At 62.6% G+C, this 54261-nt stretch carries 64 protein-coding genes, 1 pseudogene and 1 riboswitch (1 of these 66 only partly in view); of the genes and pseudogenes, 17 read left to right on the top strand and 48 right to left on the bottom strand.

Going from position 1 to position 54261, the window contains the following annotated elements:
• Positions 1 to 94: 94 nt before the first annotated feature.
• The 13 genes and pseudogenes from OE747_RS15515 to rpmC all read right to left on the bottom strand — a co-directional run.
• A pseudogene (locus OE747_RS15515) lies at positions 95 to 477 on the bottom strand (transposase); the annotation flags it as partial.
• A gap of 382 nt (positions 478 to 859) precedes the next feature.
• The gene (locus OE747_RS15520; RefSeq protein ID WP_263829476.1) at positions 860 to 1501 is read right to left on the bottom strand and encodes a 2-hydroxychromene-2-carboxylate isomerase; all 642 of its coding nucleotides are present in this window, start codon (positions 1499 to 1501) and stop codon (positions 860 to 862) included.
• Between the two features lie 134 nt (positions 1502 to 1635).
• Complete coding sequence (rpmD, locus tag OE747_RS15525) at positions 1636 to 1824, bottom strand: 50S ribosomal protein L30 (RefSeq protein ID WP_130402806.1); 189 nt, start codon at positions 1822 to 1824, stop codon at positions 1636 to 1638.
• 12 nt (positions 1825 to 1836) lie between these two features.
• Positions 1837 to 2415, bottom strand: coding sequence for a 30S ribosomal protein S5 (gene rpsE, locus OE747_RS15530; RefSeq protein WP_263829477.1), 579 nt, complete (start codon positions 2413 to 2415; stop codon positions 1837 to 1839).
• A gap of 166 nt (positions 2416 to 2581) precedes the next feature.
• Positions 2582 to 2941, bottom strand: coding sequence for a 50S ribosomal protein L18 (gene rplR, locus OE747_RS15535; protein ID WP_263829478.1), 360 nt, complete (start codon positions 2939 to 2941; stop codon positions 2582 to 2584).
• Positions 2942 to 2952: 11 nt separating this feature from the next.
• On the bottom strand, positions 2953 to 3486 hold the full coding sequence (gene rplF / locus OE747_RS15540; RefSeq protein WP_263829479.1) for a 50S ribosomal protein L6: 534 nt from the start codon (positions 3484 to 3486) through the stop codon (positions 2953 to 2955).
• 12 nt (positions 3487 to 3498) lie between these two features.
• Positions 3499 to 3891, bottom strand: a complete 393-nt coding sequence (rpsH, locus tag OE747_RS15545) for a 30S ribosomal protein S8 (RefSeq protein ID WP_164131518.1) — start codon at positions 3889 to 3891, stop codon at positions 3499 to 3501.
• A 12-nt stretch (positions 3892 to 3903) separates the two neighbouring features.
• Complete coding sequence (rpsN, locus tag OE747_RS15550; protein WP_093028984.1) at positions 3904 to 4209, bottom strand: 30S ribosomal protein S14; 306 nt, start codon at positions 4207 to 4209, stop codon at positions 3904 to 3906.
• 17 nt (positions 4210 to 4226) lie between these two features.
• Positions 4227 to 4787 (bottom strand): 50S ribosomal protein L5, encoded by a 561-nt coding sequence (gene rplE / locus OE747_RS15555; protein ID WP_263829480.1) that lies wholly within the window; start codon positions 4785 to 4787, stop codon positions 4227 to 4229.
• Complete coding sequence (gene rplX / locus OE747_RS15560) at positions 4780 to 5091, bottom strand: 50S ribosomal protein L24 (protein ID WP_011046255.1); 312 nt, start codon at positions 5089 to 5091, stop codon at positions 4780 to 4782. The genes rplE and rplX overlap by 8 nt, the downstream gene beginning before the upstream one ends.
• A gap of 2 nt (positions 5092 to 5093) precedes the next feature.
• Positions 5094 to 5462: a 50S ribosomal protein L14 gene (gene rplN / locus OE747_RS15565; RefSeq protein WP_005621870.1), complete on the bottom strand. Its 369-nt coding sequence runs from the start codon at positions 5460 to 5462 to the stop codon at positions 5094 to 5096.
• Between the two features lie 75 nt (positions 5463 to 5537).
• The gene (gene rpsQ, locus OE747_RS15570; protein ID WP_164131516.1) at positions 5538 to 5768 is read right to left on the bottom strand and encodes a 30S ribosomal protein S17; all 231 of its coding nucleotides are present in this window, start codon (positions 5766 to 5768) and stop codon (positions 5538 to 5540) included.
• A gap of 12 nt (positions 5769 to 5780) precedes the next feature.
• Positions 5781 to 5981 carry a 50S ribosomal protein L29 gene (rpmC, locus tag OE747_RS15575; RefSeq protein ID WP_093028990.1) on the bottom strand — a complete coding sequence of 67 codons (201 nt, stop codon included), beginning with the start codon at positions 5979 to 5981 and terminating at the stop codon, positions 5781 to 5783.
• A gap of 256 nt (positions 5982 to 6237) precedes the next feature.
• Between rpmC and OE747_RS15580 the strand changes: the two genes are divergently transcribed.
• Positions 6238 to 6384, top strand: coding sequence for a hypothetical protein (locus OE747_RS15580; RefSeq protein ID WP_263829481.1), 147 nt, complete (start codon positions 6238 to 6240; stop codon positions 6382 to 6384).
• A gap of 7 nt (positions 6385 to 6391) precedes the next feature.
• Here the strand turns inward: OE747_RS15580 and OE747_RS15585 are convergent, their stop codons facing one another.
• The 4 genes from OE747_RS15585 to OE747_RS15600 form a co-directional block, all read right to left on the bottom strand.
• On the bottom strand, positions 6392 to 7069 hold the full coding sequence (locus OE747_RS15585; protein ID WP_263829482.1) for a Crp/Fnr family transcriptional regulator: 678 nt from the start codon (positions 7067 to 7069) through the stop codon (positions 6392 to 6394).
• 109 nt (positions 7070 to 7178) lie between these two features.
• Positions 7179 to 7682, bottom strand: coding sequence for a hypothetical protein (locus OE747_RS15590; protein WP_263829483.1), 504 nt, complete (start codon positions 7680 to 7682; stop codon positions 7179 to 7181).
• Between the two features lie 185 nt (positions 7683 to 7867).
• A complete protein-coding gene (locus OE747_RS15595) occupies positions 7868 to 8488 on the bottom strand; it encodes a 2OG-Fe(II) oxygenase family protein (protein WP_164131511.1) in 621 nt (206 codons plus the stop codon).
• A gap of 63 nt (positions 8489 to 8551) precedes the next feature.
• A complete protein-coding gene (locus tag OE747_RS15600; protein WP_263829484.1) occupies positions 8552 to 9253 on the bottom strand; it encodes a winged helix-turn-helix transcriptional regulator in 702 nt (233 codons plus the stop codon).
• A gap of 169 nt (positions 9254 to 9422) precedes the next feature.
• On the opposite strand from OE747_RS15600, the gene OE747_RS15605 reads away from it, so the two are divergent.
• Positions 9423 to 9671: a DUF1127 domain-containing protein gene (locus tag OE747_RS15605; protein ID WP_263829485.1), complete on the top strand. Its 249-nt coding sequence runs from the start codon at positions 9423 to 9425 to the stop codon at positions 9669 to 9671.
• A gap of 73 nt (positions 9672 to 9744) precedes the next feature.
• Here the strand turns inward: OE747_RS15605 and OE747_RS15610 are convergent, their stop codons facing one another.
• From OE747_RS15610 to OE747_RS15640, 7 genes are all read right to left on the bottom strand, one after another.
• Positions 9745 to 10308, bottom strand: coding sequence for an amino acid synthesis family protein (locus OE747_RS15610; protein WP_263829486.1), 564 nt, complete (start codon positions 10306 to 10308; stop codon positions 9745 to 9747).
• A 109-nt stretch (positions 10309 to 10417) separates the two neighbouring features.
• The gene (gene rplP / locus OE747_RS15615; RefSeq protein WP_093029000.1) at positions 10418 to 10831 is read right to left on the bottom strand and encodes a 50S ribosomal protein L16; all 414 of its coding nucleotides are present in this window, start codon (positions 10829 to 10831) and stop codon (positions 10418 to 10420) included.
• 12 nt (positions 10832 to 10843) lie between these two features.
• Positions 10844 to 11551: a 30S ribosomal protein S3 gene (gene rpsC / locus OE747_RS15620; RefSeq protein ID WP_093029002.1), complete on the bottom strand. Its 708-nt coding sequence runs from the start codon at positions 11549 to 11551 to the stop codon at positions 10844 to 10846.
• Positions 11551 to 11931 carry a 50S ribosomal protein L22 gene (rplV, locus tag OE747_RS15625; RefSeq protein ID WP_093029004.1) on the bottom strand — a complete coding sequence of 127 codons (381 nt, stop codon included), beginning with the start codon at positions 11929 to 11931 and terminating at the stop codon, positions 11551 to 11553. The genes rpsC and rplV overlap by 1 nt, the downstream gene beginning before the upstream one ends.
• 3 nt (positions 11932 to 11934) lie before the next feature.
• On the bottom strand, positions 11935 to 12213 hold the full coding sequence (rpsS, locus tag OE747_RS15630) for a 30S ribosomal protein S19 (protein WP_093029006.1): 279 nt from the start codon (positions 12211 to 12213) through the stop codon (positions 11935 to 11937).
• A 3-nt stretch (positions 12214 to 12216) separates the two neighbouring features.
• Complete coding sequence (gene rplB / locus OE747_RS15635) at positions 12217 to 13059, bottom strand: 50S ribosomal protein L2 (RefSeq protein WP_263829487.1); 843 nt, start codon at positions 13057 to 13059, stop codon at positions 12217 to 12219.
• Positions 13060 to 13316: 257 nt separating this feature from the next.
• Positions 13317 to 13832: an AAA family ATPase gene (locus OE747_RS15640; protein ID WP_263829488.1), complete on the bottom strand. Its 516-nt coding sequence runs from the start codon at positions 13830 to 13832 to the stop codon at positions 13317 to 13319.
• Positions 13833 to 14042: 210 nt separating this feature from the next.
• Between OE747_RS15640 and rimP the strand changes: the two genes are divergently transcribed.
• From rimP to infB, 4 genes are read left to right on the top strand one after another with little or no spacing between them, the layout of a single operon-like run.
• The gene (rimP, locus tag OE747_RS15645) at positions 14043 to 14669 is read left to right on the top strand and encodes a ribosome maturation factor RimP (RefSeq protein WP_263829601.1); all 627 of its coding nucleotides are present in this window, start codon (positions 14043 to 14045) and stop codon (positions 14667 to 14669) included.
• The gene (gene nusA, locus OE747_RS15650) at positions 14669 to 16288 is read left to right on the top strand and encodes a transcription termination factor NusA (protein ID WP_263829489.1); all 1620 of its coding nucleotides are present in this window, start codon (positions 14669 to 14671) and stop codon (positions 16286 to 16288) included. The genes rimP and nusA overlap by 1 nt, the downstream gene beginning before the upstream one ends.
• A 23-nt stretch (positions 16289 to 16311) precedes the next feature.
• Entirely contained in the window at positions 16312 to 16935 is a 624-nt protein-coding gene (locus OE747_RS15655; protein WP_263829490.1) for an RNA-binding protein, read from the top strand.
• 8 nt (positions 16936 to 16943) lie between these two features.
• Positions 16944 to 19448, top strand: a complete 2505-nt coding sequence (gene infB, locus OE747_RS15660) for a translation initiation factor IF-2 (protein WP_263829491.1) — start codon at positions 16944 to 16946, stop codon at positions 19446 to 19448.
• A gap of 145 nt (positions 19449 to 19593) precedes the next feature.
• Here infB and OE747_RS15665 read toward each other — a convergent pair whose 3' ends face one another.
• The 4 genes from OE747_RS15665 to OE747_RS15680 form a co-directional block, all read right to left on the bottom strand.
• On the bottom strand, positions 19594 to 19731 hold the full coding sequence (locus tag OE747_RS15665; RefSeq protein WP_263829492.1) for a hypothetical protein: 138 nt from the start codon (positions 19729 to 19731) through the stop codon (positions 19594 to 19596).
• A 190-nt stretch (positions 19732 to 19921) separates the two neighbouring features.
• A complete protein-coding gene (gene mutT / locus OE747_RS15670) occupies positions 19922 to 20320 on the bottom strand; it encodes an 8-oxo-dGTP diphosphatase MutT (RefSeq protein ID WP_263829493.1) in 399 nt (132 codons plus the stop codon).
• Entirely contained in the window at positions 20317 to 21543 is a 1227-nt protein-coding gene (gene argJ / locus OE747_RS15675) for a bifunctional glutamate N-acetyltransferase/amino-acid acetyltransferase ArgJ (RefSeq protein WP_263829494.1), read from the bottom strand. The genes mutT and argJ overlap by 4 nt, the downstream gene beginning before the upstream one ends.
• A gap of 9 nt (positions 21544 to 21552) precedes the next feature.
• Entirely contained in the window at positions 21553 to 22404 is an 852-nt protein-coding gene (locus OE747_RS15680) for a peptidylprolyl isomerase (RefSeq protein ID WP_263829495.1), read from the bottom strand.
• A gap of 173 nt (positions 22405 to 22577) precedes the next feature.
• Between OE747_RS15680 and secA the strand changes: the two genes are divergently transcribed.
• The 3 genes from secA to OE747_RS15695 all read left to right on the top strand — a co-directional run bounded on the left by secA (position 22578) and on the right by OE747_RS15695 (position 27960).
• Entirely contained in the window at positions 22578 to 25283 is a 2706-nt protein-coding gene (gene secA / locus OE747_RS15685) for a preprotein translocase subunit SecA (protein WP_263829496.1), read from the top strand.
• A gap of 100 nt (positions 25284 to 25383) precedes the next feature.
• On the top strand, positions 25384 to 26379 hold the full coding sequence (locus OE747_RS15690) for a hypothetical protein (protein WP_263829497.1): 996 nt from the start codon (positions 25384 to 25386) through the stop codon (positions 26377 to 26379).
• Positions 26380 to 26403: 24 nt separating this feature from the next.
• On the top strand, positions 26404 to 27960 hold the full coding sequence (locus OE747_RS15695) for a phosphate ABC transporter substrate-binding/OmpA family protein (RefSeq protein ID WP_263829498.1): 1557 nt from the start codon (positions 26404 to 26406) through the stop codon (positions 27958 to 27960).
• Positions 27961 to 28024: 64 nt separating this feature from the next.
• On the opposite strand, the gene radC is transcribed toward OE747_RS15695, so the two are convergent.
• From radC to dnaK, 13 genes are all read right to left on the bottom strand, one after another.
• On the bottom strand, positions 28025 to 28780 hold the full coding sequence (radC, locus tag OE747_RS15700) for a RadC family protein (protein WP_404818326.1): 756 nt from the start codon (positions 28778 to 28780) through the stop codon (positions 28025 to 28027).
• Positions 28781 to 28816: 36 nt separating this feature from the next.
• Entirely contained in the window at positions 28817 to 29551 is a 735-nt protein-coding gene (locus OE747_RS15705; RefSeq protein ID WP_263829499.1) for an ABC transporter permease, read from the bottom strand.
• Positions 29548 to 30276, bottom strand: a complete 729-nt coding sequence (locus OE747_RS15710) for an ABC transporter ATP-binding protein (protein ID WP_263829500.1) — start codon at positions 30274 to 30276, stop codon at positions 29548 to 29550. The genes OE747_RS15705 and OE747_RS15710 overlap by 4 nt, the downstream gene beginning before the upstream one ends.
• A complete protein-coding gene (gene tenA, locus OE747_RS15715; protein ID WP_263829501.1) occupies positions 30273 to 30953 on the bottom strand; it encodes a thiaminase II in 681 nt (226 codons plus the stop codon). The genes OE747_RS15710 and tenA overlap by 4 nt, the downstream gene beginning before the upstream one ends.
• Positions 30950 to 31885 carry an ABC transporter substrate-binding protein gene (locus OE747_RS15720; protein ID WP_263829502.1) on the bottom strand — a complete coding sequence of 312 codons (936 nt, stop codon included), beginning with the start codon at positions 31883 to 31885 and terminating at the stop codon, positions 30950 to 30952. Before OE747_RS15720 ends, tenA begins: the two co-directional genes overlap by 4 nt.
• Positions 31886 to 31898: 13 nt before the next feature.
• Positions 31899 to 32864 carry a thiazole biosynthesis adenylyltransferase ThiF gene (locus OE747_RS15725; RefSeq protein ID WP_263829503.1) on the bottom strand — a complete coding sequence of 322 codons (966 nt, stop codon included), beginning with the start codon at positions 32862 to 32864 and terminating at the stop codon, positions 31899 to 31901.
• Entirely contained in the window at positions 32861 to 33457 is a 597-nt protein-coding gene (locus OE747_RS15730) for a thiamine phosphate synthase (RefSeq protein WP_263829504.1), read from the bottom strand. The genes OE747_RS15725 and OE747_RS15730 overlap by 4 nt, the downstream gene beginning before the upstream one ends.
• Complete coding sequence (locus OE747_RS15735) at positions 33454 to 34218, bottom strand: thiazole synthase (RefSeq protein ID WP_263829505.1); 765 nt, start codon at positions 34216 to 34218, stop codon at positions 33454 to 33456. Before OE747_RS15735 ends, OE747_RS15730 begins: the two co-directional genes overlap by 4 nt.
• A 3-nt stretch (positions 34219 to 34221) precedes the next feature.
• Entirely contained in the window at positions 34222 to 34416 is a 195-nt protein-coding gene (gene thiS, locus OE747_RS15740) for a sulfur carrier protein ThiS (protein WP_263829506.1), read from the bottom strand.
• Entirely contained in the window at positions 34400 to 35377 is a 978-nt protein-coding gene (locus OE747_RS15745) for an FAD-dependent oxidoreductase (RefSeq protein ID WP_263829507.1), read from the bottom strand. The genes thiS and OE747_RS15745 overlap by 17 nt, the downstream gene beginning before the upstream one ends.
• A complete protein-coding gene (gene thiD / locus OE747_RS15750; RefSeq protein WP_263829508.1) occupies positions 35374 to 36177 on the bottom strand; it encodes a bifunctional hydroxymethylpyrimidine kinase/phosphomethylpyrimidine kinase in 804 nt (267 codons plus the stop codon). Before thiD ends, OE747_RS15745 begins: the two co-directional genes overlap by 4 nt.
• A gap of 44 nt (positions 36178 to 36221) precedes the next feature.
• A riboswitch (TPP riboswitch) is annotated at positions 36222 to 36325 on the bottom strand.
• 143 nt (positions 36326 to 36468) lie between these two features.
• Positions 36469 to 37617 (bottom strand): molecular chaperone DnaJ, encoded by a 1149-nt coding sequence (dnaJ, locus tag OE747_RS15755; protein ID WP_263829509.1) that lies wholly within the window; start codon positions 37615 to 37617, stop codon positions 36469 to 36471.
• A gap of 75 nt (positions 37618 to 37692) precedes the next feature.
• Positions 37693 to 39606: a molecular chaperone DnaK gene (gene dnaK / locus OE747_RS15760; protein ID WP_263829510.1), complete on the bottom strand. Its 1914-nt coding sequence runs from the start codon at positions 39604 to 39606 to the stop codon at positions 37693 to 37695.
• A 210-nt stretch (positions 39607 to 39816) separates the two neighbouring features.
• Between dnaK and OE747_RS15765 the strand changes: the two genes are divergently transcribed.
• Positions 39817 to 40419 carry an alpha-ketoglutarate-dependent dioxygenase AlkB family protein gene (locus OE747_RS15765; protein ID WP_263829511.1) on the top strand — a complete coding sequence of 201 codons (603 nt, stop codon included), beginning with the start codon at positions 39817 to 39819 and terminating at the stop codon, positions 40417 to 40419.
• Here OE747_RS15765 and OE747_RS15770 read toward each other — a convergent pair.
• Both OE747_RS15770 and OE747_RS15775 read right to left on the bottom strand, forming a co-directional pair.
• Positions 40416 to 41006 (bottom strand): COG3650 family protein, encoded by a 591-nt coding sequence (locus OE747_RS15770; protein WP_263829512.1) that lies wholly within the window; start codon positions 41004 to 41006, stop codon positions 40416 to 40418. The genes OE747_RS15765 and OE747_RS15770 overlap by 4 nt on opposite strands.
• Entirely contained in the window at positions 41003 to 41824 is an 822-nt protein-coding gene (locus tag OE747_RS15775; RefSeq protein ID WP_404818327.1) for an ABC transporter permease, read from the bottom strand. The genes OE747_RS15770 and OE747_RS15775 overlap by 4 nt, the downstream gene beginning before the upstream one ends.
• 120 nt (positions 41825 to 41944) lie before the next feature.
• Here OE747_RS15775 and cysQ point away from each other — a divergent pair, with 120 nt between their 5' ends.
• The 6 genes from cysQ (at position 41945) to OE747_RS15805 (ending at position 48937) form a co-directional block, all read left to right on the top strand.
• Positions 41945 to 42742, top strand: coding sequence for a 3'(2'),5'-bisphosphate nucleotidase CysQ (gene cysQ, locus OE747_RS15780; RefSeq protein WP_263829514.1), 798 nt, complete (start codon positions 41945 to 41947; stop codon positions 42740 to 42742).
• Positions 42743 to 43543 (top strand): 3-deoxy-manno-octulosonate cytidylyltransferase family protein, encoded by an 801-nt coding sequence (locus OE747_RS15785; protein WP_263829515.1) that lies wholly within the window; start codon positions 42743 to 42745, stop codon positions 43541 to 43543.
• Positions 43544 to 43556: 13 nt separating this feature from the next.
• Complete coding sequence (locus OE747_RS15790; protein ID WP_263829516.1) at positions 43557 to 44603, top strand: glycosyltransferase family 2 protein; 1047 nt, start codon at positions 43557 to 43559, stop codon at positions 44601 to 44603.
• 198 nt (positions 44604 to 44801) lie between these two features.
• Positions 44802 to 45788 carry a glycosyltransferase family 2 protein gene (locus OE747_RS15795; RefSeq protein WP_263829517.1) on the top strand — a complete coding sequence of 329 codons (987 nt, stop codon included), beginning with the start codon at positions 44802 to 44804 and terminating at the stop codon, positions 45786 to 45788.
• Positions 45785 to 47485: a beta-1,6-N-acetylglucosaminyltransferase gene (locus OE747_RS15800; RefSeq protein WP_263829518.1), complete on the top strand. Its 1701-nt coding sequence runs from the start codon at positions 45785 to 45787 to the stop codon at positions 47483 to 47485. Before OE747_RS15795 ends, OE747_RS15800 begins: the two co-directional genes overlap by 4 nt.
• 6 nt (positions 47486 to 47491) lie before the next feature.
• Positions 47492 to 48937 (top strand): sulfotransferase family 2 domain-containing protein, encoded by a 1446-nt coding sequence (locus tag OE747_RS15805; protein ID WP_263829519.1) that lies wholly within the window; start codon positions 47492 to 47494, stop codon positions 48935 to 48937.
• On the opposite strand, the gene OE747_RS15810 is transcribed toward OE747_RS15805, so the two are convergent.
• Positions 48934 to 49842 (bottom strand): LysR substrate-binding domain-containing protein, encoded by a 909-nt coding sequence (locus tag OE747_RS15810; RefSeq protein ID WP_263829520.1) that lies wholly within the window; start codon positions 49840 to 49842, stop codon positions 48934 to 48936. The genes OE747_RS15805 and OE747_RS15810 overlap by 4 nt on opposite strands.
• Positions 49843 to 49939: 97 nt before the next feature.
• On the opposite strand from OE747_RS15810, the gene OE747_RS15815 reads away from it, so the two are divergent.
• Complete coding sequence (locus OE747_RS15815) at positions 49940 to 50239, top strand: hypothetical protein (RefSeq protein WP_263829521.1); 300 nt, start codon at positions 49940 to 49942, stop codon at positions 50237 to 50239.
• On the opposite strand, the gene OE747_RS15820 is transcribed toward OE747_RS15815, so the two are convergent.
• From OE747_RS15820 to OE747_RS15835, 4 genes are all read right to left on the bottom strand, one after another.
• Positions 50223 to 50741, bottom strand: coding sequence for a L,D-transpeptidase family protein (locus OE747_RS15820; protein ID WP_263829522.1), 519 nt, complete (start codon positions 50739 to 50741; stop codon positions 50223 to 50225). The genes OE747_RS15815 and OE747_RS15820 overlap by 17 nt on opposite strands.
• A gap of 62 nt (positions 50742 to 50803) precedes the next feature.
• Positions 50804 to 51589 carry an ion transporter gene (locus OE747_RS15825; RefSeq protein WP_263829523.1) on the bottom strand — a complete coding sequence of 262 codons (786 nt, stop codon included), beginning with the start codon at positions 51587 to 51589 and terminating at the stop codon, positions 50804 to 50806.
• A gap of 18 nt (positions 51590 to 51607) precedes the next feature.
• Positions 51608 to 52840 (bottom strand): class I SAM-dependent RNA methyltransferase, encoded by a 1233-nt coding sequence (locus tag OE747_RS15830; protein WP_263829524.1) that lies wholly within the window; start codon positions 52838 to 52840, stop codon positions 51608 to 51610.
• 39 nt (positions 52841 to 52879) lie between these two features.
• Positions 52880 to 54261, bottom strand: partial view of an ABC transporter ATP-binding protein gene (locus OE747_RS15835; RefSeq protein WP_263829525.1) — the 3' portion only. It continues 451 nt past the right edge of the window; only the last 1382 of its 1833 coding nucleotides appear in the window; its start codon lies off the right edge, out of view; the stop codon is at positions 52880 to 52882.

Below are 54261 nucleotides of genomic sequence, written 5' to 3' on the forward strand. Positions count from 1 at the left end.
GTCGCCCGTTGACTTCGAAATCAGACAGCTCAAACTGAAACAGGCAGGTGTCTAGGAAACTAGGGGCACCTCAGACATAGGGTGCGCTGTCGATCAGCCCGCCCTTCGTTCGACCAATCAGACGCCCGCGCTGGTCGTCGAGCCCCCCTTTTTCGCCCGCAGGCTCGAAGCCGTGCGGTACGGCTTCAGCTAGGTCGCGTCGATCATGTTGGTCTTCTGATCAGTGCCCTCGGAGGCCCGTCCCTCCATCATCCTGGCAAACACTCCCATGTCACCCCACCGCTTCCATCCGTTGTAGAGTGTCTTGGGCGGCCCATACTCCCGCAGCGCATCGCACTACCGCAAGCCATTACGATTGAAGAATATTATTCCACTCAGAACCCGGCGATCATCCACCCGAGGCTTGCCATGGCTCCTCGGAAAGAAAGGTCGCAGCCGCGCCATCTGCTCGTCAGTCAGCCAGAAAAGGTTGCTCATCATTACCCACATCAGTTCGGGAGCTTGAATCACGCGGGCAAGGCGGCCTCAAGCCGACTAATGCATCCTGACCCTTCTGTATCCCGGATCTGGTAGCGTGGTCCCGTCACGTGTCCCCGCCGATCCGGATCAGCAGAGGAACCGGACCAATTCGCCCTGCGATAGCGGGCGGGAGACCGCTTGCGCATGCGACCCGTCTAAAGCCATGGATTTGCGAAATGAATCCTCAGAGGTCAGTGTTCAGCAGCAATTTCGAATGCTCCGTTCTCTGATCGGTGTTGGCGCACCGTCGCTGTGACGGGTATGCCGGGGTTGGTAGCAGTTCGGCACCCCGCGCGGTGCTGCGCTTGCGCGGCCGGGCCTCGATCTCCGACGTGCCAGGTCAGCCGACCGGCGGGTTTCGCCAGGTGCCAGGCCGAAACGGTCGCATCAGGGCGCGGGCGACCAGGTCCAACCGGTCCTGACCGTAGAACGGGTCGCCATCGACCACATAGCTGGGCGATCCGAACAGCGCCCGATCTATCGCCTCTTGCGTATTGGCGGCCTGTTCAGCCAGGGCCGGTTCCGATCGCGCGGCGGTCAACAGCGGCTCGGGCTCCATGCCCAGGCCCGCGATCAGGTGGTTCAGCAGGCCCGGATCGGCGATATCGGCATCGTCGCGCCAATGGGCCTGGAGAATCGCAAAGGAGAGCGCGTTCACATCCAGCCCGGCCCGTTGCGCCGCGATGATCACCCCATTGGGCAGGTCGAGTGGATTGTCGTGATAAGTCGGGCGATGGTCGATCACCGGCACGCCGCGCCACTCCGCCCAGCGTTCGATCTCGCGACCAAAGAAATAGTCCACATGCGCCTTACTGCGCTCGGCAAAGGTGAGACCGCCCGCCGCCTCGACCACCGGGCTGAGCAGGATAGGGCGATGCACCAGCTCTGTACCGGGATGGGTGGCGCAGATGCGATACAGCTCTTGCGCACCGAGATAGGCATAGGCGGAATGGGCGGAATAGAAATAGTCGATACGGGCCATATCAGGCAGGTTAGGCGGTCGGCGATGGCACCGCATCCCGTGCCTTGTCCAAACACGCGAAATTGATCTGCCCGGTACAAAACGAAAACGCCCCCGGATGACCGGGGGCGTTTCAACTGTCCATCGAGAGGGGATTAGCCGCGCTCTTCGACGATCTCGACCAGATGCGGGATCTTGCGGATCATACCGCGGACCGAGGGGGTATCCTCCAGCTCACGGGTCTTGTGCATCTTGTTCAGGCCCAGACCGATCAGGGTTGCGCGCTGGTCTGCGGGGCGGCGGATCGGCGAGCCGATCTGCTTGACGACGATGGTTTTTGCCATGGTGACGACTCCTTACGCTTCGACGGCTTCAGCAGCCGGTGCTTCGTCCCGCTTGGGCAGGATGTCGGCGACCTTCTTGCCACGGCGCTGTGCGACAGAGCGCGGGCTCTGCTCTTTTTTCAGGCCGTCGATGGTGGCGCGGATCATGTTGTAGGGGTTCGCGCTGCCCAGCGACTTGGACACCACGTCCTTGACGCCCAGCATTTCGAAAACGGCGCGCATCGGACCACCGGCGATGATACCGGTACCTTCGGGCGCGGCGCGCATGACGACCTTACCGGCGCCGTGACGGCCTTCGATGTCGTGATGCAGGGTGCGGCCTTCGCGCAGCTGCACGCGGATCATTTGGCGCTTGGCCTGCTCGGTGGCCTTGCGGATGGCCTCGGGCACTTCTTTCGCCTTGCCCTTGCCAAAGCCGACGCGGCCTTTCTGGTCGCCGACGACGACGAGTGCTGCGAAGCCGAAGCGCTTGCCGCCCTTGACGGTTTTCGACACGCGGTTGATCGCGACAAGGCGATCGGCGAATTCGGGAGCGGCTTCTTCGCGGTCGCGGCGGGGGCCACGCTCGCGGCGGTTTTCACGTTCTGCCATATGGCATTCCTCTTTCTCGGTTGCGCGCGTTCGAAAGCGAAGGCGCTGTTGTCTCCAATCCTGGTGGGCGGCACAAGCCGAAGCCCCCGGATCATCGGAGCGGCCCGGAGGCCGCCCTCGGTTCTTGTTGCGATACGGACCCCCGATGGTCAGGGGCCCAATCGCCTTAGATCTTCAGCCCGCCTTCACGCGCGGCGTCGGCCAAGGCCTTCACCTTGCCGTGGAACAGGAAACCGCCACGGTCGAAGTAAGCTTCGGTCACACCGGCCTTGGCTGCGCGCTCGGCGATTGCCGCGCCCACTTTCTTGGCCGCTTCGACGTTGTTCTTGCCAACCACTCCCAGGTCTTTCTCCATGGTCGATGCGGCGGCAAGGGTCACGCCGCGAACGTCGTCGATCAGCTGGCAGCTGATGTTCTTGTTCGAGCGGTGCACGCTGAGGCGAAGACGCCCGGCGTTGACCTTGCGGAGCTTGTTCCGAACGCGCAGGCGGCGCTTCAGAAACAGGGTACGTTTGCTGTTTGCCATGATGTGCGTCCTTACTTCTTCTTGCCGTCTTTGCGGAAGATGAATTCGCCCTTGTAGCGGATGCCCTTGCCTTTGTACGGCTCGGGCGAACGCCACTCGCGGATCTTCGCGGCCACTTCGCCAACCTGCTGCTGGTCGATACCTTCGACGGTGATTTCGGTCTGTTTCGGGGTCGACACGGTGATGCCGGCCGGAACAGCGAAATCGACGTCGTGGCTGTAGCCCAGGTTCAGCTTGAGCACATTACCCTGCGCGTTGGCACGGTAACCCACACCGGTGATCTCCAGCTCTTTCTTGAAGCCGGTGGTCACACCGGTCACCAGATTGGCGACCATGGTGCGGGACATGCCCCACTGCTGGCGCGCCCGCTTGGACGAACCACGGGGGGTCACGGTGACAAGGTTGCCATCGACGACGATGGTGACATCGTCGGTCGCGGTGAAGCTGCGGGTGCCCTTGGGGCCCTTCACTTCGATGGTCTGGCCGGACACAGAGGCGGAAACGCCGCTGGGCAGCTCGACCGGTTTCTTACCAATACGAGACATTTGCAGACCTCCTTAGAAGACGGTGCAGAGCACTTCGCCGCCAACGTTGTTGGTGCGCGCATTTGCGTCCGACATCACACCTTTCGGAGTGCTGACAATCGACACGCCCAGGCCCTGACGGACCGAGGGGATGTCCTTGACGCTCATGTAGACGCGGCGGCCGGGCTTGGAGACCCGCTTGAGCTCGCGAATGACAGGTTCGCCTTCGTAGTACTTCAGGCTGATTTCAATGAGCGAGTGGCCATTGTCGTCAGTCTTGGTCTCGTAACCGCGGATGTAGCCTTCGTCGGCCAGCACATCCAGAACCCAGGCGCGCAGTTTCGAACCGGGGGTCAGAACCGTGCTCTTGTGGCGCAGTTGTGCGTTACGGATGCGGGTGAGCATATCGCCGATAGGATCGTTCATATCGCTCTCTCCTTACCAGCTCGATTTCACCAGACCGGGGATCTGACCAGCAGAACCCAGGTCGCGCAGCATGATCCGGCTGACCTTGAGCTTACGGTAGTAAGCGTGCGGACGGCCGGTGAGCTGGCAGCGGTTGTGAAGACGGGTCGCCGAGCTGTTGCGCGGCAGTTTCGCCAGCTTCAGGCGCGCTTTGAAGCGCTCTTCCATCGGGCGGCTTTCGTCGTTTGCGATTTCTTTCAGCTCGGCGCGCTTTGCGGCATATTGTGCCACCAGGCGCTCGCGCTTCTTCTCGCGTTCGATCATGCTTTTCTTAGCCATGTCTAATCCTCGCGCGCTTATGCGTTGAACGGCACGTTGAAGTGCTTCAACAGGCTCTTGGCTTCGGCGTCGGTTTTCGCGGTGGTGGCGATGATGATATCCATGCCCCAGACCTCGTCGACCTTGTCGAAATCGATTTCCGGGAACACGATGTGTTCCTTGATGCCCATGGCAAAGTTGCCACGACCGTCGAAGGACGGCTTCACACCACGGAAGTCGCGGATGCGGGGCATCGCGATGGTGGTCAGACGGTCAAGGAATTCATACATGCGGTCACCGCGCAGGGTCACCTTGGCGCCCAACGGCATCTCTTCGCGCACGCGGAAGCCGGCGATCGACTTCTTGGCCTTGGTGGTGACGGCTTTCTGGCCGGCGATCTTGCTCAGGTCTTCCTGAGCCGACTTGGCCTTCTTGCTGTCACGGACGGCTTCGGCGCCGCAGCCGATGTTCAGAACGATCTTGTCCAGCTTGGGGATCATCATGTCGTTCTTGTAGCCGAACTCTTCTTTCAGAGCGGCGCGGATGCGGTCCTTGTAGTCGGCCTTGAGGCGCGGGGTATAGTTTGCAGCGTCAAGCATCGATCACGTCCCCCGTGGTCTTGGCGAAGCGGACTTTCTTGTCGCCTTCCATGCGGAAGCCGACGCGGGTTGCCTTGCCGTTCTTGTCCAGCAGCGCCAGGTTCGACAGGTCGATCGGCAGTGCCTTGGGCAGGCGGCCACCTTGCGAGGTCTGGGTCTGGCGGGTGTGGCGGATGGCGATGTTCACGCCGTCGACAACAGCTTTGCCGGCTTTCGGGTCGACAGAGGTGATGGTCCCCTCTTTGCCCTTGTCCTTGCCGGCCAGCACGACGACCTTGTCGCCTTTGCGGAGTTTTGCGGCCATGGTTACAGCACCTCCGGAGCCAGCGAGATGATCTTCATGAAGTTCTTCGCGCGCAGTTCGCGAACAACCGGTCCAAAGATACGGGTGCCGACAGGCTCGTTGTTGTTGTTCAGGATCACGGCGGCGTTGCGATCGAAACGGATCGCGGTGCCGTCTTCGCGACGGACTTCCTTGGCGGTGCGCACGACGACGGCCTTGCGGACGTCACCTTTCTTCACGCGGCCGCGCGGGATGGCTTCCTTCACCGAGACGACAATGATGTCGCCGACGGAGGCGTATTTACGCTTGGAACCACCCAGGACCTTGATGCACTGCACCCGGCGAGCGCCGGAGTTGTCAGCGACATCCAGATTGGTCTGCATCTGGATCATGTGGTTTCTCCCGACCTGTGGGGGCTGGTCTTTTTAGATCCCCCAGGGTTTCGACAATTGGCAGGTGCCAGAGGCTTACGCCTCCAGAACCTCCCAGCGTTTGGTTTTCGACTTGGGCGCACATTCGATGATGCGGACCGTGTCACCCACCTTGAAGGTGTTGTTTTCGTCGTGAGCCCGGTATTTCTTGGACTTACGGACGGTCTTTTGCAGCAGCGGATGCTTGAAGCGGCGCTCGACCAGAACGGTTACGGTCTGGGCGTTGGCGTCGCTGGTCACGGTGCCTTGCAGAATACGTTTGGGCATCTCTCAGGCTCCTCAGTTCGCAGCTTCGGCGGCTTTTTCGTTCAGCACGGTGATGACGCGCGCGACATCGCGGCGCACAGTGCGGATACGGGCGTTGTTTTCGAGTTGGCCGGTTGCCTGCTGGAAGCGCAGGTTGAACGCTTCTTTCTTGAGGTTGACCAGCTCTTCCCGGAGCTGATCCGGGGTCTTGTTACGCAGTTCCTGGGCGTTCATCGCCTTTTTCCTTTGCTCAAAACACCAGAAGGCCCCGTAGCCGGGTCACCCTTGACCTGGTGGATGAATGACAACAAGCGAATCCCCCGCAAAGACGGGGGAGCCGCAAGATGCCGCTCTATAGGAGAGTTGCATCGGAAGGGCAAGCGGAAGTTGACCTGATTGCCGGGAGGGTTCATATTGCGGCGCACAACCAAAAGATTTATCGCGTTCGCTGGAGTTTTCCGGCGATTTTAGACTGAACGGTTTATCAAATATGACTTTTGCTGCCTTGCTGCCCACTGTGATTTCAGATCTTCCCCTGTCCGGGCCAGCATTATTGCCCGTCGTCGCCGCTGGCTATGTCCTGAGCATCATCGGAGCGTCCATTCTGATGCGCAAGCTGCGCAACTGGCTGACCTGATCACAGGTCACGGGCCGTCGCCCGGACCGGTTGCGTTCTGGAACACCAGTTTCGCCCGCATGTCCCGGGCGATTCCCAACTCGAGCACGCTCATCGTGGCCGGGGAAGTGTCGCGCAGGCGCGCAAGCTTGACCCGTTCGATGCGCCAAACCCGGGCGCGGCTCTGGACCGTGGCGGTGGCCACCGCCCGCCCATCCCCCATCAACGACATCTCGCCGATGAAATGGCCGCCCGTGACCACGCGGAGCAGGCGACCATGCGCCTCGATCCGGATGTTGCCATCGTCTAGATAGGTCAGGAAATCGGGGGGCTGCCCCTCGCGTGTCAGCACGGTACCGGGGGCCAGCGTTTCCCACCGGCCGTGATCGAGGAACCGCCGGGTGCGGCCCGGCGACAAGCCCGGCAGCAGGGTGTCGCGAAACCGCTGCTCCTCGGCCGAGAAGCTGGCCCGACGATCATTGCGCCACAGGATGAAGAGCTCGGCCAGGTTGACCAGGATCAGAAGCGTCTGCCAGAACACACCAACGGGATTGTTGAGCCAATAGTAATCGAAGGCGATGCCCGCCAGCGCCGAAGCGATCACAAAGAGCCGCAGCCAGAGCATGCGGCGCATCAGCATCGACAGGACGAGCAGGAGATAGGACAGATGTCCCGCCCAGCCGTCGGTTATGAAGCTCAGATCCATTTCCGTGGTTCTCGCCGACCTGACCGGCACAGAGCCGACCCGGATCAGCGATATCCTGCGATCCCGGTGCAGGCAAGCTGGCTATCGTCCATGCCAGCGGGCGCAGACGCTAGTCGATCCGGTCAACACTGGTCGCGATACGTTCAAGAACGCCCAGCATCTGTTCCGCCTCGGAAGGTGTCAGCCGCCCGTGGACGGTCAGGAACTGGGCAATGTCGCGCCCGGTGTACCGCCCGGTCAGAGTGCCATCGCGCAGGATCAGCGCACGGCTTACCAACCCGGTTGCGGTGTCATGGCACATCCGGCATTTCGTTCGGAACAGCTGTCCCGAGGTGCGGATGGCCTGGAAATGCGCCAGAAGAATGGTGGCCTCGGCCGGTGTCAGGCGGCCGTGACCGCGCTCGAGCAGTGCGGCAACGGACCCGCCCGAGTTTCGCCCCACGAGCGGCTCTTGGCCTGCGTCCAGTTCCAGCCAGACAAAATCGCCCGCATGCGGGGAATGGCAGCCGGCACATTTGTTCTCGTAAAGCTGATGGGGGTCGGCCTCGGAGGCCAATGCCCCCGGGGCGATCAGGATCGCGAGTGCGGAAAGTGCGGCTGTCAGGCCATGCATGGAAATCACCGCAAGTTGCGTTTTCCGGTCCAGAGAGTCTGGATCGCTGTCCGCGTGAAACGGACTGCTGCCTTATCGCAGTTTTTGCAGTTCCGCGCCTTGACCGGGATCAAGGGATTGCGGGGCTCCGCCCGTTCGCACCTCAATCGCTCCACCGGAGCGATTGCCGCTACGCGGACCGGGGCTCACTCCCAGCGATAGTTGAAGCTGACCGAGATGCGTTCTTCTTCGGCCATGTTCATCGGCACTTCGTGGCGCAGCCAGCTTTCCCAGAGCAGCACGTCGCCCACGTCTGGCTTCATATAGATGAAGGGCTGCAATTCGCGCCGGGCGGTCTTGGTCCGCGTCGGCGCGGCCATCATCCGGCCGGATCGGGGGTCTTCGAGCTTCAGCGCGCTGGCGCCGTCGGGCATCGCGACATAGGTGGTGCCCGAGATCACCGAATGCGGGTGCAGGTGACTGGAATGCATGCCCCCCTGCGGCAGGATATTGATCCAGAGATCCTCCAGCACCAGTGCGCGGCCGTCGAGGTCGAACTCCAGATCGGCGGCAAAGGCCGCCACATGCGCATCAAGCGATTTCACCAGATCAGCAAAGATCGGAAAGCGCCAGGGCAGATCGGTGAGGGAGGCATAAGACGTATAACCGGGATAGCCGTTTTCCTCGCACCATTCCTGTCCGGCTTCGTCATCCTCGGCGATGGAATAGCAGGACGCCTCCATCTCGTCCGGGTCGATGGCAGGGCCATGCTCGGACAGGCGGGCGCGATACAGGCGGGTGACAAAGAGGGATTCGATCTGGGACATGGCCGTGTCATAGCGTAACCGACCAACCGGCGCGAGGGGCTGTTGTGAAGAACAACTCAGGTTTCAAACCGCCCGTGCCAGACCCTCTATCCCGGCATACATGCTGAGTCTGAGCCAGCGCCCGATCGTCTTTTCCAATCGTTTGTCTCCTGACATGAAAAACCTCCCGCTGTCGATCTCGCGACCGTAAGATATCCGGCCAAGATAGATGCCGGTCATCACGGACACACCCGTCTCGATGAACAAATCCACCTCAAAGCCGGGATCCGCAGCACACAGTTCCACCGGAACACCCGGACGAACGACCAGCCAATAGGTCGACGCAGGGGAGGTTGCGTCCGAAAAGTTGAAACGGACCACGGTTCGGCCCGGCGGCAGCGCATCGACCACGATCCGGTTTCGAAGGGTCCACATCAGGACATCCGCATCGCGGTCTTCCAGCGCCACATCGACAGATACATTGCGCTGCGCCCAACGCGCGAGACCTTCGAGGATCGGGTCCAGTTCGGCGGCCTTCGCGGTACGGATATAATCAATGACCCCGCTGGCCGGATCATCTATCCGTTCGACAAGCCCATTCTGCTGCATCTCTTTCAGGCGTTTGGCCAGCAGGGTCGGCGAGATACCCGGCAGACCACGCTTAATATCGTTGAAGCGGGTCGAACCGGTGGAGAGTTCTCCGAGGATCTGAATGGCCCAACGAGGATTAAGGACTTCGCAAGCCTTGGAAGTCGGGCAAAAAAGACCAAACGGTTTGGTCGTCATCTCGTACTTCCCTCTTTTGGTCTATTGGGTATGAGACAGTCTATCCGGGCCCGCGATATCGCTCCAGTACAGAAGCTGTACCGGTTCTGGTTCACTTCCTACACTACCCCGCGCTAAGATTACGGTGGCACCCTGTCGTCAGATGAACCCCGAAGAAGGACCACGACAGATGATCTCGCTCACAGGCGCCGCAACTGAGCAGCCCCGTTTTCAGAACGCCCTTTCCATCAACCGGCTCCATTTACTTGGCCAAGGTCTGTTGAGCCGTTGGCAGGTGGTAGCTGCGCTGTCACCGCTATCGGATCATGGATTGCGCGACATCGGTCTGACACGTGACGATCTCAGGTCAATTGCACGCGACACCGGCAGCATCGACCGGATCGAACAGACGCGGATCCGACAGTCCAGAAACTGGTAGAATGCATGGCACTGAACAAAAAAGGGCCCGTCGGGAAATCGGCGGGTCTCCTTATGGTTTTGCGCACCACTTTTCACCCGTTGCCTGTTCTGGTCTGGACCGGACCCTTGCCGCAGCGGGGGATCGGGCGACCGCCGTCAGCATAGGCCAGGCACATGACAATCTCGTCCGGGCCCGGTGCATCCGCCATAACCAGAGTCATCGTGTCGAAATGATCAAATGACCACGGGTTGTCCTTGTGACCCAGCGGCAGGTCAATCGTTGTGCCCGGACCGCCCAGTTTTACATTGGAAGGGATCACCGCCGCCCCGCCGCCCGCTGCCGCGCGCATCGGCGCGCCCAGTTTGGGATGCACGACCGCCCCGCCCTGTTCCATGTCGCCATTTGCCCCGACAATCGCAGCCTTGCCATAGGAAATCGGGGGATTTCCCAATTCGGCGATTGCCTGCCGTGCCAAAACCTCGCCCAATTCGCGACCGATCTCGAACAGGGGCGAGAGGTCACGAAAGAACCGTCCCGCCAGGGGGTTGCGAAAAGCGGCCATGACAGCCACCCGGGTCACGGGATGGCAAGGTTCACCGAAGGCATCCGCAGTAATGATTTCACGTTGAAAAACGGTCTTGCGGGGCTGCACCATGGGTCACCTCCGGACACGGAATGCGCATAGGCTACGATGGATACTGAAAAAGAAAAACCCCCGCCGGTGTTCCGGCGGGGGTTTCGATGTCTTGTCGATAAGACCGGAATTACCAGTCTTCGCGAACGACCACGCGGGTCTTGATCGGCAGTTTCATCGCGGCGAGGCGCAGCGCCTCGCGGGCGATGTCCTCGCCCACACCGTCGATTTCAAACATCACCCGGCCCGGCTTCACCTTGCAGGCCCAGTAATCGACCGAACCCTTACCTTTACCCATCCGAACCTCGGTGGGTTTCGAGGTCACCGGGGTATCCGGGAAGATCCGGATCCAGACACGGCCCTGACGCTTCATGTGACGCGTCATGGCACGGCGGGCGGCCTCGATCTGGCGCGCGGTGACGCGCTCGGGCTCAAGTGCCTTCAGGCCGAAGGTGCCGAAGTTCAGGTCGGAACCGCCCTTGGCTTCGCCATGGATACGGCCCTTGAACATCTTGCGGAATTTAGTGCGCTTTGGTTGCAGCATCTCTAATCCTCCTTAGCGGCGGCCACCGGCGCCACGCGGGGCCGGACCGTCCTGGAGTTCCTGTGCTTTGCGATCACGCGCCTGCGGGTCGTGCTCCATGATCTCGCCCTTGAAGATCCAGACCTTGATCCCGATGATCCCGTAGGGGGTCGAGGCTTCGGCCAGGGCGTAGTCGATGTCGGCACGCAGGGTGTGCAGCGGAACGCGGCCTTCGCGGTACCATTCGGTACGGGCGATCTCGGCACCGCCCAGACGGCCGGCGACGTTCACCCGGATACCCAGGGCACCCATCCGCATGGCGTTCTGCACGGCGCGCTTCATGGCGCGGCGGAAGGACACCCGGCGCTCGAGCTGCTGCGCGATCGACTCGGCGACCAGCTGCGCATCCATCTCGGGCTTGCGAACTTCGACGATGTTCAGGTGCAGTTCGCTGTCGGTGATGTTCGCCAGCTTCTTGCGCAGGGTTTCGATGTCTGCGCCTTTCTTGCCGATGATCACGCCCGGACGCGCGGTGTGGATCGTCACGCGGCACTTCTTGTGCGGACGTTCGATGATCACACGGGCCACGCCGGCCTGTTTGCACTCTTCCTTGATGAACTCGCGGATCTTGAGATCCTCGAGCAGCAGATTGCCGTAGTCCTTGGTATCTGCGTACCAACGGCTGTCCCAGGTGCGGTTGACCTGAAGGCGCATGCCGATCGGATTGACCTTATGTCCCATTAGGCTTGCTCCTCTACCTGACGCACCTTGATCGTGAGTTCCGAGAACGGCTTCATGATCTTGCCGAACCGGCCACGTGCCCGCGGACGACCGCGCTTCATGATCAGGTTCTTGCCCACGTAGGCCTCGGCGACGATCAGTTCATCGACGTCCAGGTTGTGGTTGTTCTCGGCGTTCGCGATGGCGGATTGAAGGCATTTCTTCACGTCCTGCGCGATCCGCTTGTTCGAGAAGGTGAGATCGGTCAGCGCCTTCTCGACCTTCTTGCCACGGATCATCTGAGCCACCAGGTTCAGTTTCTGCGGCGAAGTACGGAGCATGCGCAGTTTTGCCATTGCTTCGTTGTCTGCCACGCGGCGGGGGTTCTTTTCCTTGCCCATGACTTACTTCCGCTTCGCTTTTTTGTCCGCCGCATGGCCGTAATAGGTCCGGGTCGGCGAGTATTCACCGAACTTCTGACCGATCATGTCCTCGGAGACGTTGACGGGGATGTGTTTCTGGCCGTTGTACACACCAAAGGTCAGACCCACGAACTGGGGCAGAATGGTGGAACGACGCGACCAGATCTTGATGACTTCGTTACGGCCCGACTCGCGCGCTGCTGCTGCCTTTTTAAGGACATAAGCATCGACGAAAGGACCCTTCCAAACAGAGCGAGACATTGCTTAACGCCCTTTCTTCTTGGCGTGACGCGAGCGGATGATCAGCTTTTGCGACGCTTTGTTCTTGTTCCGGGTACGGGTACCCTTGGTGTCCTTGCCCCACGGGGTCACCGGCGTACGGCCACCCGAGGTGCGACCCTCACCACCACCATGGGGGTGGTCGATCGGGTTCATTGCGACACCGCGGACCGACGGACGGATGCCCTTGTGGCGCATACGACCGGCTTTACCGTAGTTCTGGTTGCTGTTGTCGGGGTTCGACACGGCACCGACGGTGGCCATGCATTCCTGACGCACCATGCGCAGTTCGCCCGAGCTCAGACGGATCTGAGCATAGCCGCCATCGCGACCAACGAACTGAGCGTAGGTGCCGGCGGCACGTGCGATCTGACCGCCCTTGCCGGGCTTCATCTCGATGTTGTGCACGATGGTACCGATCGGCATGCCCGAGAAGGGCATCGCGTTGCCCGGCTTGATGTCGGCCTTGGCCGACGCGATGACCTGGTCACCGACTGCCAGACGCTGCGGTGCGAGGATATAGGCCTGTTCGCCATCCTCGTACTTGACCAGCGCGATGAATGCGGTCCGGTTCGGATCGTACTCGATCCGCTCGACGGTGGCCGCCACATCGAATTTGTTCCGTTTGAAGTCAACGATCCGGTAGAGGCGTTTTGCCCCACCACCGCGGCGACGCGAGGTGATCCGTCCGGTGTTGTTCCGGCCGCCCGATTTCGTCAGACCCTCGGTGAGGGACTTGACAGGACGTCCTTTGTACAGCTCCGAACGGTCGATCAGCACCAGCCCGCGCTGGCCCGGCGTCGTCGGCTTATACGACTTGAGTGCCATGCTTTCTGTCTTCCGTTTAGCGTGCAGCGGGTGATCCCGCCGCTATGTTTGAGGCCCCCGTAGGTGCCAGTGGTATAGGGCCCCGAAGGTCCCCGGCTGAAAAAACCAAGCACCCCGGAACGAATCCCGGGGCGCAAGATTGGGTGCATGTAGCAGGGTTGTTTGGGGGTGTCTATAGGGCGGGGCCGGATTTGTTGGCGCCCTGAAACGGCCGGTCGGGGCATGGCACACCGCCCCTTCTACGGCCGTTTCCGACCTTAAGTATGAACGACGATATTGAAGCCTTCTTCGGCCGTGGGCGCAACGAAGTGTCGGGTGATCTGTTCGAACTGCGCGTCGGTGACTTTGAAATTGTGATCTCCGGCCACATTACGGCGACGCAGCCGGGCCTTGCAGACCTCATCCTGCACATCGAGATAATGCAACGTGTGCGGCACGGCCGAACTGTCGGCCAACGCGCGCATCCAGCGCCGCTGCTCGACCGTGTTGGCGGGAAAGTCCAGAATCACTGTCACACCAGCTGACAGCAGCTTAAGCACATGAGGAGCGACCGCCTGTTTCAGGCGGGTTGACAGACGGAGGTAATCGGGAATCGTCCGCAACTCTTCGGAATAAAGAATGTGCAGCCAGTCATCCTCGGACAGGATCACGGCACGATGGCGGGCGGCAAGGGATCTGGACAGCGTCGATTTTCCGGCCGCGATCTTGCCGCAAAGGAAATGTAGCTCCGCCTTTGCCCTGTCCATTTTTTCGCCACACCCTTCGTGCAACACCGATAGTCCCGTCCCGACATAAGGGATAAGGGAAGGAGAGGAAAAGCCCGACCCGTCAGCCGATTGCCGTTCCCCCCTTGCAGAACCGGCCTGTCCCGCGTATATGGCTTGACAACAGCGGCACGTCGGGCACTGGCCCCGGGGTTCCACCGGAAAATTCGACGGGCCGCGCGCCCGTTTTTTTGTGCCCGAAAGTGGCTGATGACCCTGATGACCAACACTCTGATAGCAAAGGCCGCCATCGACCGGCGCCTGGCCGAGATCGTCGGCCCCGTGATCGAGGACCTCGGTTACGAGCTTGTGCGAATCCGTCTGATGAGCGGCAAGTCGACCACATTGCAGATCATGGCCGACAAGCCCGATGGCGGAATCGAGGTGGATGACTGTGCCGAGATTTCCAACGCGGTCAGCGCCACGCTGGATGTCGAGGACCCGATCCTGGATGCCTACACGCTGGAAGTATCAAGCCCCGGCATCGACCGGCCGCTGACCCGGCTCAAGGACTTCGAGATGTTCGAAGGCTATGAGGCCCGGATCGAGACAAGCGAGCTGATCGACGGGCGCCGCCGGTTCAAGGGTGAACTCGCCGGTGTCGAAGGCGACGAAGTTCTGATCAATATCGAACAGGGCAGCGAGACGGTGACCATCGGCCTGCAATTCGACTGGCTGAGCGATGCCAAGCTGGTGCTGACCGATGACCTGATCAAGGAAATGCTGCGCCAGCGCAAAGCCGCCGGCGTGCTGAACGAAGAACAATTCGACGAGATCGTAGAGGAAGCGCCCGAAACGGGTGACGAGACCATGGCCCTGGACGGGTCCGAAGAGGAGACGAAGTAATGGCAATCACCTCTGCAAACCAGCTAGAGCTGTTGCAAACTGCCGAGGCCGTGGCCCGTGAAAAGATGATCGACCCCGGTCTGGTCGTCGCCGCGATGGAAGAGAGCCTCGCCCGTGCCGCCAAGAGCCGCTACGGCAGCGAGATGGACATCCGGGTGAAGATCGACCGCAAGACCGGTCGCGCCACCTTTACCCGCGTGCGCACCGTGGTTGCCGACGAAGAGTTGGAGAACTATCAGGCCGAGATGACCGTCGAGCAGGCGCGTCAGTACATGGAGAACCCGGAAATCGGTGACGTCTATGTCGAAGAGGTGCCGCCGGTCGAGATGGGCCGGATTGCGGCGCAAAGCGCCAAGCAGGTGATCCTGCAAAAAGTGCGCGAGGCGGAACGCGATCGCCAGTACGAGGAATTCAAGGACCGTGCAGGCACCATCATCAACGGTCAGGTCAAGCGTGAAGAATACGGCAATGTCATCGTCGATGTAGGCGCTGGCGAAGCCATCCTGCGCCGTAACGAGAAGATCGGCCGCGAAAGCTATCGCCCGAACGATCGCATTCGCTGCTATGTCAAGGACGTGCGCCGCGAGCCGCGCGGACCGCAGATCTTCCTCAGCCGTACCGCTCCGGAATTCATGGCTGAACTGTTCAAGATGGAAGTGCCGGAAATCTATGATGGCATCATCGAGATCAAGGCCGTTGCCCGCGACCCCGGTTCGCGCGCCAAGATCGCCGTGATCTCTTATGACAATTCGATCGACCCCGTGGGTGCCTGCGTCGGCATGCGCGGCAGCCGCGTCCAGGCGGTGGTGAACGAGCTTCAGGGCGAAAAGATCGACATCATCCCGTGGAACGAGGATCAGCCGACCTTCCTGGTGAACGCGCTTCAACCTGCCGAAGTGTCCAAGGTCGTGCTGGACGAAGAGGCCGGCAAGATCGAGGTCGTGGTCCCCGAAGAGCAACTGAGCCTGGCCATCGGTCGTCGCGGCCAGAACGTGCGCCTGGCCAGCCAGCTGACCGGTCTGGACATCGACATCATGACCGAAGCCGAGGAATCGGCGCGCCGTCAGAAAGAATTCGAGAGCCGCACCGCGCTGTTCATGGAAACCCTCGATCTGGACGAGTTCTTTGCCCAGCTGCTGGTTTCCGAGGGCTTCACCAATCTCGAAGAGGTCGCCTATGTCGAACTGGACGAACTGCTGGTGATCGACGGAGTGGATGAAGGCACCGCCGAGGAACTTCAGGCCCGCGCCCGCGATTACCTGGAGGCACAGGCCAAGGCAGCGCTGGAAAACGCGCGCGCGCTGGGTGCCGAGGACAGCCTGATCAACTTCGAAGGTCTGACCCCGCAGATGGTCGAGGCGCTGGCGAAGGATGGCGTCAAGAACTTGGAAGATTTCGCGACCTGCGCCGACTGGGAACTGGCAGGCGGCTGGACCACGGTCGATGGTCAGCGTGTCAAGGATGACGGCATTCTGGAGCCCTTTGATGTGTCTCTCGAAGAGGCGCAGGACATGGTGATGACCGCCCGCGTCATGCTGGGCTGGGTCGATCCCGAAGACCTGACAGCCGATGAGGCTGACGTCGAAGAAGCGGCAGACGACGAGGAGGCCGGGGCCTGATCCCAGGCCCCATGGAGACCGACATGACCCGTGGTGGCGCAACCAAGGATCGGCCGGAGGGCCCGGAACGCAAGTGTATCGCCACGGGCGAAGCACAGCCGCGTCACGGGCTGATCCGCTTTGTCGCCGGTCCCGATGGCCAGGTGGTGCCCGACATCGCGGGCAAGCTGCCGGGCCGGGGCACTTATGTTGCCGCCGACCGGGCCGCTCTGAAAAAGGCCGTGGACAAGAAGCTCTTTGCCCGCAGCCTGAAAATGCCGGTCACGGTACCGGCGGACCTGGTGGACGAGGTCGAACGGCAGCTGATCCGCCGGGTGGTCGAGACCATCAGCCTGGCCCGCAAGTCGGGCGCTGCGGTTTCGGGCTATGAAAAGGTCAAGACCTGGCTGGACAAGGAAGAGGCCCATGTGCTGATCCAGGCCTCTGACGGGTCAGGCCGCGGCAAGTCGAAACTGAGTACGCCGCATTTCGGCAAGTACATCGGCTGGCTCACCGCAGATGAATTGGGCATGGCCTTTGGCCGCCAAACAGTGATACATGCGGCGCTGGCCTCTGGTGGACTCGCCAAACGTGTTGTAGAGGAAGCGCAACGCCTGAAAGGGATGCGCAAAACGGATGACGGCGGCAAGGGCCGCGCGGAAGGGTAAGAAGCTTTATGAGCGATACTGACGGCAAGAAGACATTGGGTCTGCGTGGGTCCCGTCCCGGGAACGTGAAACAGAGTTTCAGCCACGGACGGACCAAGAATGTCGTGGTGGAAACCAAACGCAAGCGCGTGGTGGTCCCCAAGCCGGGCGCAGGAAAACCCACGTCCGGCGGCACCGCACAGGCGGGCGACCCGTCGCGTCGTCCGGCAGGCATCTCGGACACCGAGATGGAACGTCGGCTGAACGCGCTGAAGGCCGCCAAAGCCCGCGAAGCCGAGGAGGCCGCGCAGCGCGAAGCCGAGGAAAAGGCGCGCGCCGAAGAACGTGAGCGCCGCCGGGCCGAGCAAGAGGCCAAGGAGCGCGAACAGCGCGAGGCCGAACAGCGCGCCCGCGAGAAGGCCGAAGAGGAAGAGCGTCAGCGCCTGGAGGCCGAAGAAGAGGCCAAGCGCGCCGCAGCACGCGCCGCAGCCGCACAGGATGCTCCGAAAGCCGAACGCGCCGAACGCGCGCCTGCCGCGCCGCGCAGCGAACCGGGTGACGCCCCGCGCAAGGCCGAACGCGAACGCGAGCGCGACCAGCGCGCGCCCCGAGGCGGCAAGACCCGCGAGGATGGCCGTCGGTCGGGCAAGCTGACTCTGAGCCAGGTGACCGACGGCGAAGGCGGTCGCCAGAAATCGCTCGCGGCGATGAAGCGCAAGCAGGAACGCGCCCGGCAGAAGGCGATGGGCAGTGCCGCGGACCGCGAGAAGGTGATTCGCGACGTGCAGCTGCCTGAGGCCATCGTGGTGTCGGAACTGGCCAACCGCATGGCCGAGCGCGTCGCCGACGTGGTCAAGGCGCTAATGAAAATGGGCATGATGGTCACGCAGAACCAGACCATCGATGCCGATACCGCCGAGCTGATCATCGAGGAGTTCGGCCACAAGGTGGTGCGGGTTTCCGATGCCGACGTCGAAGATGTCATCACCGATGTCGAGGACAAGCCGGAAGACCTGAAACCGCGTCCGCCGGTCATCACCATCATGGGTCACGTCGATCACGGCAAGACCTCGTTGCTGGACGCAATCCGCAACACCAAGGTTGTGTCCGGCGAGGCCGGTGGCATCACCCAGCATATCGGCGCCTATCAGGTAAAAACCGACAGCGGCGTGACGCTCAGCTTCCTTGATACGCCGGGTCACGCGGCCTTTACCTCGATGCGCTCGCGCGGCGCACAGGTGACCGATATCGTGGTTCTGGTCGTTGCCGCGGATGACGCGGTGATGCCCCAGACGGTCGAGGCGATCAACCACGCCAAGGCGGCCGGTGTGCCGATGATCGTGGCGATCAACAAGATCGACAAGCCCGAGGCAAACCCGACCAAGGTGCGTACCGACCTGCTGCAACACGAAGTGGTGGTCGAGGCGATGTCGGGCGAAGTGCAGGATGTCGAGGTTTCGGCGAAATCCGGCGAAGGTCTGGACGAGCTGCTTGAGGCCATCGCGCTGCAAGCCGAGATCCTGGAACTGAAGGCCAACCCCGATCGTCCCGCCCAGGGCGCGGTGATCGAGGCGCAGCTTGACGTGGGCCGCGGCCCGGTCGCGACGGTCCTGATCCAGAAGGGCACGCTGCGCCAGGGCGACATCTTTGTCGTGGGCGAGCAATACGGCAAGGTCCGCGCCCTGATCAACGACAAGGGCGAGCGCGTGACCGAAGCCGGACCTTCGGTGCCGGTCGAGGTGTTGGGCCTGAACGGCACGCCCGAAGCAGGCGACGTCCTGAACGTGACCTCGACCGAGGCACAGGCACGCGAGATCGCGGAATATCGCGCTCAGGTCGCCAAGGACAAGCGCGCGGCGGCCGGAGCCGCCACCACGCTGGAACAGCTGATGGCCAAGGCCAAGGCAGACGAGAATGTCGCCGAGCTGCCGATCCTGGTGAAGGCCGACGTGCAGGGCTCTGCCGAAGCGATCGTTCAGGCGATGGAAAAGATCGGCAACGACGAGGTGCGCGTGCGCGTGCTGCATTCGGGCGTCGGTGCCATCACCGAAACCGATGTGGGCTTGGCCGAGGCCTCGGGCGCACCGATCATGGGCTTCAACGTCCGCGCGAACGCAAGCGCACGCAACACCGCCAACCAGAAAGGCGTCGAGATTCGCTACTACTCGGTGATTTACGATCTGGTGGACGACGTCAAAGCGGCGGCAAGTGGCCTGCTGAGTGCCGAGATCCGCGAGAACTTCATCGGTTACGCGACGATCAAGGAAGTCTTCAAGGTGTCTGGCGTCGGCAAGGTTGCTGGCTGTCTGGTGACCGAGGGCGTCGCGCGCCGTTCGGCTGGTGTGCGCCTGCTGCGTGACAACGTGGTTGTTCACGAAGGAACGCTCAAGACTCTCAAGCGGTTCAAGGACGAGGTTTCCGAAGTCCAGTCGGGTCAGGAATGCGGTATGGCCTTCGAGAACTACGACGATATCCGCCCCGGCGATGTCATCGAAATCTTCGAACGCGAGGAAGTCACCCGTACATTGGCGTGATCCCGCGAAGAGCGGACAAAAAGAGGCGGCCAGTTTGGTCGCCTTTTTTTGTCCTTCCGGCAGAAAAGAACAGGCGAGTGCAGCCATTGGCTGCCTCTCGCCTGCAAGACCTGAGTGAGTGGTGGTCTTGAAAGTCTGTCCGTCTTCAGGCGGCGTCTGCCAGAACCGGGCGTCCGATATAGATCTGGTCACCGACCTGTACCGATATGGTCCCGTTCGCATTGGCGCGAACGAAAAGGCCCTGGATCAGAACACAGCTGCCAATCGCAATAGTGCGCAACATGTCACATCCTCCCCACAGAATTAGACAACCTGAGTGTACATGGGCGCAGCGGACAAATCATTTCAAAATTGTGTAGCAATTCACCATTTTTGGTTACATGCGCACAAAATATGGATATTTCTGATGCTGCAACCGCAATATGTGCCAATTAAGTGCGCACATAAACACGGATAAGCATCTAAGGGCAGACTTATAGCCAATCCCTGAGAATCGGGATCAGCGGGATATCTGCCGGCGGCATGGGATAATCCCTCAGATCCCGGGCCCGAACCCATTTCAGCGCCTGACCTTCGCGCGATTGCGGAACGCCCTCCCATTTGCGGCAGGCAAATAGCGGCATCAGCAGATGAAAATCGTCATAGCTGTGACTGGCAAAAGTCAGCGGCGCCAGGCAGGAGGCCCAGGTATTGATGCCCAGTTCCTCGTCCAACTCGCGAATCAAGGCATGCTCAGGCGTTTCGCCTGGCTCGACCTTGCCGCCCGGAAACTCCCACAGTCCGGCCATCGACTTGCCCTCCGGGCGCTGCGCCAGCAGCACCCGGCCGTCCACGTCGATCAGTGCGACAGCGGAAACAAGGACAGTCTTCACGACCGGTAATCCGCGTTGATCTCGATGTACCCGTGGGTCAGATCGCAGGTCCAGACGGTTGCCTGCCCCTCGCCCAGCCCCAGATCGACGCCGATCACCAACTCCTGCCCCTTCATATAAGCAGCGGCCTCAGCCTCTTGGTAGTTGGGACTGACCCACCCCTTCTCCGCGACGAGGATATCGCCAAAGGAAATGCTGAGCAGATCGCGGTCGGCGGCGGCGCCGGATTTACCGATGGCCATGACGACACGGCCCCAGTTGGGGTCTTCGCCTGCGATTGCGGTCTTGATCAGCGGTGAATTGGCGATGGCCATGCCATGCACTTTGGCATCCGCATCTGTGGCCGCGCCGGTCACCCGAATCTCGACGAACTTCGTGGCGCCCTCGCCATCGCGCACGACCTGCTTGGCCAGGTCCAGCATCACATCTTCGAGCGCGGCGGCGAACTCGGCATTGCCGGTCGCATCAACCCCCGAGGCACCGGTCGCGGCCAACAGCAACGTGTCCGAGGTCGATGTGTCGCTGTCGACGGTGATGCAGTTGAAGGTCCGATCGGTCATCGCCGACAGCATCGCCTGCAACGCGCCTTGTTCGACGCGCGCATCGGTGAAGATATAGACCAGCATCGTCGCCATATCAGGCGCGATCATGCCCGAGCCCTTGGCGATCCCGGCGATCTTCACGGTCTTGCCGTCGATCCCGACCGTCTTGCTGGCCCCCTTGGGGAAGGTGTCGGTCGTCATGATGGCGCGCGCGGCCTCTTCCAACGCATCCGGGCGCAGTGTCGCGTTCAGCTCGCCCAGCTTGGCCACAATGCGTTCGTGCTTCATCGGCTCGCCGATGACACCGGTGGACGAGGTAAAGACCCGTTCGACCGGCACGCCGGTGACCTCGGCCACCGCGCGGGTGACCTCGGCCACCGAGGTCTGACCGTAATGGCCGGTAAAGGCGTTAGAGTTGCCCGAGTTTACCACGATTGCCGCCGGTCCGTCGCTGGCGCCGCCGATCTTGGCCTGGCAATCCAGCACCGGGGCCGAGCGGGTGGCCGAGCGGGTGAACACACCCGCGACCGATGTTCCGGGATCCATCACCGCCATCATCACGTCAGTACGGCCCTGATAGCGCACACCGGCGGCGATGGTGGCCAGACGAAGGCCGGCAATCTCCGGAAGGGGTGGGAAACTGGCGGGCGCTAGCGGGGAAACCTTTGTTATTTTTGCCATTTCAGAGGATCACTCCTGCACGAGTTCGAATTGACGCAGCACATCCGGGCCAATGCCGCCGAGATCGGGCTTTTCGATATTGCCATCACGGGTCAGATCGGCCAAGCGGGCCTCGATCGCGTCCTGCTGAATCTGACCGGCAAGCTCTTCGCGCACCTCGTCCAGTTCCGGCGCGGTCGATTTGCGCTTGTCGTTCAGCTTGATGACATGCCAGCCGAACTGGGTCTGCACCGGGGCCGAGACCTTGCCAACCTCCAGCTCCATCACGGCAGCCTCGAACTCGGGCACCATGGCGCCCGCTCCGAACCAGCCCAGTTCTCCGCCATTGGGGCCCGATGGGCCGGTCGATTTCTCGCGCGCGGTGGCGGCAAAATCGGCACCGTTGTCGATCAGGTCCTTGACCGATTTGGCCTCTTCCTCGGATGGTACGAGGATATGAGACGCGTTGAACTCGTCTTCGCCAAATCCGTCAGCATACTTGGCGTCATAGGCCGCCTGGAGCGCCTCGTCAGTGGTGACCGAAGCCATGATCTGGTCGATGGTCTCGCCCGCCAGCAACGAGCGTTCCTCGTTCTCCAGCGACAGTACGACCTGGAGGGGCGTGCGGTCGTTCTGTACCTGCTTCAGCAGCGTCTGCTGGATCAGCTGGTCAAGGATACCTTCGAACAGCACCTCGTCCGGCAGTTGCTGGTATTGCTGCGGCAGGGTTGCGCGGGCGATGATCATATGGCCCAGGGTGATCTCTTCGCCATTGACGCGGGCGACCACGGTGTCGGCCTCGGCCTTGGTCTCGGCCGAGACCGGCAGGGCCAGAACCAGCGCAAGCGCCAGCGATGGCAGGAAAGTGAGACCTTTGGGCATTGAATTCATCCTATTCACGGGCCGCGATGGGGCACGGCGTTGACACTCTGGAGCCTGCCGCTTACATCGCTTGAAGCCTTAGACAGGACCGCCTTCACCCCCGTATCTATGGGTTGCGCACATGGCGGGCAAGCCTGTCGTAACCATGACAGAACAGATCCGCTGGAGTGCATATGCTGGGACTTGGAACGCTTGCCAAAAAGGTGTTCGGAACACCGAACGACCGCAAGATCAAGGCAACCCGCCCGGTCGTCGCCCGGATCAACGGGTTGGAAGAGGAATTCGCCAAACTGTCCGATGACGGGCTGAAGGCGAAAACCGAGGAACTGCGCAAACGCGCGCAGGACGGCGAGAGCCTGGACGACCTGCTGCCCGAGGCCTTCGCCAACTGCCGCGAGGCAGCCCGGCGTGCGCTGGGTCTACGGGCCTTTGACGTGCAGCTGATGGGCGGCATCTTCCTGCATCAGGGCAATATCTCAGAGATGAAGACGGGCGAGGGCAAGACGCTGGTCGCCACCTTCCCCGCCTATTTGAACGCGCTGACCGGCAAGGGCGTGCATGTGGTCACGGTGAACGAATACCTGGCCAAGCGCGACTCGGAATGGATGGGCAAGGTGTTCGCCGCGCTGGGTATGACCACCGGCGTGATCTGGTCCGGCCAGCCCGATGACCAGAAGATGGCCGCCTATCAAAGCGACATCACCTATGCCACCAACAACGAGCTTGGCTTCGACTATCTGCGCGACAACATGAAGAGCGAGCTGAGCGAAGTCTATCAGAAGCAACACAATTTCGCGATCGTAGACGAGGTCGACTCGATCCTGATCGACGAGGCCCGCACGCCGCTGATCATTTCCGGGCCCGCGCAGGATCGCTCGGACCTCTATGTCGCCATCGACGCGCTGCTGCCATCGTTGTCGGACGGCCACTACGAGCTGGACGAAAAGACCCGTAACGTCACCTTTACCGACGAGGGTAACGAGTTCCTTGAGGCGCAGTTGGTGGCGCGCGGCCTGCTGCCCGAGGGCCAGTCGCTTTATGACCCGGAAAGCACGACCATCGTGCATCACGTCAACCAGGGCCTGCGCGCGCACAAGCTGTTCCAGCGCGATAAGGACTACATCGTGCGCGACGGCGAGGTCGTGCTGATCGACGAATTCACCGGCCGCATGATGCCGGGCCGCCGCCTGTCGGACGGTCTGCATCAGGCCATCGAGGCCAAGGAAAATGTCCAGATCCAGCCCGAGAACGTGACGCTGGCCAGCGTGACCTTCCAGAACTACTTCCGCCTCTACGACAAGCTCGCGGGCATGACCGGCACCGCGCTGACCGAAGCCGAGGAATTTGCCGAGATCTATGGGCTGGGCGTGGTCGAGGTTCCGACCAACAAACCGATCGCGCGCAAGGACGAGGACGACCAGGTCTATCGTACCGCGGCCGAGAAATACGCCGCCATGATCGCCGAGACCAAGAAGGCCCATGAGAAGGGCCAGCCCGTTCTGCTCGGCACCACCTCGATCGAAAAATCCGAGATGCTGAGCCAGATGCTGACCAAGGAAGGCATCGCACACAACGTCCTGAACGCCCGCCAGCACGAACGCGAGGCGCAGATCGTGGCCGAGGCCGGCCGCTATGGCGCGGTGACCATCGCCACCAACATGGCCGGTCGCGGTACCGACATCCAGTTGGGCGGCAATGTCGAGATGAAGGTTCTGGCCGCCTTGGCCGAGAACCCCGAAGCCGACCCCGCCGAGCTGCGGAGCGCCGAGGAGGCACAGCACGCGGAAGAGAAACAAAAGGTTCTCGATGCCGGCGGTTTGTTCGTCATGGCATCCGAGCGGCACGAAAGCCGCCGCATCGACAACCAGCTGCGCGGCCGCTCCGGCCGCCAGGGCGACCCGGGCCGCACGGTGTTCTACCTCAGCCTCGAAGACGACCTGATGCGCATCTTCGGCTCGGAGCGGCTGGACAAAGTACTGACCACGCTGGGCATGAAGGAAGGCGAGGCGATCATTCACCCCTGGGTGAACAAGTCACTCGAACGCGCCCAGGCCAAGGTCGAAGGCCGCAACTTCGACATGCGTAAGAACGTGCTGAAGTTCGACGATGTGATGAACGACCAGCGCAAGGTGATCTTTAGCCAGCGGCGCGAAATCATGGCGGCCGAGGACCTGTCCGAAATCGTGGCCGACATGCGCGAACAGGTGATCGACGACCTGATCGACGAATACATGCCACCCAAAAGCTATGCCGACCAGTGGAACACCCACGGCCTTTATGCCGCGGTGATCGAAAAGCTGGGTATTGATGTGCCCGTCATCGAATGGGCCGCCGAAGAGGGCGTGGACGACGACGAGATCCGCGAGCGCCTGATCAAGGCGGGCAACGAGTTCATGGCAAAGAAGGCCGCCGACTTTGGCGCAGAAAACATGCGCAACGTCGAAAAGCAGGTGCTGTTGCAAACCATTGACAGCAAGTGGCGCGAGCACCTGCTGAAGCTGGAGCACCTGCGCTCGGTCGTAGGCTTCCGCGGCTATGCCCAGCGCGATCCGCTGAACGAGTACAAGAACGAAAGCTTCCAGCTGTTCGAAGGACTTCTCGACAGCCTGCGCGAAACCGTGACACAGCAATTGTCACGGGTGCGAATGCTCACCGAAGAAGAACAGCGCCAGATGATGGCGCAGATGCTGTCACAGCAAGCGCAAGCGCAGCAGGCGGGGCAGCGCGCCGAAGAGATCGCCGAGGCCAAGGCCTCGGGCGATGCGCGCCCCGGATTTGACGAGACAAATCCCGATACCTGGGGCAACCCGTCGCGCAATGATGCCTGTCCCTGCGGATCGGGCAAGAAGTTCAAGCATTGTCATGGCAGGCTTGCCTGAGATCAACGCTCCCTGACACAATGACTCCCACGGGCGGCCACAACTTGGCCGCCTTTGTTTTCGACACTCCTGGCGGATTATCAGGTGATGGAGTGCGGAAATGGCGCAGAAGAGTCGCAAGATCCTGACAGCGGGCGGAACAGTGCTGTGTGCGGCGCTGATCGGGTTCCTGATGCAGCAGAATGCCGCCCGCGAGGCCCGGCAGGTCGCGCCGCGCCAGACGGTCATCCAGCAAGCGGTGCAACAGCCCGAAACAGCGACCGCACCGCAGGACCATGTGGCAACACGGGCGGTGGGCCTGTCGCTCGCCGCCGCATCGGTCGAGATGAGCCAACCTGGCCGCCTGCCCGCGCCCGCGCTGGAACACGTCAGCCCGTTTCCGGTCAAAGGAGAGGTTCTGCCGGAAACGCCGCTGGACCCTGCCGAACCGCAGCTGGGCTGCGCGATACTGGCAACCGCCGAACCCGCCCCCATGGCCAGCGCCATGCTGTCGGTCAGCGCCCCCTGCCATGGCAACCAGCGGGTTACCGTTCACCACAGCGGCCTGATCTTTACCGAAACAACCGATGATGCGGGTAATCTGGACGTGACGGTTCCGGTCTTGTCAGCGGATGCGGTTTTTGTCGTGGCCTTGCAGAACGGGCGCGGCGCTGTGGCCACAACCCGGGTCGAGAACCTGAACCAGATCGCCCGCGTCGCTGTTCAGTGGTCGGGCGCGGCGGGCCTTCAACTGCATGCGCGCGAATTCGGGGCCTCTTATGGCGACAGGGGCCACGTATGGGCTGACAGCGCCGCCAAGGCGCTGGGACAGGTGGTGCGCCTCGGCGAACCCGACACGCTGGCACCGCAAATCGCGGAAATCTACAGCTTTCCCGCCTCTGACAGCACCGTCAGTGGCACCATCGCCCTGTCGCTCGAAGCAGAGGTGACGGCGACCAATTGCGGCCGGGACATTTCAGCGCAATCCATCGAATTGCGCGGCGACGGAACGCTTGGAACCCATGATCTGGTGCTGTCGGTCCCCGATTGTTCGGCAGCCGGCGATTTTCTGGTGTTGAATAATCTGATCGAAGACCTGAAGATTGCCGCCAAATGATCCGCAGGTAATTTCAGGTTCCTCATGAATTGGCTCCGTGCGGCGGCTCTCGCCGCACTTTCCTTTGTACCGGTCGGCCCCAGCGCCGCGCAGGACATCACGCTCACCTCGCATGACGGCAAGGTCGAGATCACCGGAATCCTGCTGGGTTTCGATGGCGAGTTCTATCGCGTCGAAACCCGCTATGGCGAACTGACCGTTGACGGGTCGGGCGTGACCTGCGACGGCCCCGCCTGCCCCAGCCTGACCGACTATATCGCCGAACTGACGCTCAGCGGCTCCTCCACCATGGCCGAAGTGCTGCTTCCCGCCCTGATCGAGGGCTTTGCCCTGCGCAACCGGTACCAGACGCGGCGGGAAACCGACGACGACACCCGGTTCAGCTATCTGCTGTTCGACAACGACCCGGCGCGGCCCCTCGCCATGTTTTCGTTTCGCGTCACAACCACCGACGAAGGCTTTGCCGATCTTCTCGCGGACGAGGCCGACCTGGTCATGGCCCTGCGCGAGATCCGGCCCGACGAACGCAGGCGGGCACTTGAACTCGGCCTGGGTGATATGACCGACAACAACCGCTCGCGGGTTCTGGCGTTGGATGCGATGGTGCCGGTGGTGGCGCCGGTCAATCCGGTGCAAAGCATCTCGGTGCCGATGCTGGCGCGCGTGTTTGCCGGTGAGATCGACAATTGGGCGGATCTGGGCGGCCCCGACGCCCCCATCGCGCTGCATCTGCCGACCGCCGGCTCCGGCCTCGCGCAGGCGGTCGAGGATCGCTTGCTGACCCCGGTCAAAAAGACGCTTCCAGATGACGTGATCCGCCACACCCGTTCCAGCCTGCTGTCCCGTGCCGTCACGATTGACCCGTTTGCCATCGGCATCGCCAGTTTCGCCGAAACCGGCACGTCCCGGCCGCTGACCCTAACCGGCGATTGTGGCTTTTCGCTGGCCGCGACCCGACGCAACATCAAGACCGAGGATTATCCGCTGAACTCGCCGATGTTCCTCTACATGCCCGCCCGGCGCCTGCCCAAGGTGGCGCGCGAGTTTCTGGCCTATATGCGCAGCCCGGCGGCCCAGATCGTGATCCGCCGCGCCGGTTTTGTCGATCAGGCGCCAGAGCTGATTCCCGTCGCGGGACAGGGCAACCGGCTGGCCAATGCCATCGCCGCCGCCGGGACCGAGGTGCCGCTGACCGAACTGCAAAGGCTGGTCTCGACCCTGTCGGGCATGCAAAGGCTCAGCCTGTCGTTCCGCTTCGAAACCGGCTCTTCACGCCCCGACGCGCAATCGCGCACGAATATCGCGCAACTGGCACAGGCGCTGGAAAGCGGCGCCTATGATACGCGCCAGCTGCTCTTTGTCGGCTTCAGCGACGGTGATGGCGCCGCCGAGGGCAACGCGCGCATCGCCCTGAAACGGGCCGAGGCTGTGCGCGACGCGGTGTTGCAGGCAGCCGAAACCCTCGACCCGGCGCGGATGGAAATCTCTGTCGATGCCTTTGGCGAGGCGCTGCCGATGGCATGCGACGACAGCGATTGGGGCCGCCAGGTCAATCGCCGGGTCGAGGTCTGGGTGAAGTGACCCTTCATTCCGCCTGAAATACTCCGGGGGAGTCACGGCCCTGCCGCGACGGGGGCAGCGCCCCCTACAGATACCCTTCGGAACGGAAGCTCAACTCGACTGATTTGCCGATGATCAGGTGATCGTGCAGCGTTATCCCCAGCGCCTCACACGCGGCCCGGATCCGCGCGGTCATGTCGATATCCGATTGTGACGGGGTCGGATCGCCAGATGGGTGATTATGCACCAGGATCAGCGCCGAGGCGTTCAGCTCCAGCGCCCGTTTGGCCACCTCGCGCGGATAGACCGGCACATGATCGACCGTTCCGCGCGCCTGTTCCTCATCCGCGATCAGCACGTTCTTGCGGTCGAGGTAGAAGACCCGGAACTGCTCGGTCTCGCGATGGGCCATGGTGGTATGGCAATAGTCGAGCAGTGCGTCCCAACTGGAAATCACCTGCCGCTGCATCACCCGTGCGCGGGCCATGCGGTGGGCGCTGGCCTCAAGTATCTTGAGGTCGGTGATCACTGCCTCGCCCACGCCCTTGACCTCGGCCAGCCGCTCGACCGGCGCGGACAGTACCCGGTTGAAATCGCCAAACGTATCAAGCAGCCGCCGCGCCAGCGGCTTGACATCCTGCCGGAGGATTGAGCGGAACAGCACCAGCTCCAGCAGTTCGTAATCCGGCAGCGCCGCCGCACCACCGGCCATGAACCGTTCCCGCAACCGCTTGCGATGATCCCGGATATAGGACGGCAACCGCCCCGAGGGCAGCGGCATCTCCGGCGCTTCGTCCATGTCGAACAGCATCGGGGCCTCGGACAGACCTGTCTGGCGCATGGCACGCAGCCTCGCCCCGAATCGGTTTCCGAGAGGTTAACGCTCGCCCGCCATCCGCCGTGTCGCCCGCCGCATCGCCAGATGCAGCAGCACCGACAGCACGCCCAGTGTCAGCATGGCGGCGAACATCAGGTCCGTTTTCGCCCGGCCATTGGCCAAGAGCATCAGGTACCCCAGCCCCTTTGACGCCCCCACCCATTCCCCGATCACCGCGCCGATCGGCGCATAGACCGCCGCCAGCCGCAGGCCCGAGGCCAGTTGCGGCAGCGCCGCCGGCACCCGGATATGCCAGAGCACCGCGCGCGGGCTGGCCTGCATGGTGCGGGCAAGGTCCAGATATCCCACAGGCGTCCGCATCAGCCCGTCGAAAAACGCCGCTGTGATCGGGAAGTAGATGATCAGCACCGCCATCGCCACCTTGGACCACAGCCCATAGCCCAGCCACAGCGTCAGGATCGGCGCCAGCGCAAAGACCGGCAGCGCCTGGGTAAAGACCAGCATCGGCTGCACCAGAACCCGCGCGATCCGCGAACTGGCCAGCTGCAACGCCGTCGCCACACCCAACACCGCGCCACAGGCAAGGCCGATCAGAACCTCCAGCGCCGTCACCGCCGTATGTTCGGCGATCAGCCAGCGGCTCTGCCACCAGGTTTCGGCCACCAGCAGAGGCCCCGGCAGGATAAAGCGTGGCAGGTCGGTCAGGCTGACCACCGCCTGCCAAATCGCCAGCGCAAAAAGGGTCGCGGCCAGAGCAGGGAGCCAGCGTGTCATTGCCCTCCCTCCCGCAGCATCCTGAGCAACACAGCCTGGCATTCCAGCGTCGCGGCGTCATCCACCGCGCGCGGCATTTCTTCCGTTGGCGGTGCGACCGCTGTCAGCCCCCCGGCGGTCATCACCTGGATCGAATGACCCAACCGCGCGGCCTCGGCCGGGTCGTGCGTCACCAACAGCACCGTCCGCCCGGCCAGCAGCTCGGCGGCCAGCTCCTGCATATCGGCGCGGGTCCGGGCATCGAGGGCCGAGAAGGGCTCGTCGAGCAATACAACCGGCTTGTCCTCCATCAGGGTGCGCGCCAATGCCACCCGCTGGCGCTGGCCACCCGAGAGTTCCGCCGGGCGCTTGGCAGCATGGTCTGTCAGGCGCACCCGACGCAGCAAATCGTCCAGCCGGGCAAGGTCCACTTGCTCGCCCCGCAGCCGCGCGCCCAGCGCCACGTTCTGCGCTACACTGGCCCAAGGGAACAACAGATCGTCCTGCGCCATATAGGCCACTCGCGCCGCCACCGGCGAACTATCCGACGCCGTGATCGTGCCGCTGAAGTCCGCTCCTGTTTCCAGCCCCGCGATCAGCCGCAACACCGTGGACTTGCCGACGCCGGACCCGCCCAAAAGGCAGGTCCATTGCGCCGCTTCCAATGTCAGGACCAACGGCGCGAACAAAGACACGCCGTCGATGCTGGCGCTGCCGGCAACAGTTATCGCGGGGGCAGGGGTCACGGGGTAAGCCCCATCTGCCAGAAACCGACCTCGAGTTCCGTTGCGGTGCGAAAGGTACGGCACAACCGGTTCCAACGCGGCGAGGCTTCGAAATCGGCGCCAATACGTCTTGTTAGAGCCTGATCCATCAGTTCACCCACCGCCTTGCAGGCAGTTTGATAGTCAGGCCCGGCATAGGTATCAATCCAGCTCTTGTAGCGATCACTCGTCGCCTCTGTCGCCAGCCGCGCGCCGATCTCGCCATAGCCCATGACACAGGGTGCCAGCGCGGCCAGCAGATCGGCCAGATCGCCGCTATACCCGGCCTCGAGCACAAAGCGGGTATAGGCGAGGTTTTCGGGCCGCTCGGGGGTGGCAAACAGCTCGTCATTCGAGATCCCCGCCGCCTCGCACACCCCGATATGGAGCTGCATTTCCTCGGCGACCAGCGCGTTGACGGTGCCGACGGCGGCCAGCATCTCGGCATGGGTTTCGCCCTTGACCACCGCCAACGCCCATGCACGCGCGAAGTGGATCAGGAACACATAATCCTGCCGCAGATAGTGCAGGAAAGCATCGTGTGGCAGGCTGCCGTCCTTCATCCCCTCGACAAAGGCGTGGCGGGTATAATCCCGCCAGGGCTGGCCCGCCGCCACGCGCATCAGGCCAAAGGCACGGCCATAGTCCGGCGCGCTCATTCAGCGCTCACGTCGATGGTGATGGCCGAGACCGGATTGACGCTGTCGATCAGGCCGGTGTCCTTCAGGAACGCCTCGAACCGGGCATAACGGCCCGCGTCGAACCCGGCGGGACGCAGCGCAAAGCGCGGCAGCGTATCGGCCCAAGCGCGCTTGTTCAGCTCGTCCTGCAATTCGGGCGAGGTGGCGGCGAAGATCTCCCAGCTGGCCTCGGGGTTGTTTACGATGAACTGCGTCGCCTTTTCGGTCGCTTCGAGGAAGCGGGCGATCTTGTCGGCATCCATCCGGTCGGGGTTGGCGACATAGATCAACTCGTCATAAGACGGCACGCCCTCTTCCTCGATGTAGAAGCAGCGGCCCGGTTCGCCTTCGATATCCATCTGATTCAACTCGAAATTTCGATAAGCACCGATCACCGCATCGACCTGCCCGCTCATCAATGCGGGCGAAAGCGAGAAGTTCACGTTGATCATCTCGACATCGCTGAGCGCGACACCGTATTTGCCCAGAACCGTGGTCAGGATCGCCTCTTCGACACCGGCGACGGAGAAGCCGATCTTCTTGCCCTTGAGGTCGGCAGGCGATTTGATCGGGCCGTTTTCCAGCACCAGCAGGCAGTTGAGCGGCGTGGCGACCAGAGTGCCGACCCGTTTCAGCGGCAGCCCCTCGTGGATTTGCAAATGCAGCTGCGGCTGATAGCTGACCGCCAGATCGGCCTGACCTGCGGCCACCAGACGCGGCGGCGCAGAGGGGTCGGCGGGGGCCACGATTTCCACAGTTAGACCCTGTTCTGCGAAATATCCCTTTTCCTGCGCAACGATGATCGGGCCGTGGTCGGGGTTGATGAACCAATCGAGCAGCAGGGTCATCTTGTCCTGCGCCAGGGCGGGCGTTGCAGCCAGCAACGCCAATGCGGTTACCAGGTGTTTCATGTCGCGTTTCCTTTCATGATGTGGCGGCCGCGACGAGGACGATCTCGCCGGGCCAATCCGGTTGCAACTGTTCCGCAGCGCGCCAGGCCCGGAGGCCGGTGGCGCAGCACAAAACCAGTCGTTTTCCATTGTTAGTGTCTGCTATTGGTATTTCGGATGTCGTCATGCGCCGTGCAGATGGATGCGCCGGATGCGGCGCTTCGGCCTCGGATCGCAGCTCGAAAATGAGGTCATCGGCTGTCAGTTCCGAAGGCGCGACAAAGCGGAAAGCGGTGACCGGTTCCGGCGCGGCGTCGAAGCGAAACGTACTGTTGCGCCAGGTTTGCGCATCAACCTGCACAATCTGCCCAAGCGGTGAAGGCACCAATCCAAGCAACACCGAAAGCGCCATTTGCGCCTGAATAGAGCCTAATATGGAGACAACCGGCCCCAGCACGCCAGCGGTCGCGCAGCTTGCTGTGCTGTCCGGTGCCTCGGGGAAGACCGCGCGCACGCTGGGCGCACCGCCGCAGAAGCCGCCCGCATAGCCGCTCAGCCCCAGAACCGAAGCGCTGATCAGAGGTTTGCCCAGCGCCAGACAGGTATCGCTGAGCAGATAGCTGGCGGCATAGCTGTCGGCGCAATCCAGCACCAGATCGGCGTTTTGACTGTTTTGTACGACGTTTTCCGGGGTGATTGACCGTTTTGTACCGGTCAGGACAATCCCGGAATTGAGCGCGCCACAGCGCTCGGCGGCGACCTCGGCCTTGGCGCGGCCGACATCCGCCTCGGTGAACAGCGTCTGCCGATGCAGGTTCGACAACTCGATGTAGTCCCCATCGAAGATATCGATCCGTCCCACCCCTGCCCCGGCAAGGATCGGTAGCGCGAACGCTGCCAGCCCCCCCGCCCCGACCACCAGCACGCGGGCACCGGCCAGTTTGGCCTGACCCTCATCCCCGACTTGCGGCAGCATCATCTGGCGGGCGTAGCGATTCATCTGGTGGCCTCGATCCACTGGCGTACCCGTGCCTCGGGGTCGCGGTTGAGCGTGATATCGGTGACGACCGAGACGATGTCGGCCCCGGCGGCCAATACCCCCGGCGCGCGCTCGACACTCATGCCGCCGATACCGACCAGGGGGATGGCGCCCACGCGCGCTTTCCATTCGGTGACGCGCGGCAGGCCCTGCTGGCGCCATTTCATCTGTTTCAGGATGGTCGGATAGACCGGGCCGAGGGCCACATAGTCGGGATCCATTCCCAGAACCCGCTCCAACTCGTCATCGTCATGGGTAGAGACGCCGAGCCGCAGACCCGCCTTGCGGATCGCGGGCAGATCGGCCTGATCCAGATCCTCTTGCCCCAGATGCAGCCAGTCGCAGCCCGTGTCGATGGCGGCCTGCCAATAGTCGTTGACCACCAGCACCGCACCATGCGCGCGGCAAAGATCGCGCGCGGTGGCAATCTCGGTGCGGATCACCGCGTCGGGCTGATCCTTGATTCTCAGTTGCACCAGCTTTACCCCCAACGGCAGCATCCGGCGCAGCCAGTCGGTATGGTCGAAGATCGGATAGAACCGGTCGAGCGTCATGACAGAAAGGCCTTTCCAATGACAGGGGTCGAGGCGCTGGCCATATCGCGCGCCTCGATCGGGTCGGCGTGATGCGCCAGTTGCCCGGCCTGAATGGCCAGCGCCATGGCGCGTGCCATCTCCACTGGGTCGCCCGCACGGGCCACGGCGGTGTTGAGCAGGACGGCGTCATAGCCAAGCTCCATCGCGCGGGCCGCATGGCTGGGCAGGCCGATGCCCGCATCGACCACCAGCGGCACATCGGGAAACTCGGCCCGCATGGCGCGCAGCGCATATTCGTTGTTCAGCCCCCGGCCCGAGCCGATGGGCGCGCCCCAGGGCATCAGCACCTCACAGCCTGCCGCCAACAGCCGTTCGCCCACGATCAGATCGTCGGTGGTGTACGGGAACACCTGGAATCCCTCCTCGGTCAGGATGCGCGCGGCCTCGACCAGGCCGAAGACATCCGGTTGCAGGCTGTCGGTATGACCGATCAGTTCCAGCTTGATCCACGGCGTGCCGAACACCTCGCGCGCCATATGGGCGGTGGTCACCGCCTCTTTCACCGTATGGCAGCCGGCGGTGTTGGGCAGGATCAGCACGCCCAGATCGCGGATCATCGACCAGAATGTCTGTCCCGCCCCGGATTCGCGCCGCAGTGACACGGTGGCCACCCCCGCCCCGCTGGCGCGGAACGCCTGTTCCAGGATCGCGGGGCTGGGATATTGCGCGGTGCCCAGCATTAGCGGGTTCGGCAATTCGGTTCCGTAGAATGCACGCATGTCTCAGCCCCCCTGCATCGGGGCAAGCACCTCAACCCGGTCGCCGTCGTTCAGCCGGTGCCCGCCGCGCAGGGACGAGGGCACAAAGCTTTCGTTCACGGCCGTGGCAACGCGGCCCGACAGGCCGCATTCCACCAGCAGTGCGGCGAGGGTTTCGGCCTCGACCTCGCGCGGTTCGCCGTTAAGCACGATCTTCATCGACCAACTCCGTATGTGTGTTACTTAGCGCCAGGTCGGCCACCCCCTGCGCCAGCGCGGGCGCCAGCAGGTAGCCGTGGCGATAAAGGCCATTGGCATAAATGGTCCGCCCCAGCCGCCGGATGCGCGGCAGGTTGTCGGGAAAGGCCGGGCGTAGATCGACGCCGATTTCTAACACTTCGGCCTCGCCAAAGGCGGGGTTCAGCGCATAAGCGGCGCTTAGCAGTTCCAGCATCGAGCGCGCTGTGATGCGGCCGCTGTCCTCACTCTCGATCATCGTAGCACCCAGCATGTAGACATGGTCGCTGCGCGGCACGACATAAAGTGGCATGCGCGGATGTAACAGGCGAACGGGCCTTGTTAGAGCCACATCTGGCGCACGAATGACAAGCATCTCGCCCTTGACGCCGCGCAGGTCGTGCAGCACCTCGCGCGCGTGCAGGCCACGGCAATCGATGGCATTCGCCAGCCCCGCGGGTGCGGGTTTGCGGTGAAAGGCGACGCCCTTGTCGATGAGGCCGCGATAGAGGTCCGAGAGCGCGCGGCGCGGGTCCAGATGCGCTTCGTCCGGGAAATGCAAGCCTTTGGAGAAGGTTGTCAGATCAGGCTCTAACGCGGCGATTTCGGCATGATTGACGTCGGCAAACCCGTCGGTCCGGCGGGCAAAGCGGCGCAGGTCCGGCAGATCGCGCGCATTGGCCACCACCAGCGTGCCGCACCGGGTGACGGCGGTGTGCTGCGCCCACCATGCGATGGCCTGCTGGCCCAGGCGCAACACCGGCTCTTCGGCGTTTTCATATTCGCACCAGGGCGCCAGCATGCCGCCCGCCCACCAGCTGCATCCATGTGGGCCGGGCGGGCCGGAGGGATCGAAGACCTGAACCGACGCGCCGCGCGCGACCAGCTCGGTCGCGACCGCCAACCCTGCAACGCCCGCACCTATGACCGACCAGAGCGTCATGCCGGCCAGACCCGATGGAAATGATGCACCGGGCCGTGACCCTGTCCGACCTTCAGCCCGTCCGCCGCCACGATGGCGCCTTGCAGATAGGTATGCGCCTCTTGCACCGCGCCCTTCAGCGGCAGACCCTTGGCCAGACCGGCGGCAATCGCGGAACTGAGCGTGCATCCGGTGCCATGGGTGTTCTTCGTTGCCCGGCGCGGCGCGGTAAGCTCGGCCAGCACGCCCGCCTGTGTCACCAGCAGATCATGGCACACCGTGCCCCGCCCATGTCCGCCCTTCATCAGCACGGCACCCGCGCCCAGGGCGAGCAGCGCCTGGGCCTGATCCGCCATATCGTCCAGCGTTGCCGCACCGGGCACCGCCAACAGGCGCGCCGCTTCGGGCAGGTTTGGCGTCAGCAAGGTCGCGCGCGGCAAGAGCCGTTCCCGCAGGCTGCCCACGGCCGCCTCGGCCAACAGCGCATCACCCGATTTCGCCACCATCACAGGGTCCAGAACAATAGGCCTGTCAAACCCGGCGATGGCATCGGCAACGGCCTCGATGATATCGGGCGTCGCCAGCATGCCGATCTTGATCGACTGCACGTCAAGATCTTCCAGAACCGCATGGATCTGCGCCCGGATCACGTCGGCGGGTATTTCATGCACCGCCGTCACCGCGCGCGTGTTCTGCGCCGTTACCGCAGTGATCACCGAGGCGCCATAGACGCCCAGAGCCGAAATCGCCTTCAGATCGGCCTGGATGCCCGCGCCGCCGCCACTGTCGGAGCCTGCAATCGTCAGGGCAATTGCCGCCATATCCGTTACTCCGGTTCAGGGGCAACGGGGGCATGGAAAACGTCCGATAGCGATAGACCGTTCCCTACGCCGGTATTGCCCGGATCAGGTTCGATGGGTTGACGCATCCACGCCTCTCAGCCCCGACAGGGCACCCCAACGGTTGTTGGCGCGCACATTCTCAGGTGACGCGACGACAATCAAGAGGGAATCGATAAAAAGGGGCGAGCACCCTGTGGTACCCGCCCCCTGTCTTCATTTCGCTGAAAATACTCCGGGGGAGTCGCCGTCAGGCGACAGGGGCAGCGCCCCCTATCCCTTCATCCCGTCCCAGAACGACTTGACCGAAGAAAAGAAGCTCTTGGTCTCGGGATTGTTGTCCTCGCTCAGCTCCTCGAACTCGCGCAGCAGGTCTTTTTGCTTGCTGGTCAGGTTGACGGGGGTTTCCACCGCCAGTTCGATGAACATGTCGCCGATACCGCCGCCGCGCAGGGCGGGCATGCCCTTGCCGCGCAGGCGCATCTGACGGCCCGACTGGCTGCCGGCGGGCACCTGCACCCGGCCCCGGCCGCCGTCGATGGTCGGCACTTCGATGGCGCCGCCCAGCGCCGCCTTGGCCATGCTGACCGGTACCCGGCAATAGAGGTTCACGCCGTCGCGTTCGAACAGGTCGTGCTTGGTCACCTCGACAAAGATATAGAGATCACCCGGAGGGCCGCCGCGCATCCCGGCCTCGCCCTCGCCCGCCAGGCGGATGCGGGTGCCGGTTTCGACACCTGCGGGAATGTTCACGCTGAGCGAGCGGTCTTTCTCGACCCGGCCCGCGCCCCGGCAGGATTTGCACGGGTTCTTGATGATCTGACCCAGGCCGGAACAGGTGGGACAGGTGCGCTCAACGGTAAAGAATCCCTGTTGCGCCCGCACCTTGCCCATGCCCGAACAGGTCGGGCAGGTGGTCGGCTCGACCCCGCCTTCGGCGCCGGTCCCTTCGCAGGCCGAACAGCTGACAGCGGTGGGCACGTTGATGGTCTTTTGCATGCCCGAGAAGGAATCCTCGAGCGTGACCCGCAGGTTATAGCGCAGGTCCGAACCGCGCGCGGCGCGGCGCCCGCCGCCAGCGCCACCGCGCTGGCCCATGAAATCTCCGAACAGATCCTCGAACACATCCGAGAACGCGCTGGAGAAATCGCCGCCGCCGAAACCGCCACCGGGACGCGCGCCCGCGCCGGTGCCGTTTTCGAACGCGGCATGGCCGAACCGGTCATAGGCTGCCTTTTTGTCGGCGTCCTTGAGAATGTCGTAAGCCTCGTTCGCTTCCTTGAACTTGGCCTCGGCATCCGGGTTGTCCTTGTTGCGGTCGGGATGCAATTCCTTGGCCTTGGTGCGGAAGGCCTTCTTGATCTCGTCCGCCGATGCGCCCTTGGACACCCCGAGCACATCGTAATAGTCGCGTTTTGACATCCGATATTCCTTCTGCCTCAACGAATGCGGGCCGGTCCGGTAAGCGGACCGGCCCGTTCTGGCCCGGATGACCGGTTACTTGCGCTTGTCTTCGCCGAGATCTTCGAAATCGGCATCGACGATGTCTTCGTCGCGTCCACCTGCGTCGGCCGCTGTCGGCTCGTCATCGCCGCCTTCGGCCTGCGCCTTGTAGATCGCCTCGCCCAGTTTCATCGCCGCTTCGGTCACGTTCTGGATGCCCGACTTGATCTTGTCGGCGCTGACGCCATCCTTTTCAAGATCGTCCTTGAGCGCGGCAATGGCCAGTTCGATCGCCTCGACGGTGGTCGGGTCGACCTTGTCGCCATGCTCTTCGACCGACTTCTCGGTCGAGTGGATCAGGCTTTCGGCCTGGTTGCGCGCCTCGACCAGCGATTTGCGCGCCTTGTCGGCTTCGGCATTGTCCTCGGCATCCTTGACCATCTTTTCGATGTCCTCGTCAGAGAGACCGCCCGAGGCCTGGATGGTGATCTTGTGCTCTTTGCCGGTGCCCTTGTCCTTGGCCGAGACCGACACGATGCCGTTGGCGTCGATGTCGAATGTCACCTCGATCTGGGGCATGCCGCGCGGTGCGGGCGGGATGTCTTCCAGATTGAACTGGCCGAGGATCTTGTTGTCGGCGGCCATTTCACGCTCGCCCTGGAACACGCGGATGGTCACCGCGTTCTGATTGTCCTCGGCGGTCGAGAAGACCTGAGACTTCTTGGTCGGGATCGTGGTGTTGCGGTCAATGAGGCGGGTGAACACACCGCCCAAGGTTTCGATACCCAGCGACAGCGGGGTCACGTCGAGCAGGACCACATCCTTGACGTCGCCTTGCAGAACACCTGCCTGAATGGCGGCACCCATGGCGACAACCTCGTCCGGGTTCACGCCCTTGTGCGGCTCCTTGCCGAAGAACTTGGTCACTTCCTCGATGACCTTGGGCATGCGGGTCATACCGCCAACCAGAACCACCTCGTCAACGTCGGCAGCCGAGATGCCCGCATCCTTGAGCGCGGCTTTACAAGGGTCCATCGACTTCTTGATCAGGTCGCCCACCAGGCTTTCCAGCTTGGCACGGGTCAGCTTCATGACCATGTGCAGCGGCTGGCCGTTGGATCCCATCGAGATGAACGGCTGGTTGATCTCGGTCTGGGTGGTCGAGGAAAGCTCGATCTTTGCCTTTTCAGCGGCTTCCTTCAGGCGCTGAAGCGCCATCTTGTCCTTGCTGAGATCGACGCCATGCTCTTTCTTGAACTCCTCGGCGAGGTAGTTGACGATGCGCATGTCAAAGTCTTCGCCACCCAGGAAGGTGTCGCCGTTGGTCGATTTGACCTCGAACAGGCCGTCGTCGATTTCCAGGATGGTGACGTCAAAGGTCCCGCCGCCAAGGTCATAGACCGCGATGGTCTGGCTGTTCTTCTTGTCCAGGCCATAGGCGAGCGCGGCAGCGGTCGGTTCGTTGATGATCCGCAGCACTTCGAGACCGGCGATCTTGCCTGCGTCCTTGGTGGCCTGACGCTGGGCGTCGTTGAAATAGGCGGGCACGGTGATCACGGCCTGGGTCACATCCTCGCCCAGGTAGGATTCCGCAGTTTCCTTCATCTTGCCGAGGATAAAGGCGGAGATTTGCGAAGGCGAGTATTTCTCGTCCCGGGCTTCGACCCAGGCGTCGCCATTGCCGCCGTTCACGATGTTGAACGGCACCATTTTCTTGTCCTTGGTGACCTCGGCGTCATCGACGCGGCGGCCGATCAGGCGCTTGACACCAAAGATGGTGTTCGAGGGGTTGGTGACCGCCTGGCGTTTTGCAGGCTGCCCGACCAGTCGCTCGTCTTCGGTGAAGGCGACGATCGAGGGCGTGGTGCGTGCCCCTTCGGCGTTTTCGATGACCTTCGGCTGGGCGCCGTCCATGATGGCAACGCAGGAGTTGGTGGTGCCAAGGTCAATACCGATTACTTTTCCCATTGTTCGATCCCTTTCTCTTCAAGGCGATGGCTCGAGACCTGAACCCGTTTTGGCATTCCGGCCCCGATCTGTTTGCGCAATGGCACTACACCACGGCGCGTCCCGGCGTATATAGGGGGCGAAAACAGGGGCTGCAAGCATGCTGAATTGCAGGTTTTCGGGAATCTGCGAGGTTTTTGGCAGGGTTTCGTCAAGGAAGGACCGGGTTGAATGACAAGGCTGATGGTGCGCGGCGTCGAGATCCGCAAAGGCGCGCTGGATGGCCCGGCCCAGGCCCGACTAATCGACGCGCTGCGCCCGGTGCTGAAGGCGGCGCCGCTGTTTTCGCCGGTGACGTCCAGCGGCAAGGCGATGTCGGTACGGATGACCTCGGCCGGGGGCTTGGGCTGGGTGTCGGACAAGGGTGGCTATCGCTATCAGCCGACACATCCGCGCGGCAGTACTTGGCCCGCGATCCCCGAACCCGTCATGGAGATTTGGAGGGATGTCACCGGGCATGACCGGGCGCCCGATTGCTGCCTGATCAACTATTATGGCGAGGGCGCCAGGATGGGCCTGCACCAGGACCGGGACGAGGCGGATTTTTCCTGGCCGGTGGTGTCGGTGTCGCTGGGCGATGATGCGCTGTTTCGCATTGGGGACACGGTACGGGGTGGCAAGACGGAATCGGTCTGGCTGAACTCGGGCGACGTGGTGGTGATGGGCGGACCAGCGCGGCTGGTCTATCACGGGATCGACCGGATCCGGTTCGGCTCGTCACGGTTGCTGCCCAAGGGCGGGCGGATCAACCTGACACTGCGGGTCGCGGTTTAATCCGCCACCAGCGAACAGCAGCCGGAAAACAGCGAATCGCCCAGGACAAGGGAAATCTCTAGCCCATAGGCGCGATCCGACATGCCGTCATGGCATTGTTCCTGCCGGATGATGGCAAGATCGTCGCCCAGTGCGATCATGAACCGGTTCACCACGGCAAGCCCCGGTTTCAGGGTGCCCGCAGGCATGCTCTGCGCCTGACCGGCCATCGGATCGAACCGGGCGGAAACGCCCTGATCGATGGTCAGGGACCAGAACGGCTCGGTCCCGGAACAGACCAGACGCGGAGTCAGCCAGAGGCCGGGGTGATCGGGCCGCCGTGCCAGATAACGCATCGCGACCCATCCGGCGATCTCGCCCGCGTTCACCCGCCCCCATTTGCCGTCAAAGGTCAGGTCCACCACCTCGACCCCGGTGGCGTTGGCGGCCAGTTCACCCAGTTTCTCGGCGCTGCCCGACGGCTCGGCGCGAAGGTTCAGAACGTCGTCGGCGGCCACTCCGGTGACGTCGAACAATGCCGGAACGGGATCCGCCCGCAAAGCGGGCGCCCCGGCCAGCATCAGCAGTATCGCCAGCGCCCGGATCATCGCCGCGCGTACCAGCTGGCCGAGACATGTCGGCGGGTATAGAATTCGCCCATCAGGCCCACCATGATCAGGACGATCCCGACCCACAAGGCATACTGCCAGTTGCTGTTGTGCGGAAAGTAGTTCTTGAACACAAATCCCCGACACTGGTCGATAGCGTGAAACAGCGGGTTCCAGTCGAACATGGCAAGCATGTAGCCCGGCAGGGAATTGGCCACGAACATCTTGCCCGAGGCGATCATGTTGGCGCGCTGGTAGATCGTGGTCAGAACGCCGACAAAGGTGGGCGCCCAGGGCTTGATCGACAGAAACACCAGCCCCACGGCAAAGCCGGTGAACCACGCCAACATCAGCATGGCAAAGGCGCCGCCCCAATCGTCGATATAGACCGGGGTAAAGGCGACGTGATAGCCGAACAGAATCAGGATCAGCGTCAGCAGCTGGGTGTAGAGCGATGCGATCGCCGCTGACAGAATCGCAACGATCGTGTTCATCGGCGCGTGTTTCATCATCGCGCTGTTGGGCCCCTCGGCCCCGGCGACGGCGCCGACCGTCTTGATATGCACCATGAACAGGAAGATGCCCGACATGATGTAGAGCAGGAAATCCCCCCGGATCGCCGAGCCGCGCAGACCGAGGATCGAGAACATCATGTAGAAGACCAGCACAAAGACCAGCACCTGCATCATGTTCTTGCCCAAAGCGACATAGGCGTTCGAATGCCCCTGCCGCACGCTGCGGACCACGTTGTGAAAGATGAGCTCGGCCATGGTGAAGGCACCGCTCAGTAGGGAATTATGCCGCCTGAATTTGAACACGCTGCCAGTTCCTGTTGCTCTGCCTTAGAAAATTGCACGGAATTCTTGCCGATCCCTTGCCATCACAGCATAAGGGCAGCTGCATTGCAGATCAACAAATCACCAAACCGGAGCAAATTTGTGACCTATACCGACCTTATTCCTGTCATTCGGCGTCTTGCATTGGAAGCAGGCGACAAGATCATGGAGATTTACAACGCCGACGATTTCGATGTGAAGGTCAAGTCGGACGCCAGCCCGGTGACCGAGGCGGACGAGGCGGCGGATGCGCTGATCTCGGCCGGATTGCGGGCGGCATTCCCCGATATCCTGCTGGTGACCGAGGAACAGGCGGCCTCGCACAGCCAGACGGGTGATACCTTCCTGATCGTCGATCCGCTGGACGGGACCAAGGAATTCATCAACCGGCGCGGCGATTTCACGGTGAACATCGCGCTGGTGGAAAACGGCACGCCCACGCGCGGCGTGGTCTATGCCCCGGCCAAGGGGCGGATGTTCTACACGCTGGCCGATGGCTCGTCGGTCGAAGAGACCGGCGCGCTGGACAAGCAAACGCCCGGCGACCTCTCACCGATCCGGGTGGCTGAGGCGGATAATGCTGCGCTGATGGTGGTTGCGTCGAAATCCCACCGCGACCAGGCGACCGAGGATTACATCGGAAAATACGCCGTCAAGGACAGCAAGAGCGCCGGTTCGTCGCTGAAATTCTGCCTTGTGGCCACGGGTGAGGCCGATCTTTACCCGCGTGTTGGCCGTACCATGGAATGGGACACCGCCGCCGGTCACGCGGTGCTGGCCGGCGCCGGGGGCAAGGTGGTACGTTTCGACAATCATCAGCCGCTGGTCTATGGCAAGGAGGGTTATGCCAACCCGTTCTTCATCGCCTATGCGCCCAGCGTCACCCTCAAGGAAGCCTGAATGTCCGTTCTCATCGCCATTCCCGCCCGCTATGCCTCGACCCGTTATCCCGGCAAGCCGCTGGTCAGCCTGACCGGCGCCACCGGCAAGGACATGACGCTGATCGAACGGTCATGGCGCGCGGCGATGGCGGTGAGCGGTGCCGACCGGGTGGTGGTCGCCACCGATGACGACCGCATCCGCGAGGTGGCCGAAGGCTTCGGGGCCGAGGTCGTCATGACCTCGTCCAACTGCGTCAACGGCACCGAGCGCTGCGCCGAGGCGCATGCGGCGCTGGGCGGCGGTTTCGACATTGTCGTGAACCTGCAAGGCGACGCGCCGTTGACCCCGCACTGGTTTGTCGAGGACCTGATTTCGGGCCTGCGCGCCGCGCCCGAGGCCGATATCGCCACACCTGTGTTGCGCTGCGATGGCATGGCGCTGAACGGGTTTCTGAACGATCGCAAACATGGCCGTGTCGGTGGCACCACGGCGGTGTTCGCGTCCGACCGCAGCGCGCTCTATTTCTCCAAGGAAGTGATCCCCTACACCTCGGAGACATACGCAGACGACGCGCCGACGCCCGTGTTTCACCACGTGGGCGTCTATGCCTATCGGCCCGGCGCGCTGGCGGATTACCCGACCTGGCCGATGGGGCCGCTGGAAACGCTCGAAGGGCTGGAGCAGCTGCGTTTCATGGAAAACGGCCGCAAGGTTCTGTGTGTCGAGGTCGAGGCACGCGGGCGCCAGTTCTGGGAGCTGAACAACCCCGCCGATGTGGCCCGGATCGAAGGCATGATGGCCGCGATGGGGCTGGAATAGCGCGAGGGGCACGATGACCATCAGCCCCGCGCCACCGCTCTCGCCGATTGGATGGGCCGATGCCTATCGGCTGCGGTGGAAACGGCGGAGACTGCTCTGGCGGTCATTTCGCAGCCGCCACGCGCTGCGGGCGCTGGCGGACCGGACTGGGGCAATCCGGCCCGGTCACGTGCTGGCGTTTACCACGCTTAGAAACGAGGCACTGCGGCTGTCCGGATTCCTGGAGCACTACAGGAAACTGGGCGTCGATCACTTTCTGATGGTCGACAACGGCAGCGTCGATGGCAGCGTCGAGACGCTGATGGAGCAGCCCGATGTCTCGCTATGGCAGACGGCGGCCAGCTATCGCGCGGCGCGGTTCGGGCTGGACTGGCTGACATGGTTGCAGATGCGGCACGCACATGGGCACTGGAGCCTGATGGTCGATGTCGACGAGTTGCTGATCTATGCCGATCATGACCGCTGTGACCTGCGCGCGCTGACCGGCGGTCTGGATCGCGAAGGGCGCGAGGCGTTTGGCGCGCATATGCTGGATCTTTATCCCAAGGGCCCGGTGGGCGGGCAGAGCTTTGCCGCCGGGGACGATCCGCTGGCAATCTTGTGCTGGTTCGACGCCGGCCCTTATCGGGCCCGCCGGCAGCAACCGCTGGGCAACCTCTGGGTTCAGGGCGGCGCGCGCGAGCGGATGTTCTTTGCTCATGATCCGCAACGCTCGCCAACGCTTAACAAGATCCCGCTGGTCCGCTGGAACCGGCGCTATGCCTACGTGAATTCATGCCATTCAGTCCTGCCCCGGCAACTGAATGGCGCCTATGACGGCCCGGGGGGCGCGGCGCCGTCCGGCGTGTTGCTGCATACCAAGTTCCTGCCCGACATTGTTTCCAGATCCGAGATAGAAAAATCCCGGCAGCAGCATTTCCATACCCCAGCGGATTTCGATCACTATTACGACGAGCTTGCGGCCTCGCCGGATTTCTGGACCCCGGCTTCAGTCCGGCTGATCGGGTGGCGGCAATTGCAGGAAATGAACCTGATCTCTCCTATTGGTTGTGCAAAATAATCAATACACAACAGTGGGGCGGGGAGTTTCGTGGCAGAATTGTCAAACCCGGCGTAACGGTTCCTAAACCCGTTGCCCTCAAAGATGTTTCGATGACATAAACGACCTGTACCATTTGGTTTTCTGGTGTTTTGGTGCGGGCGTTCGCGCGTAGCTTGATGGTTGGATAAAAGCGTGAGCCTTTGGGGATCGTATAAGATGCGACTGCGGCGCAAGCGCCGTCTTTTGCGTTGCCTGCGCAAATCGCGCGAATTGCGATCAGTCCAGAACAACACCGCCGCGATCAAGCCCGGCGATGTCCTGCTGGTCAGCACAGTGCGCAACGAGAAGATCCGCCTGCCCTATTTCCTGCGTTACTATCGCGATATGGGGATCGATCATTTCCTGATCGTCGACAACGACAGCGCCGATGGCACGCTCAACTACCTTGCCGGGCAGCCGGATGTCTCGGTCTGGCACACCACCCACAGTTACAAGTCGGCGACCTTTGGTGTCGACTGGATGAACTGGCTGAAGCGGACCTATGCCCACGGGCATTGGGTGCTGGTGGTGGACCCGGACGAGTTCTTTATCTACCCGTTCTGCGACACGCGCCCGATCCAGGCGTTGACTGACTGGCTGGACAATTCCTCGATCCGGTCGTTCAGCGCCATGCTGATCGACCTCTATCCCAAGGGCAAGATCGACGAGACCCCCTATGTCGAAGGCCAGAATCCGCTGGATATCGCCAACTGGTTCGACAGCGGCAATTACACGATCAAGAAGAACCCCGATTATGGCAACCTGTGGATTCAGGGCGGCCCACGCAGCCGGGTGTTCTTTCCCGACCAGCCAAAGAAAGCGCCGGCGCTGAACAAGATACCGCTGGTCAAATGGGACAGGCGCTATGCCTATGTCAGTTCGACCCATGCGCTGTTGCCGCGCGGCCTGAATCAGGTTTACGAGGAATGGGGCGGCGAAAAGGCCAGCGGCGCGCTGTTGCACACCAAGTTTCTGGACACCTTTACCCAGAAGGCGGCCGAGGAGCTGACGCGCAAACAGCACTACGCCAATTCGGTCGAGTATACCGCCTATGCCGAGACGGTGAAATCGCAGCCCGACCTGTGGTGCAAATGGTCCGAAAAATACATCAACTGGCGCCAGCTTGAGATTCTGGGCCTCATGTCCAAGGGGAACTGGGCATGAGCACGGTCGGCATCGTCATGCTGGTTCACACGGCTCTGGACCGGGCGCAGCAGGTGGCGCAACACTGGACCGCCTCGGGCTGTCCGGTGGTCATCCATGTCGACAAGAAGGTTCCGCGCAAGACCTATCGCGCCTTTCACGACGCCTGCGTCAAGGATCCGCTGATCCGGTTTTGCAGCCGCCACCGCTGTGATTGGGGCACATGGGGGATCGTGGCCGCATCGCAATCAGCGTCCGAGCTGATCCTGGCCGAGTTTCCCGATATCCGGCATGTCTATCTGGCGTCTGGATCCTGCTTGCCGCTGCGCCCGGTGCAAGAGCTGATCGACTATCTTGCCAGCCGTCCGCGCACCGATTTCATCGAAAGCGCAACCACGGCGGACGTGCCATGGACGGTGGGCGGGCTGGATCACGAGCGGTTCACCCTGCGGTTTCCGTTCTCGTGGAAAAAGCAGCGCTGGCTGTTCGACAAATACGTGAGCCTGCAACGGCGCCTGGGGTTCAAGCGCAGGATCCCGGCGGGTATCGTGCCGCATATGGGCAGCCAGTGGTGGTGCCTGACGCGCCAGACCCTGTCGGCGATCCTGCAAGACCCCGAGCGGCCGACCTATGACCGCTATTTCAAGAAGGTCTGGATTCCCGACGAAAGCTATTTCCAGACGCTTGCCCGGCAGTATTCGAGCAGCGTCGAAAGCCGCTCGCTGACCCTGTCCAAGTTCGATTTCCAGGGCAAGCCGCATATCTTCTACGACGACCATTTGCAGCTTTTGCGCCGGTCCGACTGTTTCGTCGCGCGCAAGATCTGGCCCCGCGCGCACCGGCTGTACGACGCGTTCCTGACCGACAAGACCGGCGCGATGAAGCGCACCGAACCGAACCCGGGCAAGATCGACCGCATCTTTGCCAAGGCGGTCGAGCGGCGGACCCGAGGGCGTGACGGGCTGTATATGCAGAGCCGGTTTCCCCGGCACGGCAACGAGAACGGCCTGACCTCGAACCCGTATTCGATGTTCCAGGGGTTCACCGAGCTGTTCGAGGATTTCGAACCCTGGCTGGCACGGGCCACCGGCGCGCGGGTGCATGGCCATCTGTTCGGCCCCGAGCGGGTGGAGTTCGCGGGCGGCCAGACGATGATCAACGGCGCGCTCAGCGATAACGCGGCGATCCGCGACTATAACCCGATCAGCTTTCTGACCTCGCTGATCTGGAACACAAGGGGCGAGCGACAGTGTTTCCAGTTCGGCCCAGCCGACAATCAGGAGATCAACTGGCTGCTGGCGCGCGACCCGAATGCGCAGATTTCGGTGATCACCGGCGCCTGGGCCGTACCGCTGTTCAAGTCGAACCGCAATTTCGCCGATATCCGCAAGGAGGCAGCCAAGCTGCAACAGGTCGAGACCAAGCATCTGGAAATCCTGCGCTCGGTCTGGACCAAGGCGCGCGTGCGGATCTGGACCATGGCCGAGTTCATCGAGGCGCCGATGGAGCCGATCCAGACCATCGTGGACGAGATCGGGCCCGCCAACCCCCGCCGCCTGACCGAAGTGCCAACCATGGTCGACCTGACCGGGTTCGGGCAGTTTCTGCAAAACCTCAAGAACCAGGGCATGCACCCCTATCTGATGGGTGATTTCCCGGTTGAACAGCCGCCGGTCAACACGCCAAAAACGAACCGTAAACCCTATCTGGTGCGATAAGCCCGAATGAGCAGTCCCTTTGATTACTTCGTCGTGTTCGCGGAAATGCGGACCGGCTCCAACTTTCTCGAAACCAATCTGAACGCGCTGGACGGCGTGGGCTGTTTTGGAGAGGCGTTCAATCCGCATTTCATCGGCTATCCGAACAAGACCGAGATCCTGGAAATCAGTCAGGCGATGCGGGATGCCGACCCCCAGTGCCTGTTGGATGCCATCCGCGATGCGCGCGGCATTCTGGGCGGGTTCCGCTATTTTCATGACCACGATCCGCGCATTCTCGATACGGTTCTGAACGATCCGCGCTGTGCCAAGATCATCCTGACCCGCAACCCGCTGGACAGCTATGTCTCGTGGAAGATCGCCAAGGAAACCGGGCAGTGGAAGCTGACCAACATCAAGAAACGGAAAGAGGCGCAGGCCCGGTTCGATGCCGAGGAGTTTGCCCGCCATGTCGAGGAGTTGCAGGATTTTCAGGTGTTCCTGTTGAACAGCCTGCAGCGCGGCGGCCAGACGCCATTCTATATCGCCTATGAGGACTTGCAGGACCTTGGCGTTCTGAACGGTCTGGCGCAATGGCTGGGCGTTCCTGCGCGGCTGGACGGGCTGGACGACAGTTTGAAACGGCAGAACCCCAGCCCGGTCACCTCGAAAGTGGTCAATGCCGAGGAGATGATCCAGGCGCTGAGCGGTCTGGACCGGTTCAACCTGACCCGGACCCCGAATTTCGAGCCGCGCCGGGGACCGGCAGTGCCAACATATGTCACCGGCGCGGTAACGCCGCTGATGTACCTGCCGATCCGGGGCGGGCCCGAGGATGAGGTGCGGCGCTGGATGGCCGATCTGGACGGGGTGGTCGATGCGGCTCTAGGCACCGGGCTGAACCAGAAACAGGTGCGCCAGTGGCTCAAGGGCAACGAGGGGCACCGCTGCTTCACCGTGGTCCGGCACCCGCTGGCCCGGGCGCATGCCGCCTTTTGCCATCGGATCCTGAACAAGGGGCCGGGCTGTTTCACCAAGATCCGCAACACGTTGCGGCGGCAGTTCAACCTGCCCATCCCCGAGGATACGCCCGGCCCCGACTATGGCCGCGCCGATCACCGCGCCGCGTTCGAGGCGTTTCTGGAGTTCCTGCGGATGAACCTGGCCGGGCAGACCGCGATCCGTATCGACGGGTCATGGTGCAGCCAGGCGCAGGCGATCGCCAGTTTCTCGGATTTCGTCAATCCCGACCTGATCCTGCGCGAGGATGAAATGGCCGGGGCGTTGGCGGCGCTGGCGCAGCGGTTTGGTCATACCGAACCGCCCCAACCCGCCTTGGCACCAGCGGACACACCAGTTGCGCTGGCCGATATCTATGATGATGCGCTCGAGGCGCTGGCGGCGGATCTGTATCAGCGCGACTATGTTGTCTTCGGGTTTGGCAAATGGTCAGGCGCGACAACAACCATTTAAGCCCCTAGATTTGGCGCAAGATCGGCGCAGGTGCTGGTCGCCCAGTCGCGAAACGCCCGTAGGTGGGGTTTGTCCCACCGGTCGCGCCGACCGATCATCACATATCCCCCTTGCGGTGTAACGCAGGTCATTTCGGGGAAGGGCAGCACCAGCGTCCCGGCCCTCAGCTCTTCGTGACACAAAGCCAGATCAGCCATGACCACGCCCGATCCCATCACGGCAGCCCTGGCAGCCATATCCAGGTTCGGAAAGGTCGGGCCGCTGCTGGCGTCCACGCCCTGCACACCGAAATGGCTCAGCCAGTACGCCCAGTCCCGGCGTTGCGGGGTTTCGTGCAGCAGGACCATCCGTGCCAGCTCTGCCGGTGAGGTCAGCCGCTGTTGGCTGAGAAGCCTTGGCGAACAGGCCGGGGCCAGAACCATCGGAAACAGCGGCATGCTGGCAATCTCGGCGGACCGGCCCGGAACATGTTCGACCGAGACACCAAGATCGTATTCGGTACCGTCAAACCCCTTGGCACTGTAGAACTCGGTGGTCAGACGGACACGGATGTCGGGATGCGCGGCCTGGAACTGCTCAAGTCTCGGAAGCAGCCAGCGGATGGACAGCGCGGGCGGGCAGATGATCCGGACATCGCGGGTCATGGCAGAGATCTGTTCGGCCTCGCGCGCGATCCGGGCAAAGGCCTCGGTCAGCACCGGCAGCAGCTGCCGCCCGGCGGCGGTCAGGTCGACGCCACGGTGGTTGCGGTGAAACAGGGCAACGCCCAGATGCTCCTCCAACAGCTTGATATGGCGGCTGACAGCGCCCCGGGTCACGCAGAGCTCCTCGGCCGCGGCAATATAGCCGTTGTGGCGCGCGGCGGCTTCGAAGGCGCGCAATGCGTTCAGCGGCGGCAATCGCATCGCAAATCCCTTGGATCAGGTTTCCTGTCCCACGCTACGAGAAAGCTTGCGTTGAAGGCAAGCACATGTGTGCCCAATCTAAGGCTTGAAAGAGCCTATGACAGGAAATGATATGGTACTGTGTGATATTTCACCGACGCCCACCAAAACACAGCCGCACGGGTGCGTCTGGCTCCTTGGCTGGATCAGCTTTCGTATACGAAAGACAAAACCGGACTGCGCCGCACTGGAGGCCGAGCTTGTCCGCCTGGCCGAAAGCGGGCCGCATCTGCTGGCCGATATCGGGTTTCAGGTGGACCCCCGTCGCAGCACCGGTGCCACGACGGTTTGGGTCTCGCCAACAACTGGTCTGGTCTTTGAACAACCGGGACCGGCAGCAGTCAGGCGCGCAGGGTAATGACCGTGCCGTCGCGCACCATGGCATAGATCTCTTCGATCTCGTCATTCTTGACGGCGATACAGCCCGCAGTCCAATCCTGGGTCTTTTTCGCCCGGTTGCGTTCACGCTGAAGGTTCGGTTCGCCATGAATGAAGATTTCGCCGCCCGGCCGCTTACCCAGCGACTGGGCATAGGCGACGTCGCGCGCGTTCGGATAGGAAATCCCCAGCGACAGGTGGTATTTGCTGTTGGGGTTGCGCCGGTCGATCAGATAGGTGCCTTCGGGCGTCTTGCCATCGCCTTCGAACTGCTTGTGACCAGCCGGGGCGAAGCCAAGGTCGACCTTGAACTCTTTCAGCACCTTTTGCTCGTTCAACAGGTACATCTTGCGCGCACCCTTGTTGACAACGATCGAGGTGACCGCAGGCCCGTAGTAGCGGCGAAACTTGCTGTCCCCGCTGCCACAGGCCGACAGGCCCAGAGTTGCGATTGCGGCCAGACCAAAATGCCGACGATCCATTGTTCTCACTGCCCTATGTTTGTTTGGGCCACCGCATAGCGGCGAATCCCGGAATTGCAAAATCACTTTTTGGTTTCGCCGAGCATCTTAATACGAGTTTCGATCTGATCCAAACGTGTCAGCACCTCGTCGCGATAGGCATCGGTGCGTACGCCGTCTTCGGCATGATGGGCGTCCTGCATCGAGTTGACGATGAGGCCCACCAGCAGGTTCACCACCGCAAAGGTGGTGATCATGATGAAGGGAACGAAGAACAGCCAGGCATAGGGGTAGACCTCCATCACCGGGCGGACGATTCCCATCGACCAGCTTTCCAGCGTCATGATCTGGAACAACGTATAGGCCGACAGGCCCAGATCGCCAAACCAGTCGGGAAAGCTGCTGGCAAAGAGCTTGGTGGCGATCACCGCACCGATATAGAAGATGATGGTCATCAGCAGGAAGACGCTGGCCATGCCGGGCAACGCGGTGATGAAACCTTCGACCACGCGGCGCAGGCGCGGCGCGACCGAGATCACCCGAAGCACCCGCAGGATACGCAGCGCCCGCAGGACCGAGAGACCACCGGCGCTGGGGATCAGGGCAATGGCGACCACGGTGAAGTCAAACAGGTTCCAGCCGTTGGTAAAGAAACGCCGCCCTTGTGCCGCCAGCTTCAGCCCGATTTCAGCGATGAAGATAGCAAGACAGGCATTGTCGATGGCCAGGATCAGGTCGCCCCAGCGCTGCATCAGATAGGGCGAGGTTTCCATCCCCAGCACCACGGCATTGACCATGATGACAAGGGTGATGACCTGCCCGAACCGGGGACGATCAATAAATGCCTGCAACCGCTGGCGAACCTGCATGCCAAATGCTCCTTTTCCTCAGCCGCCGATATGGGCAAGCGAGAAGGAGGCTGCAAGCTCTACATGCGCTGACCAGCGGAACTGATCGACGACCTGCACCCAATTCAGGCGATAGCCTGCCTGGATCAGCGTATTGGCATCGCGGGCAAAGGTGACGGGATTGCAACTGACATAGACGATGACCGGCAGCTTAGCGCGGGCCAGTTCGGCCACCTGCGCCTCGGCCCCGGCGCGAGGCGGGTCCAGCACCACGGCGTCAAACCGGCTCAACTCATCGGGTAGCAGGGGGCGGCGGAACAGGTCGCGGGCCTCGGTTGTAAGTCGTTTGAGTCCTTGCGCCCGGCGCCAGCCTTGATCGAGTGCGGCGGTCATCGTGGCCTCGCCTTCGACGGCATGAACCTCGGCGGTTTCGGCCAGCGGCAGAGAGAAGGTGCCGCAGCCGGCAAACAGGTCGGCCACGCGCTTTGCATTGCCGACCGCTTCGCGCACGGCCGAAAGCAGCGCCGCCTCGCCGTCTTTGGTCGCCTGAAGAAAGGCACCGGGCGGCGGCACGACGCTGGCCTTGCCAAAGCGCTGAGCCGGGGCGTGACGGCTGGCAATCACCTCACCCTCCCAGGCCAGGCGAGCCAGCCCGTGCTGTTCGGCGATCAGGGCCAAGGATGCTTCGAACGGGCCATCAAGCGGCTTGCCGCCGCTGACCGACACATCAAGCCCGGCCTCGGACAGGGTTAGCGTGACCGCCAGTACTCCCTTGCGGCTGCCCCCCAAAAGCGCCAGCGCCTCACCCACCGGAATGGCGGCGAGAAGCGCGGGGTCGAGGAGCCGACAATCGGGGATTTCGGTGATCACATCCGAGGCACGGCCATGGAACCCGGCCAGCGTGCCCTTCTTGGTGCGGCGCACGGCGATGGTGGCGCGGCGGCGTGACTGCGGCGGCGAGGTGTGGATCGGGCGCAGCGGGGCCTCGACCCCCTGCGCGCTGAGCGCGGCGCGCACCACTTCTTGCTTCCAGTCGGCAACAAAGGCGTCCGAGGCATGTTGCAACTGGCAACCACCACAGGCGCGATAATGGCGGCAGGCCGGGGAAACCCGGTGCGGCGAGGGGGTAACAACCCGCATCTCGGCCAGCGTGTCGCCCTCGGGCGTGCCGCTGACCACCTCGCCCGGCAGGGCGCGCGGCACGTAGAGCGGCCCGGTGGCGATCCCGTCGCCTTGGTGGCCCAACCGAGTGATGGTGAATTCCTGTGTCATGGCTGCCTGATACATGGGCGCGGGGCGACGGGAAAGCCCCTACTCTGCCGCCTCGGTCTGGATGAATCCGCCCGACTGGCGGTGCCAGAAGCGGGCATAAAGCCCGTTCCTTGCCAACAGCATGTCGTGACTGCCGCTTTCGACGATGCGGCCCTGATCCAGCACCACGATCCGGTCCATTTCCGACAGGGTCGACAGGCGATGCGCGATGGCCAGCACCGTCTTGCCCGCCATCACCCGATGCAGCGCGGTCTGAATCGAGGCCTCGACCTCGCTGTCCAGCGCGCTGGTGGCCTCGTCCAGAACCAGGATCGGCGCGTCCTTGAGAATGGCGCGGGCCAGCGCGATGCGCTGCCGCTGACCGCCGCTCAGCTTGACCCCCCGTTCGCCCAGATGCGCGTCATAGCCGGTGCGCCCGCGCGCGTCCGCGAGTGACTGGATGAACTCATGCGCCTCGGCCTTTTTGGCGGCGGCGATCATCTGTTCCTCGGTCGCATCTGGACAGCCGTATTTGATGTTGTCGCGGGCCGAGCGGTTGAACATCGCGGTTTCCTGCGTGACCGTACCGATCTGGCGGCGCAGGCTGTCTTGTGTCACACCTGCAATATCCTGCCCGTCGATCCGGATCGTGCCGGTTTCGGCGTCATAGAGCCTGAGAAGCAGAGACACGAGTGTCGATTTCCCCGCCCCCGAAGCGCCGACGATGCCCAACTTCTCTCCCGGTGCGATGGTGAGGTTCAGCGCCTCGACCCCGCCGGTTTCGCGGCCGTAAGCGAACCCCACATCGTCGAACACGATCTGACCACGGGTCACGGCCAGTTCGGTGGCACCGCGCGCATCCTCGATCCGCACCACCTTGGCCAGGGTGTGCATGCCGTTCTCGACCTCGCCCACATTGGCATAGAGCCCCATCAGCGTGAAGCTGACCCAGCCAGTCATCTGCGCGATGCGGACCGAGACAGAGCCCGCCGCCACGATATCGCCCGCGCTGGCCTGCCCGCCCTGCCACAGGAACAGCGTCGCCCCGATCAGCAATACCGGCAGGACACCCGCCAGAAACATCAAGATGAACCGGAAACTGGCCGAAAGCCGCCCGAAATCCAGCGAGCGTTCGCGCAACTCGACCATGGTCTTGCGCGCGGCGCTGTCTTCTTGCGTGGCATGGGCGAACAGCTTGACCGTCTTGATATTGGTGATGGTGTCCACCACCTGCCCCGACACCATCGCCCGCGCCCCCGCCCGTGCCGCCGACCGCTTGCGGATACGCGGCAGATACCAGCGGACCAGGGTGAAATAGACCCCCAGCCACAGGACAAAGGGCAACATCACCAGAGGATGGATCGCGCCCAAAAGCACAAGGCTGCCCGCCAGCGAGGCAAGGGCAAAGACGATGGCGCTGATGGTTTCCGACACGACCGACG

Origin of the sequence: Ruegeria aquimaris, assembly GCF_025751555.1 — a bacterium.
Lineage (GTDB): Bacteria > Pseudomonadota > Alphaproteobacteria > Rhodobacterales > Rhodobacteraceae > Ruegeria_B > Ruegeria_B aquimaris.

Excerpts from the sequence above, each read along its gene's own strand:
- OE747_RS15520 (WP_263829476.1), bottom strand. The coding sequence starts at position 1,501 with ATGGCCCGTATCGACTATTTCTATTCCGCCCATTCCGCCTATGCCTAT.
- rpmD (WP_130402806.1), bottom strand. The coding sequence starts at position 1,824 with ATGGCAAAAACCATCGTCGTCAAGCAGATCGGCTCGCCGATCCGCCGC.
- rpsE (WP_263829477.1), bottom strand. The coding sequence starts at position 2,415 with ATGGCAGAACGTGAAAACCGCCGCGAGCGTGGCCCCCGCCGCGACCGC.
- rplR (WP_263829478.1), bottom strand. The coding sequence starts at position 2,941 with ATGGCAAACAGCAAACGTACCCTGTTTCTGAAGCGCCGCCTGCGCGTT.
- rplF (WP_263829479.1), bottom strand. The coding sequence starts at position 3,486 with ATGTCTCGTATTGGTAAGAAACCGGTCGAGCTGCCCAGCGGCGTTTCC.
- rpsH (WP_164131518.1), bottom strand. The coding sequence starts at position 3,891 with ATGAACGATCCTATCGGCGATATGCTCACCCGCATCCGTAACGCACAA.
- rpsN (WP_093028984.1), bottom strand. The coding sequence starts at position 4,209 with ATGGCTAAGAAAAGCATGATCGAACGCGAGAAGAAGCGCGAGCGCCTG.
- rplE (WP_263829480.1), bottom strand. The coding sequence starts at position 4,787 with ATGCTTGACGCTGCAAACTATACCCCGCGCCTCAAGGCCGACTACAAG.
- rplX (WP_011046255.1), bottom strand. The coding sequence starts at position 5,091 with ATGGCCGCAAAACTCCGCAAAGGCGACAAGGTCGTCGTGCTGGCCGGC.
- rplN (WP_005621870.1), bottom strand. The coding sequence starts at position 5,462 with ATGATCCAGATGCAGACCAATCTGGATGTCGCTGACAACTCCGGCGCT.
- rpsQ (WP_164131516.1), bottom strand. The coding sequence starts at position 5,768 with ATGCCCAAACGTATTCTGCAAGGCACCGTGACCAGCGACGCCAACGCC.
- rpmC (WP_093028990.1), bottom strand. The coding sequence starts at position 5,981 with ATGAACGCCCAGGAACTGCGTAACAAGACCCCGGATCAGCTCCGGGAA.
- OE747_RS15580 (WP_263829481.1), top strand. The coding sequence starts at position 6,238 with ATGACTTTTGCTGCCTTGCTGCCCACTGTGATTTCAGATCTTCCCCTG.
- OE747_RS15585 (WP_263829482.1), bottom strand. The coding sequence starts at position 7,069 with ATGGATCTGAGCTTCATAACCGACGGCTGGGCGGGACATCTGTCCTAT.
- OE747_RS15590 (WP_263829483.1), bottom strand. The coding sequence starts at position 7,682 with ATGCATGGCCTGACAGCCGCACTTTCCGCACTCGCGATCCTGATCGCC.
- OE747_RS15595 (WP_164131511.1), bottom strand. The coding sequence starts at position 8,488 with ATGTCCCAGATCGAATCCCTCTTTGTCACCCGCCTGTATCGCGCCCGC.
- OE747_RS15600 (WP_263829484.1), bottom strand. The coding sequence starts at position 9,253 with ATGACGACCAAACCGTTTGGTCTTTTTTGCCCGACTTCCAAGGCTTGC.
- OE747_RS15605 (WP_263829485.1), top strand. The coding sequence starts at position 9,423 with ATGATCTCGCTCACAGGCGCCGCAACTGAGCAGCCCCGTTTTCAGAAC.
- OE747_RS15610 (WP_263829486.1), bottom strand. The coding sequence starts at position 10,308 with ATGGTGCAGCCCCGCAAGACCGTTTTTCAACGTGAAATCATTACTGCG.
- rplP (WP_093029000.1), bottom strand. The coding sequence starts at position 10,831 with ATGCTGCAACCAAAGCGCACTAAATTCCGCAAGATGTTCAAGGGCCGT.
- rpsC (WP_093029002.1), bottom strand. The coding sequence starts at position 11,551 with ATGGGACATAAGGTCAATCCGATCGGCATGCGCCTTCAGGTCAACCGC.
- rplV (WP_093029004.1), bottom strand. The coding sequence starts at position 11,931 with ATGGGCAAGGAAAAGAACCCCCGCCGCGTGGCAGACAACGAAGCAATG.
- rpsS (WP_093029006.1), bottom strand. The coding sequence starts at position 12,213 with ATGTCTCGCTCTGTTTGGAAGGGTCCTTTCGTCGATGCTTATGTCCTT.
- rplB (WP_263829487.1), bottom strand. The coding sequence starts at position 13,059 with ATGGCACTCAAGTCGTATAAGCCGACGACGCCGGGCCAGCGCGGGCTG.
- rimP (WP_263829601.1), top strand. The coding sequence starts at position 14,043 with ATGACCAACACTCTGATAGCAAAGGCCGCCATCGACCGGCGCCTGGCC.
- nusA (WP_263829489.1), top strand. The coding sequence starts at position 14,669 with ATGGCAATCACCTCTGCAAACCAGCTAGAGCTGTTGCAAACTGCCGAG.
- OE747_RS15655 (WP_263829490.1), top strand. The coding sequence starts at position 16,312 with ATGACCCGTGGTGGCGCAACCAAGGATCGGCCGGAGGGCCCGGAACGC.
- infB (WP_263829491.1), top strand. The coding sequence starts at position 16,944 with ATGAGCGATACTGACGGCAAGAAGACATTGGGTCTGCGTGGGTCCCGT.
- OE747_RS15665 (WP_263829492.1), bottom strand. The coding sequence starts at position 19,731 with ATGTTGCGCACTATTGCGATTGGCAGCTGTGTTCTGATCCAGGGCCTT.
- argJ (WP_263829494.1), bottom strand. The coding sequence starts at position 21,543 with ATGGCAAAAATAACAAAGGTTTCCCCGCTAGCGCCCGCCAGTTTCCCA.
- OE747_RS15680 (WP_263829495.1), bottom strand. The coding sequence starts at position 22,404 with ATGCCCAAAGGTCTCACTTTCCTGCCATCGCTGGCGCTTGCGCTGGTT.
- secA (WP_263829496.1), top strand. The coding sequence starts at position 22,578 with ATGCTGGGACTTGGAACGCTTGCCAAAAAGGTGTTCGGAACACCGAAC.
- OE747_RS15690 (WP_263829497.1), top strand. The coding sequence starts at position 25,384 with ATGGCGCAGAAGAGTCGCAAGATCCTGACAGCGGGCGGAACAGTGCTG.
- OE747_RS15695 (WP_263829498.1), top strand. The coding sequence starts at position 26,404 with ATGAATTGGCTCCGTGCGGCGGCTCTCGCCGCACTTTCCTTTGTACCG.
- radC (WP_404818326.1), bottom strand. The coding sequence starts at position 28,780 with ATGCGCCAGACAGGTCTGTCCGAGGCCCCGATGCTGTTCGACATGGAC.
- OE747_RS15705 (WP_263829499.1), bottom strand. The coding sequence starts at position 29,551 with ATGACACGCTGGCTCCCTGCTCTGGCCGCGACCCTTTTTGCGCTGGCG.
- tenA (WP_263829501.1), bottom strand. The coding sequence starts at position 30,953 with ATGAGCGCGCCGGACTATGGCCGTGCCTTTGGCCTGATGCGCGTGGCG.
- OE747_RS15720 (WP_263829502.1), bottom strand. The coding sequence starts at position 31,885 with ATGAAACACCTGGTAACCGCATTGGCGTTGCTGGCTGCAACGCCCGCC.
- OE747_RS15725 (WP_263829503.1), bottom strand. The coding sequence starts at position 32,864 with ATGAATCGCTACGCCCGCCAGATGATGCTGCCGCAAGTCGGGGATGAG.
- OE747_RS15730 (WP_263829504.1), bottom strand. The coding sequence starts at position 33,457 with ATGACGCTCGACCGGTTCTATCCGATCTTCGACCATACCGACTGGCTG.
- OE747_RS15735 (WP_263829505.1), bottom strand. The coding sequence starts at position 34,218 with ATGCGTGCATTCTACGGAACCGAATTGCCGAACCCGCTAATGCTGGGC.
- thiS (WP_263829506.1), bottom strand. The coding sequence starts at position 34,416 with ATGAAGATCGTGCTTAACGGCGAACCGCGCGAGGTCGAGGCCGAAACC.
- OE747_RS15745 (WP_263829507.1), bottom strand. The coding sequence starts at position 35,377 with ATGACGCTCTGGTCGGTCATAGGTGCGGGCGTTGCAGGGTTGGCGGTC.
- thiD (WP_263829508.1), bottom strand. The coding sequence starts at position 36,177 with ATGGCGGCAATTGCCCTGACGATTGCAGGCTCCGACAGTGGCGGCGGC.
- dnaJ (WP_263829509.1), bottom strand. The coding sequence starts at position 37,617 with ATGTCAAAACGCGACTATTACGATGTGCTCGGGGTGTCCAAGGGCGCA.
- dnaK (WP_263829510.1), bottom strand. The coding sequence starts at position 39,606 with ATGGGAAAAGTAATCGGTATTGACCTTGGCACCACCAACTCCTGCGTT.
- OE747_RS15765 (WP_263829511.1), top strand. The coding sequence starts at position 39,817 with ATGACAAGGCTGATGGTGCGCGGCGTCGAGATCCGCAAAGGCGCGCTG.
- OE747_RS15770 (WP_263829512.1), bottom strand. The coding sequence starts at position 41,006 with ATGATCCGGGCGCTGGCGATACTGCTGATGCTGGCCGGGGCGCCCGCT.
- OE747_RS15785 (WP_263829515.1), top strand. The coding sequence starts at position 42,743 with ATGTCCGTTCTCATCGCCATTCCCGCCCGCTATGCCTCGACCCGTTAT.
- OE747_RS15790 (WP_263829516.1), top strand. The coding sequence starts at position 43,557 with ATGACCATCAGCCCCGCGCCACCGCTCTCGCCGATTGGATGGGCCGAT.
- OE747_RS15795 (WP_263829517.1), top strand. The coding sequence starts at position 44,802 with ATGCGACTGCGGCGCAAGCGCCGTCTTTTGCGTTGCCTGCGCAAATCG.
- OE747_RS15800 (WP_263829518.1), top strand. The coding sequence starts at position 45,785 with ATGAGCACGGTCGGCATCGTCATGCTGGTTCACACGGCTCTGGACCGG.
- OE747_RS15805 (WP_263829519.1), top strand. The coding sequence starts at position 47,492 with ATGAGCAGTCCCTTTGATTACTTCGTCGTGTTCGCGGAAATGCGGACC.
- OE747_RS15810 (WP_263829520.1), bottom strand. The coding sequence starts at position 49,842 with ATGCGATTGCCGCCGCTGAACGCATTGCGCGCCTTCGAAGCCGCCGCG.
- OE747_RS15815 (WP_263829521.1), top strand. The coding sequence starts at position 49,940 with ATGACAGGAAATGATATGGTACTGTGTGATATTTCACCGACGCCCACC.
- OE747_RS15820 (WP_263829522.1), bottom strand. The coding sequence starts at position 50,741 with ATGGATCGTCGGCATTTTGGTCTGGCCGCAATCGCAACTCTGGGCCTG.
- OE747_RS15825 (WP_263829523.1), bottom strand. The coding sequence starts at position 51,589 with ATGCAGGTTCGCCAGCGGTTGCAGGCATTTATTGATCGTCCCCGGTTC.
- OE747_RS15830 (WP_263829524.1), bottom strand. The coding sequence starts at position 52,840 with ATGACACAGGAATTCACCATCACTCGGTTGGGCCACCAAGGCGACGGG.